Origin of the sequence: Candidatus Ulvibacter alkanivorans (assembly GCF_003333325.1) — a bacterium.
GTDB classification, from domain to species: Bacteria; Bacteroidota; Bacteroidia; order Flavobacteriales; family Flavobacteriaceae; genus Ulvibacter_A; species Ulvibacter_A alkanivorans.
On the sequence record NZ_QOLC01000061.1, the window covers coordinates 1 to 48,731 of the forward strand.

A 48,731-nucleotide genomic window follows, 5' to 3' on the forward strand; every position below is an offset into this window, starting at 1 on the left:
ACTGATGTTGATATTTTATTTTACTTTATGACTTCTGGTAAATACAAGAGAGCAATTTCAGAAAAAAGCCAATTAAAATATAATGAAGCCATTGTTTTTGCCAAAAGTGCGTTGAGTAAAGAATGGACAGATGATATATTGCCATCCTACGAAATAGACCTTCTAATAGCTCAAAACAAATGGGACAAAGTTTTCGAAATTTATAAGATTCTAAAAGACAATGGCGAATTTGACAATGGTTACATTAACCATTTTAGCTGGCAGGTTTATAAGGATTGTTATGACCAAGAAGTCTTAAAAAAATGTCTTAATTGGATGAAAGAAGTAACAGAGGAAGAACCTACTTATTTATATTTAGACACTATAATATTTTATGACACTATCCCACAAAGTGTGTAAGTTAAATTTCACATTATTTCCGCTTATCCCCAGCTCTTGTATCAAAAGCTATCAAGTTAAACAGTTCTCGCATTCTGCTACGAACACGATTGCCGTAGCGTTCTTCCAGTTCTTCAGCATTGAGATTTGTGGTGGCGTGGGTTTTTATTTTGTGTTTGGTATCGAGATAGAGTTCATATCGGGATAATAGTACTTCGCCCATCACGTTCAAGTCTTTCCCATAGAACCTGCCCGCAGATTCCACGCCTAAATCATCGAAACAAAAAAATTTGGTATTTCCGTATTCTTCGATTGTTTTAAAGCCAAGATGGTTAAAGCTGAAAGCTACATTCCGACAAGGAATCATTTTGTAAGGACGCTGCAAGGGAACCAAATGTCGTAGCAATTTCATCAAACTTGTCTTTACACAACCTACAGGTCCAGAAAGCAGAATGCCCATATCAATATCGATTCCATAGGTTTTGCAATTTTCTTTATCCTTGACGAAGTACGAACAGAGCTTCAGTAAAATATTCTTGTCTTCATCATAAATCCTAAATTTTTCGCCAAACAACAATTTGGCTTTTGCATTCAGGTAAATCAAGATTTTCGGAAAATCGCATAGCACACTTTTTCCATCAAATTTTCCCAGCGAATATTCCACGCCATCTTCGGTAATTTTAGAGGGGTTGTCCATAATCTTTGTTTTTAGTGGTTCGTAAGTTGTCCTTGATTTGGGACGCTTGTTTTTTTTGTTTTCTTGGTCGAATAATTCGGTTCTGTCCATCCAATTTGTGGCCAATGAGCGCCAATCTCGTATCGGTTTGCCATCGCTTGTTTGCCATTCTCGGTCTGCATAATGCTCATAGAATTTTTTAGCTTCATCTGCATCAAAACCTTTTTCTTCAAAAAATAAAATAACGGCCTGCCTGCCCTTTGGCTGTTTTATATTGTTTTCTTGTTTGTTATTGTTTGTTTCAGATACCAATGCTTGTCCACCTATGGGACGGTGTTGGTACACAACCTGTCCGTTTTTGGGATGCTGGTGTCCCTCAAGAGGTACACCATTGGGATGGTACTGTTCCGCAAGCTGTTCTAATTCGGGATGATACTGTCCCACAACTGGTTCATCACTTGTCCCAATAATGGCCATCTTAATTTTGCTCCTTTGTACGGATTGTTTGAAGGAAAGTATAGTAGGTAGTGCCAAGAATCGAGGTCGGTTATGCATCTGTGATAGGTAGATTTAGAGCCAATCTTTGCCACACGCATTAATTCCCTGCGGTTCACGTAGAATTCGTCCATAAAACGGCAACTGTTCCATTCTTGAAACAGCACCATATACAAACTGATATGGGTGGGATTTAGGCGGTCATCAAAATAGAACGATTCAAAAGCCGCATTAAGTAGCTTTATATAGTTCATCATCTAAGAATTTAAACCGTGCTGAACACGATTGGCGTCCATCACTTTTTGTATTTCCTGTACATCATAATAGATAATGCCACCGACTTTAGTATACGGCAAAGTGCCATTGATACGAAGATTTTGTAGTGTTCCCGGACTCACTTGAAGCAAGTCCATCACTTCTGAGGATTTAAGATATTTTTTGAGCTTCGTCTTGGATTGATTGGTAAGCAGTTTCTTGATGTCATCGAGCAATTCCATTTTGAAATCTCGAAGGTCGTCTGTGGTAATGAAACTTGTCGGCATAATAGAACGGTTTTAAAGAAAAGGACTATCAAGGATTTTAAATTTTTAATTGATAGCCCTTAACCTGATTTGACTTTCGTTCTACAAATTTGAATAGGTTTATTGGATTTTATTCCCAAGTTGATACCAAGTTGGGTAGAAGTTTAACATATTGAAATTTAGCAAGTTTTGGTTCATTTTATTAGCCATTCAGACACATTTTTCGATCTAAATTTCATTATAATTTGTTGAAATGAAAACACCCAAGTTGGTATCAACTTGGGTGTTTGAAATTTTTATGAACAAAGGAATAATTTAATCTAATATCAGTTTTAATTTTTCCATATCATCACTAACTTTTCTCTCAACAACTCTCGCATAGATTTGAGTTGTGGACAGCTTAGTATGCCCTAGTAATTTAGATACTGTCTCTATTGGGACACCATTGCTTAAAGTCACAGTTGTAGCAAAAGTATGACGGGCCATATGAAAAGTCAGGTTCTTTTTTATACCGCATAAGTCAGCGATTTCCTTTAAATAACTGTTCAGTTTTTGGTTGGAAAACTTGGGTAAAAGACTGGATGTATAATTAGTTCGATAATGGTCTTTATATTTATCTATTAAGATTGCAGCTTTGGGCAATAATGGAATTTTGAATGGTGCACCTGTTTTTACCCTTTTAGCCATTATCCAAGGACTATTATCTATGCCCATTACGATATTATCTTTACTTAATTGTACAATGTCAACGTACGAAATACCAGTATAACAACTAAAAACAAACAAATCTTTCACAACCATAAGACGTTCTATGGTTGAAGACAATTCCTCAATACTTAATAATTCAAAATCTGATAGGAAACTACGTTCCTTTTTTTCAATTTTCATTTTAAAATTCACAAATGGGTCTCTTTCAATCCATTTCATCCGATAGGCAAGAGTAACCATTCTGCGTAAACGCTTAATATGCTTAATTGCGGTATTATTGCCAATTTTAGATTGTCCACTTTTAGGTATATACGACCGAAGAAAATCTTCAAAGCCTATGATAAAACTATATTCCAAGTTGAAAAGTGGGATGTCTGTAATTTTGTATTCCTTAAGAATAAATTCCATCATATACCGCTGGCTTGTCTTGTATTGACCCATCGTGTTTTTGTGCAATTTATGCTGCATCTTTTCATTGTAATAGTCAACAAGATTTTGAAAGGAATAGCGTGTTTTGTCCTCGCCTAAAAATTTGGCTTTGACCATTTGGGAAGTGAAAGGCACTTCATCCCTCTTGAAATCTTCGTAAATTCTATATACTTTTGATTGTACTTCGTTCAAGTAAAGATTGAGAGTGCGGGAATCTTTATCGGTTCCGTTTGCCCTTTGCAATTTTTCATCCCAAGTAGAAATATTGATTTTTTTCTTGAGACTAATGTTGACACGTTTACCATTTAAGGTAATCCGAATGTAGATATTTGCTTTGTTGTTTATAGCACGTTTTCCGTACACCCAAAACAGTATTGAAAATGTTGATGAAGTTCGCATAATTGTCGTCTTTAATGGTTAAACATTTATTAAGACGAAAGTCAAATCAACTATACTATTATGAGTAAGTTACGATATTCTGTCAACATAATCGCAGATAAAAAAATATGTTGACGATTTGTGACCTTTTAGATGCAAATGATATGAAATTATATGATTGCCCTAAAAACATAAAACCTTGTAAATCTTATAATTTACAAGGTTTTGAGGGAATTTGAATTCCCATTAAGCGGTCTGGACGAGACTCGAACTCGCGACCCCCTGCGTGACAGGCAGGTATTCTAACCAACTGAACTACCAGACCGTGCTACTATTTTATAGACTTTAAAAGCTTGTCTTTACTTCCCCTTCGAGAAGTAGGCCTGCTCTAACTTTACGTCTTTGAGCGTGTAGGCGGGTGCAAATATACTACTCCAATTCATTATGACAAACATTTTTTTTAAAAAAGTTTATCCACTTAACTATTTAGTGCTTCTCTACCTTTAATTTCATTTCTCCACCTATCAAAGTCAGCTTAATTTCAACCTCTTAGACAACTCAAAACTCCTCTTATCAACTAACCAAATTTCTGTCGCTCCACCAAATAGGTGGTCAAAATTTTATTAAAGCCTTCATTTATATTCGCCCGAACATATTTTATACGATACTGACCGCACTTTAACGCCAACGCATTAAAATAATCGGCCACCGCCGCTTCATACGAAGCTTTAATGTTGTCCGCATACAAGTTTACGTGCGCCCCTGTTTCTACATCGACAAAACGTTTGGGTCGATTGCTAAAATCGAACTCCAACTCCTTTTGCTTATCGAAGGTATGGAACAATATCACCTCGTGCTTATTGTATTTTAAATGTTGAAGCGCTTCAAACAACTTCTCCTCCTCCGTATCACTCTGAAACATATCGGTGAATAGGAATACCAACGACCGCCGCTTTAACTTCTCGGCGATCAAATGCAAATAGGTATAGGTCTTAGTCGTTACTTGTTCGCTCGATGGCTGCAGTGCTTCGTTCAACTTACCCAACAACATCTGATGGTGTCGTTCACTGCCTTTTTCACTACTGTAAAACTCATAATGGTCACTGTAAATACTCATGCCTACCGCATCCCGCTGTCGCTTTAACAAGTTCATGATCGCCGCACTTCCCAATACCGAAAAACCGATCTTGTTCAACGAATTGATATTGAATTCCTTTAAAGAAGGATAATGCATCGAACTACTGTTGTCAATAATAATATGACACCGTAAATTGGTCTCCTCTTCGTACCGCTTGGTGTATAACTTGTCGGTCTTGGCATATAACTTCCAATCTATATGCTTGGTGCTTTCACCACTGTTGTAGATCTTATGCTCGGCAAATTCAGCAGAAAAACCGTGAAACGGACTCTTATGTAAACCCGAAATAAACCCCTCGACCACTTGCTTGGCCAGCAACTCCAGATTCTTGAAGCCGGTAATCTCATTTATTTCTTTTTGTATATCCATTTTCTGTTGATTTGTGAAGTGAATCAAGCGAAGCTATGTATTCAATAAATCATTTTTTTTGCCAACCAATACGCTCCCAACAGAATTGATTAAACACTCTATTTTAGAGATATTAGAAATATACTTTAAACGAATTGCCAATAGATATTGCGTTTCTACTTCCGAAAGAAACCCCGTAGCTATGCTCACAGATTGAATAAACTCCTTATCACGCTGTCTTGCCGCACCACTCACTACGAAAGAACGCCATCCACAATTCCATATTCCACAGACTCTTCCGCACCCATCCAATGATCGCGATTAAAGTCTTTCATGACCTTCTCAAATTTCTGACCACAATTCTCTGCCAAGATTCGAGCACTTAACTCCTTTGTCTTTAAGATTTCCTGCGCCGTTATCTCAATATCACTCGCAGGACCACGAGCTCCGCCACTAGGCTGATGTATCATCACCCGAGCATGAGGTTGGATAAACCGTCTACCTTTCTCGCCAGCCGACAACAACAAACTTCCCATAGAAGCCGCCAAGCCGGTACAAATAGTCGATACCGGACTCTTGATCGATCGTATGGTGTCGTACATAGAGAAGCCGGAAGTGACATAGCCGCCTGGACTGTTTATATACAACTTGATCTCCTCATGATTAACCGAATCTAAATACAGTAATCTATCTACGACATGCCGAGCACTCTTATCGTCCACCATGCCCCACAAAAAGATGGTGCGGTCGTCTAACTGCTGATTGTCTATTTTATCCTGAACTTTATATTTTTTCTCCATGTTTGTTGCTGAAAGTATAATTGTTGCTGAAAATTAAAAAAGGCTTAGCATACTGCCAAGCCTTTTATAGTTTAATTTCTATGTTAAAATGTATCTTATAATAACTTATCGATTGCCTCTGCGTATACGTTCTTTGGTGCTACGCCTACTTGACGACCAACCAATTCTCCATTGTTAAATACCAATACAGTGGGTATGTTACGTACGCCATACTTCGCGGCAAATTCTTGATTAGCATCTACATCTACTTTTCCTACCACGGCTTTTCCGTCGTAGTCGTTGCTAATTTCATCGATAATAGGCCCCACCATACGGCAAGGTCCACACCAAGCTGCCCAAAAATCTACCAGTACAGGTTTATCACTTTTTAATACGGTTTCTTCGAATGTCGCGTCTGTTATTTCTAAAGCCATTGTTTCTGTTTTTTTATTGTTACACAAAAGTAGTCAAAAAAAAGCCTTCTCCTTACAGGCTTAACATTAGTTTAGGCAATACAACTATTGCCTTTAATTATGCGGGCCACGCCTCCTTACCACCTCGGCGTGCCGGGCTTTCAGCTATATCTCTTTCTCACTCCTCACCTCGCTCCAAAGAGGATGCCGCTTCTATCCCTGCCCGAAGAAGGATGCCAAAAGATTTTGTACCTTAGAATCACTAACCGCACCACTATGTATACCAAAAGAAAATACGGGTTCTTTATGACCCTCAATTGGTCTAAAAAACCCTTGATCATAGGACTCCTCTACTCCGTAGCGCTCTTTGCCATAAGCTATTTTCTACAACTTACCTTTTTTATTCCTTGGCAACCCATTAGCGTAATTGGAATTGCCGTTGCATTCTATCTCGGATTCAAAAATAACAGTTCCTACGATCGTACGTGGGAAGCCCGAAAGATCTGGGGAGGTATCGTGAATACCAGCCGCACTTTTGGTGCAGCAACTGTATCCTTTGTAAAAGGCACTACCGACGAAACCATTAAAAAAGAACTGATCTACCGTCACATAGCTTGGTTAACTGCGCTGCGCTATCAACTACGCTTGCCACGTAGCTGGGAACACCCCAAAGGACGAGTAAAAAAGACCTATGCGCCTGCTGTTTCAGAAGACTTTAACGCATCGCTAAAAGAGGAATTACACCACTACCTCCCCGCTTCCGAAGTAAGCCAACTGCTTACCAAATCGAATGTCGCTACACAACTACTTAAAAATCAATCGCAACGTTTGCAACAACTCAGAGATCAAGACTACTTCGAAGATTTTAGACATATGGAGTTCCACGGACTCATCACCAGCTTATACACCGAACAAGGTCGTGCCGAACGTATAAAGAACTTCCCCTTTCCTAGACAATACGCTTCTACCGCCTTTTGGCTATGTATGGTTTTTTGTGCCTTCGTCCCCTTAGGATTGATCGATGTTTTCAATACCATGCAAGGATGGTTGTATTGGACCGGACCGGTGCTTTCTGCCCTAGTGATCTGGGTGTTCTTTTTAATGGAAATGATTGGCGACTATTCCGAAAATCCGTTTGAAGGTACCTATAACGACGTTCCCATTACGTCCATCGCAAGGGGTATCGAGATCGATCTACGTGAAATGATCGATGACACCAACATTCCCGGTCCCACTCAAACCGAAAACGGATTTTTAATGTAACAAAATTGCTGTGTACGACCTGCGATAGGGATTGAAGCAAAAATCCTTTTTGTTGCCTTGAGAAAACTGAAAGGAAACAACAAAAAGATTGGAGCGAAAAGCCCGCCGCTGTTGGTTGCGCCTCGGCGAAACCAGAGAGGATCGCCCAAAAACAACTGATTTTAATTCAGCTTAAACTTCACTTGTTCTTGCTCCAGTTCATGCAGCAATTCCTTACTGATCTTTATTTTATGTGTGCGACTTGGCATGTTTAGCTTCACTTTGTTCGCAACTTCGTACACCACAAAATGCAGCTGCTTGTCGCCCTTATGCATAGAGAACAGTTCTTTTAAATTGGATATACGATCGGCTTCCAACGATTCTATTGGCAGTTGCAAGGTGAGTTTACGCGCCTGTTGATCCATCACATCGTGCAATAACTGCATATGATTGTATTGCAGTCTCGGGTCTCCTTTTTTTCCGGTATCGCGATTCGTCCAGCCTTCTTTTACAAAGACCCGCGCGTAGATAAACGAATTAGGCACCAATAAATGTCGCCATTTTAAATACTCTTCGCCAAAGATCTTAAAGTCGTAGCTGTCTTCGTAATCTTCTACCGTAAAGATCGCCCAACCCTTACCGGCCTTAGATTCGCGGTGTTGCACTTCACTTACGATGCCACCAAAACACAATTCTCTATTTACGAACTTCTCCAGTTCGTTAAAATGCGCCACCTTACAATTGGTGAAATTTTGCATCTCGATCTTAAAATCGTCTAATGGATGTCCCGAAATATAGATCCCTACTACCTCCTTCTCTAACTTTAGCTTTTTCATGGTTCCCCATTCTTCGCAAGGTGGTACTTCCGGCTCCGGAATTTGAACTTCACTGGCATCGCCAAACAAACTCACCTGTGACGAGTTTTGGGTTTCTTGATAGCGCGCTGCGTATTTTAAGACCTTTTCTATAAACATGACCCCGTCCCCATCATCGTGTAGGTATTGGGCGCGATGCGTGTCGAAACTGTCAAATCCGCCGGCAAGCGCCAAATTCTCGAACGCCTTTTTATTGGCCGATCGCAGATCGATGCGCTTGGCCAGATCGAACACCGATTTATACTTTCCTTCTTTTCGTTCTTCAACAATGGTCGCCACGGCATTACCACCAACACCTTTAATCGCTCCCATTCCGAAGCGAACAGCTCCTTGATCGTTCACTGTAAATTTGTAAAAAGATTCATTGACATCTGGTCCAAGTACCTCGAGTCCCATGCGTTTACACTCCTCCATAAAGAAAGTGACCTGCTTGATGTCGCTCATATTGTTACTTAATACCGCAGCCATATATTCGGCGGGATAATGGGCTTTTAAATAGGCTGTTTGATACGCGATCCAAGCGTAGCAAGTGGAGTGCGACTTGTTAAAGGCGTAACTTGCAAACGCCTCCCAGTCTTTCCAAATCTTCTCCAGTTTTTCGGGGTCATGCCCTTTCGCTGCTGCTTGTTCGATAAACTGAGGTTTCATCTTATCGAGTACCGCCTTTTGTTTTTTACCCATGGCTTTCCGAAGTACATCGGCTTCACCTTTGGTAAATCCAGCCAATTTCTGCGACAACAACATCACCTGCTCTTGATAGACGGTGATCCCGTAGGTTTCTTTTAAGTATTCTTCCATTGCCGGAAGATCGTACGTGATCTCCTCCTCCCCGTGCTTTCTACGAACGAAACTTGGAATGTATTCCATTGGACCTGGACGATACAAAGCGTTCATGGCAATAAGATCTGCAAAGACGGTTGGCTTGAGCTCTTTCATATACTTCTGCATCCCGGCCGATTCGTACTGAAATATCCCAACCGTCTCGCCCCGTTGGAACAAGGCATAGGTCGCTTCATCGTCTAATGGGAAAGCATCTGGATCTAAGTCAATATTGTGTTTGTGTTTTACCAACTTTACCGTATCCTTAATAAGTGTTAGGGTTTTGAGTCCTAAAAAGTCCATTTTTAACAGCCCGGCACTCTCCACGACCGAGTTGTCAAATTGTGTTACATACAGATCACTGTCTTTGGCCGTAGCTACCGGTACAAAATTGGTAATATCATCGGGCGTAATAATTACACCACAGGCATGAATACCGGTGTTGCGAACAGAGCCTTCCAGTATTTTCGCCTGATTAATGGTCTGTGCTTCCAGGTCGGATCCTTCCGAAAGATTTAGCAATTCGTTCACCTTAGGCAATTCGTCGCTTCGAAATTTACTTCGCAATTCCTGATCGGTCATTCCAAAGATCTTGTTCAGCTTTGTCATATTCGGGATCAGTTTGGCGATACGATCGGCGTCGTTTAACGGAAGATCCAATACACGCGCTGTATCGCGAATGGAAGATTTGGCTGCCATAGTACCATAGGTGATGATCTGTGCCACCTGATTGCTACCGTATTTTCTGATCACATAATCCATTACCCGACTTCTACCTTCATCGTCAAAATCAATATCGATATCGGGCATACTCACCCGGTCCGGATTTAGGAACCGCTCAAAAAGCAGATCGTAGGCGATAGGATCGATATTGGTGATCCCCAAACAGTAGGCCACTGCACTTCCCGCAGCCGAACCTCGTCCTGGACCCACCGAAACATCCATATTTCGTGCTTCTCGAATAAAATCTTCAGTGATCAAGAAGTATCCCGGATATCCAGTCTTTTCGATCACATCCAGTTCAAAATCCAATCGTTCTTTGATCTCGTCGGTGATCTCGTTGTAGCGCCGCTCGGCCCCTTTGTAGGTTAGATGGCGTAGGTAGGCATTCTCTCCGCGATTACCGCCGTCCTTGAGGTCCTCTTCGTGCCGGAACTCTTCAGGAATATCGAATTTTGGAAGCAATACTTCTCGAGCCAAGGTGAAGGGTTCTATCTTATCGATCACTTCGGAAATATTGCTTATAGCCTCAGGAAGATCTTTAAACAAGACCTTCATCTCCTCCTGACTCTTAAAATAATACGCATCATTTGGCAAGCCGTAGCGATAACCACGTCCGCGACCAATTGGCGTGGCTTGTTTTTCTCCATCTTTTACACAAAGCAAGATGTCATGCGCGTTCGCATCTTCCTTGTTGATGTAATAAGTGTTGTTACACGCAACCATTTTCACCTTATGCTTTTCAGAAAATGAAATGAGCACATCATTAATACGTCTTTCTTCCTCGAGGTCGTGGCGCATGATTTCTATATACAGATCATCGCCAAATTGTTCTTTCCACCAAAGTAGCGCCTCTTCGGCTTGATTCTCACCAATATTCAAGATCTTACTAGGGACTTCGCCATATATACTTCCGGTAAGTACGATGATATCTTCTTTGTATTTGGCAATAACATTCTTGTCGATACGGGGCACATAATAAAATCCGTCGGTATAGGCGATAGAAGCCATTTTAGCCAAATTGTGGTAGCCGTTCTTATTCTTGGCCAACAGTACGATCTGGTATCCGTTGTCCTTGTGCGACTTATTTAAATGGTCTTCGCAAACAAAGAACTCACAGCCAACAATCGCTTTTAACTGCTTGTGCTGTTCGTCTTCAGAAAGACTGTTATTATAGTTATTTACTGCTCTTGTAAAATGGAATGCTCCCATCATGTTGCCACTATCGGTTAGGGCTACTGCGGGCATTTCATTTGCAACGGCTGCATCCACCAAGTCCTGAGTGCTGGAAGTTGATTGTAGGATCGAGAACTGCGAATGGTTGTGCAAATGCGCAAAAGCGGTCTCTTCGAGGGTCGCGATGTTCTCTTTTATTTCTTCAGAAGAGATCTCTTGTGTGGTTGAAGCTGCCTCCAATTCCTTTCGGATCTTTTCGGAAGCTTTCTTCAAGTTGATATGGGAAAGCCCGATCAATTCGATTTCTTTCGGATTGGCTTCTGAAAATTGTTCGAAATAATCCGGTTGAACGTCTAATTCTTCCGAAGTGAACAATCGTCGGCGTACCAATTCGAGAAAACATCGAGTCGTCGCTTCTACATCGGCTGTTGCATTGTGAGCTTCTGCAAAGGGTTGATTAAACAAGAATTCATGTAATTCGGTAAGTGTAGGCAGTTTAAATTTACCTCCCCTACCACCGGGGATCTGACAAAGTTGAGCAGTGGTCTCGGTACAGGTGTCTAATACCGGTAGTTCGGGCAACGGATTATCAAGTCCCAATCGATGGAATTCGGCTCCCATAATGTTTATATCGAAGCCTACATTTTGCCCTACGAGAAATTTTGTTTTGCTCAATGCTTCGGAAAATTTATGCATCATTTCCCTAAGCGGAATTCCCTTTGCCTGTGCTAACTCGGTCGAGATACCGTGAATCTTTTCAGCATCGAAGGGAATGTTGAACCCATCGGGTTGTATCAAATAATCTTGATGCTCGATCACATTACCCATACCATCGTGCAACTGCCATGCAATTTGGATACAGCGAGGCCAGTTATCGCTATCGGTTACGGGGGCGTCCCAACGCTTGGGAAGACCAGTGGTTTCAGTATCGAAGATCAAATACATAGATCGAATTTAGAAGGTGGAATCAACAAGAGTAAAAATAAAAAAATGCAGCGCGATGCTATTAAAAAGTTGTAAAGAGTTGTTCACATTTTTACATAAAAAATCCCGCATAAAGCGGGATTTCTCCTTTTCATAGCGTTCCGTTAGGATACAACTACTTCAAAATTCTTAGCGCTTTGTAAAGCTGTTTTTACACTTTCACGCTGTTTGGTCAAAATCGATTTGGTGGTTGGTGGCAGTGTCGTATCACTAATAATTTCGTCATACTCTTCTACTGCTTTTTTCTCACCTTTTTGAACTTCTTCTAAGATCGCTTCTTCATCGTTGGAAGTGAACGTAGACTTTATGTCCATCCACGTACGGTGCATATCACCGGTGGTACTTCCGCCTTTATCGGGAGTTTCCCCGAAGTTTCTAATTTCAGACTTTAATTCATGTCCAAAATCATAACGATGCTGGGCTTGACTTTCAAAGAATTGCTTCAATTTCGTATTGTCTACGATCTCTGCGGCTTTCTTATAACCCTTTTCAGCGTCGTAATTCTTTTCTAATAGTTCATTTAATTTCTTCGACATGTTCTCTGTATACTTCATCATCAAATATTTTATATTTATGCGATGATTTTAATTAATACATTAAATAAAAGATCATCACTTAACTTCGTTTCAATATACTCTAATATACCGTAAACAAAGGGCTTACACAAATAATTAACCCAAGCTTAATAGGTTTTAACAGAGTTTAACCTTCGCTTGGGTTGTACTTTTTAATTTGAAATTATTTTAACAGTCTGTCTATTGGTAAGTGACGTTAAATTGACCTAGACTAATGCTGTGATTGTCTGTTTGAAATGAGAAAGTTCCTTTTATGATATTATTAGCCAAGTCATGCTCTACGATAATAATATTACCAGAGGTGGCTTGTTCGGAATCTGCTCCTTCAGAATAGGTGGCACCGAAGCCCATTTCAGGTAAGCTGTACGAACCAGTTTCTACATCAACCGGAACACGAATGGTAATGGTAATGGCTGTACTCGCTCCGGCAATAATAATGGAATTACCACTATCAACTGCCGTGACGGTAAATGGGTTAAATGTAGCCCCGTCGACTTCGGCAGCAAAATTTCCGGCATTACCCGGCTCTTCCACCTCTTCACCAAAACCGTAAGGCACACGATAAAAAATACCGCGCTGTACAACGAGTGTGTCCACACCCGGAATAATTGCAGTAAAGTTAAAAGTACCATCTACCACTTTTTCGCTAGTATCCCATCGAGTGATCTCCACCTTTCCGCTTCCATTAGGGTCTGTTGTAAATAGATTTCCTTCAATATCCTCAAAGGAGGCGTAGTTAGCAGATCCTTCACCTAGGGTATATATCCCTGCCTGAGGACTAGGAACCTTAAGGGTAAGGGTTTCGTCTTGCGTAATTCCTTGAATTAGAAAATCCCCATCTAAGGTTTCCGAAGCACGCGCATCGTTCGCCTTAAAGAAAACATCATCTAACGTTCCTTGCATGGCCGGGGTGTTATCTTGGATGTCTTCACAGGCTGAAAATAAAACCAGTAAGACAGTAAAAAGGGGCATCAATAATCGTTTCATAATCTTTAGAATAAATAGGTTTGCAACAAATGTAAAATAAAATGGTTTAATCTGTTGAATTTCAGAAAAAAAATATAGTATCTTTGCCGTCCTTAATTATAACCGGGGTCGGGAACCCCAAAAATTAATTGATATGCCCGTAAAGATAAGATTACAAAGACACGGTAAGAAAGGAAAACCTTTTTACTGGATCGTGGCTGCCGATAGTCGCGCGAAAAGAGATGGTAAATACCTTGAAAAAATAGGCGTTTACAATCCAAATGTAAACCCTGCTCATATTGACATCGATGTTGATGGCGCAGTACAATGGCTTCAAAACGGGGCTCAACCAACCGATACCGCTAGAGCGATCCTTTCTTATAAAGGAGTGTTGTTAAAGCATCACCTTGCCGGTGGTGTTCGTAAAGGTGCGTTGACCGAAGAACAAGCCGAAGAAAAGTTCAATGCTTGGTTAGAAGAAAAAGCGAAAGCTGTTGACGCTAAGAAAGACAAGCTAAGTGATGCTAAGGAAAAAGCAAAAGAAGAAGCATTAGCTGCCGAAAAAGCAGTAAATGAAGCTCGTATTGCTGAATCTGCCGAAGCTGAAGCGCCTGCAGAGGAAGAAACTACCACTGAAGAGGCTACAGAAGAAACAGCTACTGCCGAAGCCACCGAAGAAGCCGCTCCTGAAGAAAAGAAGGAAGCTGCTGCTAAGGAAGAAGAATAAAACGGCTGCGATATGCAAAAGAAGGATTGTTTCTTCGTAGGCAAAATCGTAAAGAAGTACAGTTTTAAAGGGGAATTACTTGTAAAATTAGATACAGACGACCCCGAACAATTTTTAGAAATGGAATCGGTTTTTGTGGAACAACACAACAACTTGATTCCATTTTTTATTGAACACAGTTCGCTACACAAATCGACCCTACTTCGCGTTAAATTTGAAGAGGTAGAGAATGAAGCAGATGCAGATGCGCTATTGAAAAAAGACTTGTTCCTTCCTTTGGCTGCCTTGCCTAAATTAACAGGAAATAAATTCTATTACCACGAGATCATTGGTTTTACCGTTTACGACCGGCAATTCGGAAAGGTTGGTACTATCACGGCGATCAACGATGCTACGGCCCAACACCTTTTTGTTATTGCTCGTGACGAAAAAGAGATCTTGATCCCCATAAACGACTCATTTATAAAAAAGGTAGATCGAACCGAAGGTGAGATCCATTTAGATGTACCCGAAGGGTTAATCGACTTGTACCTTTAACTATGGACAAGCCATTTGAATTTAAACAATTTACTGTGCACCAAGATCGCTGTGCGATGAAAATTGGCACCGATGGGGTATTGTTAGGCGCATGGGCGCCACTGTCGCACCATCCTTTTTCTATTCTAGATATCGGTACAGGCACAGGTGTGATCGCACTTCAGCTCGCACAACGAAGTACAGCAACTCTTATTGATGCTTTAGAGATCGATCCCGATGCCTATGAACAAAGTGTAGAGAACTTTGAGCGCTCGCCTTGGGGCGACCGACTTTTCTGTTACCACGCTTCGCTAGATGAATTTACCGAAGATCCGGAAGAACCTTATGATCTTATCGTTTCTAATCCGCCATTTTATTCTGCTAATTACAAAACCTCAGACATAGCAAGAGATACCGCTCGATTTAACGACGCCCTCCCCTTTAGTGAGTTAATTGCTTCGGTGTCGGTTTTATTGGCACAAGATGGGCTATTCGCTACCATTATTCCGTATAGTGAAGAAGCTGCTTTTATTGCGTTAGCTTCGGAAGTAAATTTATTTCCCAACAAAATTTGCCGGGTGCGAGGAACGGCAAATGCACCCATAAAAAGAAGTATGTTGGCTTTCAGTTTCAGAAAAAAACCTGCAATTCTTGAAGCGTTGACCATCGAAACCGAACGCCACAACTATACCGAAGACTATAAAAATTTAGTTTCAGATTTTTATTTGAAAATGTAGGACGTTCGGCTTGTGATTTTTACATTTGTATTGCTATAAATCAATATCTATGAAGCCCGATCTTTTCGAAGCCCCCGATTATTACAATCTTGATGATCTATTAACCGATGAACACAAATTGGTGCGCAATGCAGCCCGAGATTGGGTAAAGCGCGACGTGTCTCCCATTATTGAAGAATACGCCCAGAAAGCAGAATTCCCCGAACAAATTATTGACGGACTTGCTGAGATTGGTGCTTTTGGTCCATACATTCCCGAAACCTATGGAGGAGCCGGTCTTGACCAGATCTCGTACGGGCTTATCATGCAGGAAATTGAACGTGGGGATAGTGGGGTTCGAAGTACAGCCTCGGTACAATCGTCCTTGGTAATGTACCCTATTTGGAAATATGGCAACGAAGACCAACGAAAAAAATACCTTCCAAAACTGGCAAGTGGCGAATGGATGGGTTGTTTTGGACTTACCGAACCAGACCATGGTAGTAATCCGGGTGGAATGACCACCAACTTTAAAGACAAAGGAGATCATTATTTATTGAATGGTGCCAAGATGTGGATAAGCAATGCGCCTTTCGCACAAGTTGCAGTAGTGTGGGCCAAAGATGAAAATGACCGAATTCACGGCTTGATCGTAGAACGAGGCATGGAAGGCTTTAGTACACCAGAAACACACAACAAATGGTCACTGCGCGCTTCTGCCACGGGTGAATTGATCTTTGATAACGTAAAAGTTCCTAAAGAAAACCTATTACCCAATAAATCCGGATTAGGTGCGCCTTTAGGGTGTTTAGATTCTGCTCGTTTTGGGATTGCATGGGGAGCTATTGGAGCCGCTATGGATTGCTACGACACGGCGCTTCGATATGCCAAGGAACGCACGCAATTTGGCAAACCAATTGGAGGGTTTCAATTACAACAAAAAAAATTAGCCGAGATGATCACCGAGATCACCAAAGCCCAGTTGATGGCATGGCGTCTAGGTGTGCTTCGAAATGAAGGAAAAGCAACTTCGGCACAGATCTCCATGGCCAAGCGGAACAATGTAGACATGGCCATTAATATTGCTCGCGAAGCGCGACAAATTTTAGGTGGAATGGGAATTACAGGCGAGTACAGCATTATGCGCCACTCAATGAATTTAGAAAGCGTGATCACCTACGAAGGAACGCATGACATACATTTGCTCATTACCGGACTAGACATAACAGGCTTAAACGCATTTAAGTAATTAGACGAATTATCTAGTAAATAAAAGGCTTCAGTATTGAGGCCTTTTTTTCTTGTCTTCTTCGGAAAACGACTCGTACGAGAAATTTAAACTTCAAATTAGTATAAAAAGCGAGCATACTGTATCTTTAAAAAAAGTATCACTATGTCTTCACAAAAAAGATTTACCCGCGCTTACGAAACGGCGCGACGCATCTCTTTTAACGACACCTCTAAGTTTATAATCTTTAGCGATTGCCATCGCGGCGACAATAGCTTTGCCGACGATTTTGCCAACAATCGCAACATTTACTTTCACGCCTTAAAACATTATTACAAAGAAAGCTTCGCCTACTGCGAACTCGGCGATGGAGATGAGCTTTGGGAAAATATAGAATTTAAATCGATACTAGAAGCACATAAGAACGTATTCGACCTGATGCGCTTGTTTCACAATGAGAACAGATTGTATCGAGTTGTTGGTAATCATGACATGGTTTATATGAACAAACGCTATGTAGAAAAGCACCTATTTACACATCTCAACAAAGTGACCGGAGCACAAGATCCGTTGTTTCCGGATATTGAATTTTCGGAAGGACTTATCCTAGAGCATGAAACCAACGGACAAGAAATATTTATGTTGCACGGTCACCAAGCCGACTGGATGAACTACCACGGATGGAAGATCAATCGATTCATGGTACGTGCATTATGGCGGCAGCTTCAAGTAGTGGGAATAAGCGACCCTACCAGTCCCGCAAAAAACTACAAGGAACTTATTAAAGTAGAGCGTCGTACAAAAAAATGGATCACAGAAAACAACAATCTTTTTACCATTACCGGTCATACGCATCGACCACGATTCCCCGAACCCGGAAGTATTGCGTATTTTAACGATGGAAGCTGTGTACACCCTAGAAGTATCACGGGTCTGGAAATAGAAAACAATTCCATTTCATTGATCAAGTGGCAAATTGCAACTACCGAAGATGGTACGCTTAAAGTGATTCGCGTATTGCTGGAAGGTCCTCAGCTACTAAGCGCTTATCGAAGCAACTAATTCTTTATACTTCGGGAGCGATTTCAATCGTTAATCCATCTAAGGATTCGGTAATATAGATCTGACAACCCAACCTGCTATTTTCTTGCACATTGAATGCTTCTGCCAACATAAGGTCTTCGTCGTAGCTCATTTCCGGTAATTCGTGATCACTCTTAACATAACACTGGCAAGACGCACACATGGCCATACCGCCACAGACCCCAATGGTGCCTTCGGGCGCCAATTCATAGGAGCGAATTAACTCCATAATGTTCATATTCATGTCGGTGGGTGCAGCCACTGAATGCGAATTTCCCTCTCTATCGATTATTGTAATTTTGATGTCCTTCATTTTTCCGAAGTACTAATTAATCGATTTTACGACCGCTTTTGGTGCTTCTTTTTTACTTCCATCGAAACCTTCTACTCCGCCTACTGTGGTATATTTCATCACATATCGCTTATCTGGATAGATACGTTGATACGCACTCTGGCACATTAGCGTAGCCTCGTGGAACCCGCATAGAATAAGTTTTAGTTTACCTGGATATGTATTTACGTCGCCAATGGCATAGATTCCGGGGATATTGGTTTGATAATCTAATGTATTATCGACCTTAATAGCGTTCTTTTCTATTTCCAATCCCCAATCTGCGATTGGCCCTAATTTTGGTGCTAACCCGAATAACGGCACAAAATGATCGCATTCTTTATTAAAGACATCGGCTCCTCGTTTGATAGACACACCTTGTACTTTGTTAGTTCCTACCACATCTATAACTTCGGCAGGAGTGATCAACGTAATCTTACCATCGTCCTTAAGCTCCTGCACTTTTTCTACACTATCCAGGGCACCTCGAAATTCGTTTCGTCTATGTACCAAGGTAACGTGTTTGGCCACATCGGTTAAAAAGATGCTCCAATCTAAGGCCGAATCACCACCTCCGGCAATTACAACCTCTTTGTCGCGATACAGTTCAGGGTCTCTAATAATATACTCCACCCCGTGATCTTCGTAGTTAGCAAGATTGGTGATAGGAGGTTTTCTTGGTTCGAAACTTCCCAAGCCACCGGCTATCGCCACAACAGGCGCCTGATGTTTGGTGCCTTTTGAGGTGGTTACTATAAAACTCCCATCGTCTTGCTTCTCTATCGTTTCGGCACGTTCCCCCAAGGTAAAACCCGGTTGGAACGGCTCAATTTGTTTCATGAGATTTTTAACAAGGTCCCCGGCGAGAATCTCCGGAAAAGCAGGGATATCGTAAATTGGTTTTTTAGGATAGATCTCGGCACATTGACCTCCCGGTTGCGGGAGCGCATCGATTAAATGACAACGAAGTTTTAACAATCCAGCTTCAAAAACGGTAAAAAGACCCGTAGGTCCAGCACCAATAATGAGTATATCGGTTTTTATCATTCCTTCCTAGGCTTCTACATTTATAACTTGTTCTACTTGAGGTGCGTGCTTTTTAATTGTTAGTTCCACGCCGCTCTTTAAGGTCATTTGATTGACCGAACAGCCTACACATGCTCCTTCTAACTGAACACGTACAACTCGACCATCTTCATCTATAGACAACAATGAAATATCGCCGCCATCACTTTGTAAGAATGGGCGAATCTCGTCTAAGGCCAATTCCACTTTCGATTTTAATTCTTGTGTCGTCATATTATTTTCTTACGGCGCTACAACCTGCCATAGTAGTTATTTTGATCGCCTCGGTAGGCGGAAGGTTTTCGTTTCGCTTTACAGTTTCGGAAACTACGTTCTTTGTAATGTTCTCGAACGCTTCTTCAATTACTGTGGCTGTTTGAAGTGCAGCAGGACGACCCACATCACCTGCTTCTCGAATGCCCTGCACCAATGGCAATTCACCCAAGAAAGGTATATCCAGGTCCTCGGCTAAATGCTTAGCACCCTCTTTTCCGAAGATATAATATTTATTCTCCGGTAACTCTTCAGGCGTAAAATACGCCATATTCTCTATGATCCCCAATACTGGCACATCGATGTTTTCCTGCTGAAACATAGCAACTCCTTTTCTAGCATCGGCCAAAGCAACATTCTGGGGTGTACTTACTACCACGGCTCCCGTAATAGGAAGCGATTGCATAATACTCAAGTGTATATCTCCGGTTCCCGGCGGAAGATCTACTAACATAAAATCTAATTCCCCCCAGTCTGCGTCAAAAATTAATTGGTTCAATGCTTTTGCCGCCATTGGACCTCGCCATATTACGGCTTGGTTTGGTTTGGTAAAGAAACCGATGGACAATACTTTAACTCCATAATTTTCTATGGGCTTCATTTTACTCTTCCCATCAATCGTTACCGAAAGAGGTCGTTCCATCGCGACATCAAACATCATAGGAATGGACGGCCCGTAAATATCTGCATCTAAAATACCAACCTTAAAGCCCATTTTTGACAAGGTAATGGCCAAGTTCGCAGTAACTGTAGATTTCCCCACACCGCCTTTACCAGACGCCACAGCGATTATATTTTGAATTCCAGGGATTGGCTTACCTTTAATCAAGTTAGGGTTGGCAGGCTTTTTAGGGGCCTCTACCTTCACATTCACTTGAACTTTAGCATCTTTATCAACTTTTTCATGAATGGTCTTAACGATGTCGGCTTCAGCACGTTTCTTAATATGCATAGCAGGGGTGGCTAATTTAAGATCGACCACCACCTCATCGGCAAATGTTACTACATTCTGCACCGCACCGCTTTCTACCATATTCTTTCCTTCTCCGGCTACTGTGATCGTTGAGAGTGCATTTAATATATCTTGTTTTTTCAATTTCATAGGGCGTATGCTGCAATATTTAGATTCATTCTAAAGTGCAAATATAACGCTTATAGTTTGGATAGTAAAGCTGTAAGATTGATTTGACTTATACTATTATAATGTAGTGAAAATGACTATAGTTCCTTTCTTGGGTCCCAGAACAGAACATCGAATTGTTGCACCTGATTTTCCTTAACTACAACGCCTTCACTTTCTAATAGCTGCTGCATTAAATGGGTGCCCTTAAAATGGTGTTTCCCACTAAGAAGTCCGTTTCGATTTACCACGCGATGTGCCGGCACCTCAGCTTTTTTGCTAGCATTCATGGCCCAACCCACCATTCTAGCGCTTCCGGACGCCCCTAAATATTTAGCAATAGCACCATACGAAGTTACTCTTCCATGCGGAATTTTCTCAACTACCTTATACACCTGTTCGAAAAAACCTTCAGAAGACATTTTTAAAAATTTTAAAGGCTGTAATCACAGCAATAATAGCAGTTATAGCACCAATGATGTAGTTCATATTCATTCTTGGGGGTGACGTATTCTCGGTCTTTTTGAAGAACTGAACATACAGGGCCAACATTACAAAGGTTCCTAAACCCGAAGCAATTACAGCGGTCCATATACCGGACTGTGAAAATGTAAACCATCCAAAGCCCGAAAAGGTCACACTTATATAGACCCAATAGGGTAAAGGCAACAAGTTTAGGGTCGCTAGAAATATCCCCGAGAAAAATCGGTTCGTTTTAGAGTGTTTTACGTCTTCCGGAATTTCCCTTCTCGTGTCCTTGGCAATAAAGAAAAAATAGATAGTGATACAAATAAAGATCCCTAAGGCAACCTCTTGTAAGGTGTCCACGATCTCCGGATTCATGTCTAAATAGCGTGCAAATATTAGGGCGACATAGGTTTGAGCGATCACAGTAACACAAACGCCTATAGAGAATAGTAGGGCGTTCTTGCGGCCTTCTTTCATACTGATCTTAGCAGCCGACATGTTAAGCAAACCCGGTGGAATTACACCTACCAATGCGGCCAAAAAACCAATAACGAAATTAAGAAATAGCGACATTAATGGGCTGTTTGCTATGTGAAGATACAGAATTTAAATGGAACGAAATCGAAACTTGATATAGGTGATTTTCTTTCCTTCCTCTAAATACTGGCCTTCATAGTACGTCTGTATGCTTGTCACTTCTTCAGGCGAGTGTTCGTTTCCGTATACATCGTGATGTGCGTAAACGATCTCTTCGTCCAATCCACTAAGCAAACCAAGCGTATACCCATGCATAAATTCGCTGTCGGTCTTTAAATGTACATACCCTCCCGGTTTAAGTACTTTTTTGTATTTCGTTAAAAAATCGGGGTTTGTAAGTCGGTGTTTGGTGCGTTTGTATTTAATCTGTGGATCGGGAAAGGTGATCCATATCTCATCGACTTCATTTTCTTCAAAAAGGTGATCTATCAATTCGATCTGAGTACGCAAAAAACCAACATTTTCAAGATTTTCTTCTAAGGCTGTTTTTGCACCTCTCCAAAACCTCGCACCTTTAATATCTACTCCTAAGAAATTCTTATTGGGATGTGCCTTTGCTAGGTTTACGGTATATTCTCCTTTGCCACAACCTAGTTCTAGAACTAAGGGGTGCTCATTTTTAAAGAATTGCTTTCCCCAATTACCTCTTAGATCGAGACTGTTATTAAACACTTCTTCTCGTGTAGGTTGCACTACATTAGCAAAAGTTTCGTTTTGTTTAAATCGTTTAAGTTTATTCTTGCTTCCCACGAGTTCGTAAGTGTTACTTTAAAATTCTTTGAATGCAAAATTACGGAATTCTAAACGGCTGTTATAATCCGTACCTTTGTTTTTATGGGAGCAAAAAAAACCATTTTGGTCGCACCGTTATGTTGGGGTTTGGGACATGCCACAAGATGTATCCCAATTATCGATGCATTGCTCGCACATGGATTTAATGTGATTATTGGCTCAGATGGTGATGCCTTGTTGTTGCTTCGGAAGGAGTTTCCGCAATTGCCTTATGTTTCTTTGCCGGCATACAACATTCGTTATCCCAAGAAAGGCGTTTATTTTAAGTGGAAATTGCTTTGGAAACTGCCTGCGCTTCAAAAAACAATGCGTTCAGAAAAAAAAATAATTCAGAAAATGGTTGCTCAAGGCACCATCGACGGAATTATTAGCGACAATCGCTTAGGGGTTCGTAACAAGAAGATCCCCTCGGTCTTTATTACGCATCAACTAAACGTACTAACAGGACACACTTCTTTTTTTAGCAGCAAGCTTCACCGACGCATCATTAGAAAATTTGATGCGTGCTGGGTGCCCGACGTAGAAAATATTATTAATCTGAGCGGAAAATTAGGGCATATAAAACATGCCGACTTTCCGGTTACATATATCGGACCCTTAAGTAGAATGAAAAAACAACTGCTTCCGAAGCAATACGATATTTTGGTATTATTATCGGGTCCCGAACCACAGCGAAGCATGCTGGAACTACAACTAACCGAACTCTTCTCTAAAGCAGCTAACTCGGTATTGCTGGTGCAAGGCAATGTACAATCACAACAAGAAATTCGACAGCTGAACAATTTAAAGATTGTTAATTACATGCTTAGTGAGGAATTGGAACAGGCAATTAATGCGAGTGATCTGGTCGTTTCTCGATCGGGTTACACCACCATCATGGACTTGGCAGTTCTAGAAAAAAAAGCCTTTTTTATACCAACTCCCGGGCAATATGAACAAAATTATTTAGCAAAAAGATTAGACGATCACGGTTTGGTGCCTATGTGTAAGCAAAAAGAATTTTCGATAGATAAATTAGAATCGGTACGAGATTATAAAGGACTACACGATTTTAAGAGCCAACGTGATTATGAGGCGTTATTCAGCTTTTTCAAGGGTAAAGGAGAACTCTGACCCTACACCAAATTGGCTTTCGACATATATTTTTTCGTTATGTGCCTCAACGATGTGCTTAACAATGGATAGTCCCAAACCGCTGCCACCTTCTTTACGCGATCCACTTTTATCGACCCGATAAAAACGTTCGAACAATCTTGGAATGTGTTCTTTTTCGATGCCTTCTCCATTATCGGTAACCCGAATAAGCACTTTGTTCTTGATCAGGTCCTCGATACTTACTTCGGTAGTACCACCTGTTTTTCCATATTTGACCGAATTCACCAAAAGGTTACTCAGCACTTGTTGTATCCGTTCTTTATCTGCTTTCACATAAATGCCTTTGCTGTAGTCCTTATCGAAGGTGAGCGTAATATTCTTCCTTATAGCCTTCATTTCGATAAGATCGAACACATTTTGGGTGAGTTCAATAATATTAAATCGTTTTTTGTTCAAGTTGAGATCACCAACTTCCAGCTTTGTGATCATTTCTAGATCGTTAATAATATAGGTTAGGCGCTCTACCCCTTTACTGGCACGCTGTAAGTATTTTTTGCGAACTGCCTTATCTTTCATAGCACCGTCTAGCAAGGTTAAAATATAGCCTTGTACGGTAAATAGTGGGGTTTTTAATTCGTGAGAGATATTACCGATGAATTCCTTTCGATAGTTCTCGCGAATTTTTAATGCCTCAATCTCCAACTTCTTATTTTTTGCAAATCGCTCCACCTCTTTGATAAGTGTACCCATGTCGGTAGTAATTTGTGAGCGACCTATGGGTGAAGACTCTAAAAGACTGATATCGTCGTATATTTTTTGAACCCGTTTATAGATAAAATTCTCGACACGATATTGGATTAAAAAGAATGTAATCAAGTAACAAAGAATGGCAAAGCCTATCAAAAACACAAAGGGAATGTCTTGGTAATAATAAAAAAAGACACCCATAACGAGTGTCAAGAATACTGTTATCAATGCTGCCGTAATTCCGGCAAATTTATATGTCTTCTTAAAATCGATGCGCATTACACCACAAACTTATACCCAACGCCTTTCACGGTCTTAAAGCGTTCGTCTCCTATCTTTTCTCGTAGTTTACGAATATGCACATCAATTGTTCGTCCACCTACGACCACCTCGTTTCCCCAAACACGGTCCAAAATATCCTCTCGTTTAAACACCTTCCCCGGCTTTGAAGCTAGTAACGACAACAGTTCGAATTCTTTTCTAGGCAAGACGATCTCTTCCTTACCATTTACAATTTTATACTCCTCCCGATTAATTACCAGGTTGCCCAATTTAATGTTTGTATCACTATCTTCCGGCTCTTTTAGCCTTCGTAATAATGCTTTAACCTTACTAATTAATAATTTTGGCTTAATAGGTTTTGTAATATAATCGTCTGCACCAGCATCGAAACCAGCCACCTGAGAATAATCTTCCCCACGTGCTGTAAGAAATGTAATTACGGTTTCACTTAATTCAGGTATACTACGAAGCTTTTCACAAGCTTCTATACCATCCATTTCGGGCATCATCACATCTAGGATGATAAGATGTGGCAAATGTTTCTTAGCCATGGCGATGGCTTCTTTGCCATTTTCGGCAGTAATAACCCTATATCCTTCGGAAGTTAGATTATATCCAACTATTTCTAAAATATCCGGTTCATCATCTACCAATAATATTTTAGTATCCTTTTTTTTCATAATATACTTTAATAATTGCGGTCTAAAGATACAGTATTTACTTATTCATAACATGTGAAAGTCTTATTGTTAACGATTCGGTAACCTTAGCAATAACATTTAATAAATTGAGTGACAGCAAGATGTTATGATAAAGTTAAACACTTGATAAATTACGATTAATTGGCATGTAAATTGTATCATATTAATATATTTGTAAAAATTAAATAAATCAATTACAATGAAAAAAATTACTCTTTTAGCAGCTCTTTTTATTTCGGCTGCTTCTATTGCACAAATAGCATCTACTAGTTTTGAGGAACCACCTCTTTCTACTATGAACTATACCGATACCGGAGATCCTAACGTAGCACATGATTTAGTAAACAATACAGACGAACCTTTTGTAGATTTTACATCTACAGGCGGGGAAATTGGATTTGATGCTTCTTATGTACCATACGACACCCCAGGTGAAGGACTTACCGATGGTGATTTTGTAGGTGTTACCGATTTTAGACCTTTTGACGGTACCGATCCTGTTGATTACACAGACGGGACACAAGGATACCAAATTAGTGACGTCGACGGAAACTACATTCTTGAATTCGACCAAGTAGACCTAACTGGAACTACTGCACCAACCTTAGCAATCGATTATTTTATCTCGATCACAGGTTATGAAGGTGACGGTACAGAAAACGCTTCTGGTTCAGACCGACTTAGAATCTATGTTAGAGACCTAACAAACAGCACAGAGATCGATATCTTGGATACTACAGGAACCGACATCAACGATCTTCTAATCGAAGGACAGTGGATCACAGGAACTGCGTCTTTACTACCGGACACGACCATCCAATTGGTAATTGAAGCAAGAACTAACGCAAGTAGTGAAGCCTTCTTTTTCGACAACTTAGATGTTGCCGATATTCTAGGAACCGATTCAGTAGATGCCGATCAATTCGCTATTTTCCCGAATCCTGCCACCCAAGGCTTTGTAAACATTACTTCTACTTTAAGCGGAAACAAAGAAGTGGCAGTTTACGACGTATTAGGAAAGCAAGTGATCAACCAAACATTGGCCGGCGACAGATTAGATGTTGCTAACTTGAACAGCGGTGTTTACATTGTTCGAATCACTCAAGGAAATGCTACTATCACAAAAAAATTAGTGATCAAGTAATTATCTAAAAACATACACTAAAAAGCCTCTTTTAACGAAGGGGCTTTTTTTATTTAGCTATTTTTGACAAAGCTTTTCTGAAAGTGCTATGCATGAATCTCAAATTTTTAGCATTACCTCTGCTTCAGCCTTTGAATCGGCAGCCCTCGACACCTTTACGTTTCAATACGAAAACGTTCCGGTGTATCGGCAATTTTGTACGCTTTTAAATGTTTCGGCAAATGATGTTAATTCGCTAGATAAGATACCATACTTACCCATTCAGTTTTTTAAAAGCCATACCATCCTTCCGAAGAAAACAACAGCAGAACTCACTTTTAGCAGTAGTGGAACCACAGGAAGTACAACTAGCAAACATCACGTTCTAAAAGCTGCTCTATACGAACAAAGCTTTTTACAAGGGTTTCAACGCTGCTACGGAAATCCATCCAATTATGTGATACTCGCCTTGCTACCGTCGTATCTAGAACGGCAAGGCTCCTCCTTGGTCTATATGGCGAACTCCTTGATCGAGAAGAGTGGACATTCCGACAGCGGATTTTACCTCAACAATTTGGAAGCGTTAACCCACACTATTGAACGCTTGGAAAAAATAAAACAACCTACCATACTAATTGGTGTTTCCTATGCCCTTTTAGATTTGATCGAACGCAACCCATTGAAATTGAACCACACCATCGTGATGGAAACCGGAGGAATGAAAGGAAGACGAAAAGAGATGATCAAAGAAGAATTGCACCATACATTAAAAAAAGGATTTGGTGTGATGCAAATACATAGCGAATACGGTATGACCGAACTGCTTTCTCAAGCCTATTCTAAAGGTGAAGGTGTCTACCATTGTCCTCCATGGATGCGTGTTAGCACAAGAGACACCGAAGACCCATTACAAGCTGTTCATGGTAAGACCGGCGGTATAAATGTGATCGATCTGGCAAATCGCTACTCCTGTTCTTTTATTGCTACCGATGATCTTGGAAGAGTGGCATCGAATGGAAGTTTTAAAATTTTGGGTAGATTTGACAGCAGCGATATTCGAGGCTGTAATTTGATGGTTCTATAAATGGCGAAGCAATCTGAGAACAACGGATGTGTATGGTTATTACTTAGTGGAGTCTTACTCCTTGGCGCTTTTGGTTTTGTAAAGCTCCTCTTTGGCGCAACAACTTACGTGACCTTTACTGTAGCCTTGTTAATTTCATTCGTAATCACTACTCGTTTACTCGGCAAACCTTCCGTTGCAGCAGCAGTACGCAACGGAATTTTACTTTTTATTTTCTTTTTTGGTTTGCATTTCTTCGGAAATTTTTTTCTGAAACTTCTAAAAACCATTCCGCAGCAGCATGAAACTTTTACTGTTTCCGAAGCTGTACAAAAATCGAAGATGGTGGAAGGTACCGATACAATTTCGGTGTATACCAGCAATCGATTGTGGAAAGACAATTACGGCAATGAATTTTCCGGTGATCTTACCATACGCGAACGCGATTTTCTCAGACTCATAGACCACACGAAGAACTACGTACCTCCTTCGGGTGGAAACTTTTGGGGTGGTCTTTACGATCATATAGATCGCAACGATACTCCTAGTTTAGATCTGGTTTTGGCAACCTTTGAAGGCATACATCGCACACGACAACTTAACACGATGGAGTTTGCAGAAATGGTCGTAAGCTGTATTCAGGACATACCGTACTCTTTTGTTTTTCAAGACATTTGTCGTCCTGCCGAATACTACGAAGAAGCTATCGCACAGATTCTTCGCAGTTGTCCCGAATGTTGTATTGGCAATGTTCGCTACGGAGTCCAAACACCTGTAGCTTTTCTACAAAACCTAAAAGGCGATTGTGACACCAGGACCGTACTTATCTACTCGGTTCTAAAACATTTTGATTACGACATTGCTATTCTAAATAGCGATTTTTATAAACATTCGATCCTTGGCATTAACATACCAGCAAGTGGTGCTTTTAAAATCCACAACGGGAAAAAATATATGCTTTGGGAAACAACGGCCAAGTATTACGAAATTGGCAGCTTGCCCTATAATTTCAACGATGTTTCCCATTGGTATGTGGTACTAACCAGTAAATAACAACTTATGAACTCACAACTCTTCATCTTATCCTTGATCGAAATTATGCTATCGATCGTTATTACAGTCGTTATCCTTTTTGTATCCTATAAGATCTTAAAGCGATTGTTTTTCAGCAAAGAAGATCTACGCGGCAACAATATGGCCTTCACCATTTTCACCGTTGGTTTTATTTTTTCAATAGGAATGATCCTAGGAGAAATCCTTCCTTCTATCACCAATGTAATTAGACTGTCAATAACCGCCAATGAACCCATAGACGCGCTAACCATTGTGCAGTATTCTGGACTTTATCTGTTCATCGGATTTCTGGTCACTGTCGTAATAAACGCAGCGGTGTTCTTTTTGTTCTCGGTGCTTACCAAAGGAGTAAATGAGTTTAAGGAAATTCAACAGAACAACATATCGGTTGCCATATTAACTATTGCGATCATGCTAAGCATCACACTTATCGTTAAAGATAGCATTGCACTTATGGTGAGCTCCTTACTACCCTATCCCGAAGTGACCAATTATTTGTAATTCTTGTAAGTACACTGGGAATCTTGCGACCAAGCAGGGGCTAAAAAAGAAGGATGAAATTATTATTTACTTACAGTGTACTGCTTTTTACATTAGTAGCAACAGCCCAAAAAAGTCCTATGAACATTTCAAATGGTTTTATGGCCGAGGGATACGATGTTGTAGCCTATTTTGACAATATGGCTATTGAAGGCAACGAAACTTTTACAACCACCTATGAAGGTGCACACTATAAATTCTCGAGTCAATCGAATTTAGACACCTTCCTCGAAAATCCTGAAAAATTTGTTCCAGCGTATGGCGGATTTTGTGCCTATGCCATTGCCGATAAAGGGAAAAAAGTAGGAATAGACCCAAAAAGTTTTCAGATTAAAGATGGAAATTTATACCTCTTTTACGATAGTCTTTTTGCAGACACAAAGAAAAAATGGAATAAAAAAGGAGCAGACATCATGCAACAACAAGCAGATGAGAACTGGAAAAATATTGTGATGAAGGATCAGTAATCCTACTCATAATTGATTGGTTAGTTAGTTAATGTTGAAAGCCCCGAAACTACATGTTCGGGGCTTTCTTATTTTATACCACCTTGATGATAAAATAATTCTTTTTACCTCGTTGCAGCAATATAAATTGCCCATTTATCAAATCTGCCGTCATAATAGAATAGCCTTCTTGAACTTTTTCCTTATTTACCGAAATAGAATTTTCCTTCAACGCTCTTCTTGCTTCTCCATTCGATTTTAAAAATCCTGTTACTTCGGCCAGTGCTGATATGATATCCAATCCATTTTCGATCTCGCTTAGCGCAACTTCTGCTTGCGGTACACCATCGAACACATCTAAAAAGGTTTTAGCGTCCAGTTTTTTTAGATCTTCGGAAGTAGAACGACCAAACAAAATTGAAGATGCCTGCACTGCCTTTTCTAGTTCCTCGGCTCCGTGAACAGTAGTAGTCACCTCTTCTGCCAAGCGCTTTTGAAGCAAACGGGTATGGGGTGCCTCTTGGTGCGATTCGATTAGATCTTCTATCGTCTGTCGCTCTAAAAATGTAAATATCTTGATATATTTCGCCGCATCTTCATCACTGGTATTCAACCAATACTGGTAAAATTTATAAGGCGAAGTTCGGTTGGCATCAAGCCAAACGTTGCCTCCCTCGCTTTTTCCAAATTTACTACCGTCACTTTTTGTGATTAACGGACAGGTGAGTGCGTAGCCTTTACCACCGCCAATTCTTCGTATTAGTTCGGTGCCTGTAGTAATATTTCCCCATTGATCACTTCCTCCCATTTGCAAGGTGCACGAGTGATTCTTGTATAAATGAAGAAAATCATACCCTTGTACCAATTGATAGGTAAATTCGGTAAATGACATACCATCGCTACTTTCACCGGTAAGTCGACTTTTAACCGAGTCTTTCGCCATCATGTAATTTACGGTAATGTGTTTTCCTACATCACGAATAAAATCTAAGAATGAGAATTCTTTCATCCAATCGTAATTGTTTACCAGTACCGCTTCATTCGCAGCACCGCTTGAAAAATCTAGAAATTGAGCCAATTGTGCACGTACACATTCTTGGTTGTGACGCAGGGTAGCTTCGTCCAATAAGTTTCGCTCACTCGATTTACCCGACGGATCACCAATCATTCCCGTGGCACCACCCACCAAAGCATAAGGCTTATGACCGCACCGCTGATAAAATGACAGCAACATTATAGGCACTAAGTTTCCTATATGTAACGAATCGGCTGTAGGATCGAAGCCTATGTAGGCAGATCGCATCGATTCCATTAAATGCGCTTCGGTTTCGGGCATAACATCATGTATCATTCCCCGCCATGTAAGCTCTTCTACGAAATTTTTCAAACTCATTTTTTAAAATTTCGGTAAAGATAGTCCGAACCCATAAAAGATAAAAGAGTATTCTAAAAAAGAGTATTTTCGCACTATGGTTTTAGTTACAGGGGGCACAGGATTAGTAGGTTCGCATTTGTTATATTTTCTTCTGAAAGAGAACGAAACTGTACGAGCGATCCATCGCGAAAACAGCGATCTAGAATCGGTGAAGCGAGTCTTTGGGTATTACGCTTCCGAAGCAGCTGACCTATTTGATCGCATTGAATGGATTGAAGCTAATATCATAGACATTCCTGCACTTTCCGAAGCATTTCAAGACATCACCCACGTTTATCATTGTGCAGCCTATATTAGTTTCGACCCGGCACACTACCGAAAACTTAAAAAAGCCAATGTCGAAGGAACCGCCAATATCGTAAACCTTTGTTTATCGCATGGTATCAAAAAATTAGCTTATGTGAGTTCAGTAGCAACTCTTGGCGATGCTGTAAATGGTAAAATGATCTCTGAAGATACCCATTGGAATCCCGAAGGCGAAAACAGCGTGTATGCCATCACTAAATTTGGCGCAGAAATGGAAGTTTGGCGTGGTACACAAGAAGGTTTAAATGCCGTGATCGTTAATCCCGGTGTGATCCTAGGATCGGGCTATTGGAATTCGGGCAGTGGTTCAATAATTAAAACGGCGTCTAAAGGGATTCCATTTTACTTTGGTGGTGGAATTGGCATTGTGGACGTAAAAGACGTCGTTCGTATTCTCCTACAATTAATGAAGGAAGAAATTACCGGTCAACGCTATGTTTTAGTGAGTGCCAATGTTTCATATAAAAAACTTCTCTCAGCCATTGCAAATAATGCTGGAAAAAGTCCGCCAAAAAAAGAAGCGCCCAAATGGATCTTGTACTTTTTGAGTGGATTAGATTGGCTGGCTGCTGTTCTCTTCGGAAGTAAGCGTCGCTTATTAAAAGCCACGGTACGTTCTATGTACACAGATACTGCTTACGATGCTTCAAAAATTAGAAACGAGTTAAAATATAAATTCATTCGTTTTGAAGACACTATAGAACGCGTAGTAAAAAATTACTCGTCCGAAGTTTCTTCTGGGTCGGTTTCTTGAGATTGAATAAGTGTGGGCCCACCTTTTATGGTATCCTTACGACGCCTATTCGAGTTTGGTTGCAAGCTGTCGCTCTCCTTCTTTAAGCGCATTAGCCGTGCTTCGACCTCTTTGAACATCTCCGAATAGGTATCCATTTGTGCAGCGTAATACGCATTGCTCTGGGCAAATTGCAAACTATCGATATTATGTTTTGAGTATATCAATGAATCCAGCATCACCCCTTTGTCTCGAATTAACCGATTGTTCACGCTTCTTGCCGCATTGCTTAAATAAGCATCGGTAAGAATATCGATCATCTTCTCTTCGGCAATTAGTCGGGCCGGTTTCTCGGGCTCCACCGTTTCGGCACAACCAACAAAGAGTAAAAGATAGGCTATAAAAAATATGTTTAATATGTTTTTCATCGATCGAATGCTAATCGTTCTGCTTTACCACGGTTTGGGAATTTCCCGTTATCATAAACCAGTACCCCGTTTACAAAAGTATGGGTGACGCGGCTTTTAAAAGTAGTTCCTTCAAAAGGTGACCAGCCACATTTATATCCTATATTATCTTTTTTTACCGTCCAAGGAGCATTAGGATCTACCAACACTAGATCGGCCTTATACCCTTGTTTAATATATCCGCGATCTTTTATTTGAAATAAGATGGCCGGATTATGTGCGGTCTTCTCCACGATCTTTTCGATACTGATCTTTCCTTTTAAGCTCATCTCGAACAATGCTTCCAATGCGTGTTGCACCAATGGTCCGCCGGAGGGGGCTTTGGTGTATACATTCTCCTTTTCCTCTAGGGTATGTGGCGCATGATCGGTAGCAATTACATCGATGCGGTCATCAAGTAGTGCTTTCCAAAGTCCTTCTCGGTCTGCTTCACTTTTAACAGCCGGATTCCATTTAATCTTAGTTCCTTTGGCAGCATAATCGGTGTCTGTAAACCACAGATGATGAATACACACTTCTGCAGTAATTTTCTTCTCGGATAGTGGTTTCTTGTTGTCGAAAAGGTGGGTTTCTTTTTCGGTCGACAAATGAAAAACATGCAATCGTGCTCCCGTCTTTTTGGCAAGTTCGATGGCTCTTGAAGAGGATATATAACAGGCATCCACACTTCGAATTACCGGATGCAGCTCGATGGGGATATCATCACCATGTATGGCCTTATACTTGGCCAAGTTCTTCTGTATGGTCGCTTCATCTTCGCAATGAGCCGAAATTAGCAGCTTTGTTTTGCTGAAAATATTTTCTAAGGTCTTCGGATTGTCTACAAGCATGTTTCCGGTAGACGAGCCTAAGAATAGTTTAAGTCCGGCTACGTTTGAAGGATCCACCTTTAAAATTTCATCTAAGTTATCGTTGGTGCCGCCAAACATAAACGAATAGTTAGCCCAAGAGGTCTCTTTGGCAATGGCAAATTTTTCTTCTAGCAGTTCGATGGTTGTCGCTTGCGGAACCGTATTCGGCATTTCGATAAAAGAAGTGATCCCGCCGGCCACTGCAGCTTTCGATTCTGTTTCTATAGTTGCCTTATGCGTTAGGCCGGGTTCCCTAAAATGCACTTGATCGTCGATCATACCGGGGATCAAATATTGTCCATCGGCATCGATCACCTTGGTTTCCGAAGATTTCACACTAATGCTTTCAGACACCTCAGCAATTCGCCCACCTTGAATGAGAACATCACCCTGAGTGATGGTTCCTTCATTTACTATTTGCGCATTTTTTATTAAAATCGTTTGCATTAAATTTCGTTAAAATTATTCTTTCCGAATAAACTCTTAAATTTCATTTTTAGTACTCCAAAAATGGCTTCAGAAATAATTCCACCACTCATTTTCGATTCACCTTTTGTTCGGTCTGTAAATACTACAGGAACTTCTATGATCCTAAATTTTGCTAAGTAGGTCTTGAATTTCATCTCTATTTGAAACGCATACCCTACGAATTGAATTTTATCTAGATTTATTTTTTCCAACACAGTTCGTCGATAACACACAAAACCTGCCGTCGTATCGTAAATATCCATACCGGTTATTAGTCGAACGTATTTGGAAGCGAACCAGGACATAAGGACTCTGCTCATTGGCCAATTCACGACATTCACTCCTTTTACATAACGCGATCCAATTGCTAAATCGTACCCTCCTTTATAACAGGCGTTGTACAAGCGTATAAGATCATTCGGATTGTGTGAAAAATCGGCATCCATCTCGAAGATATAGGTGTAGTTTCTCGCCAAGGCCCATTTAAACCCTGCGATATAAGCCGTGCCTAGACCCATTTTTCCTTCGCGTTCTAACAAGTGAAGCTGGGATGAATAGGTTTTCATTAGATCGCGAACTTCCTGTCCTGTTCCATCGGGAGAACCGTCGTCAACCACTAATACATCAAAGCTTCGTTGCAGCGAAAAGATATTCCGAAGCAACCGTTCTATATTTTCAATTTCGTTGTATGTAGGTATTACCACTAAGGCATCGGACATACTGCTATTTTTGCGCAAATGTACCTCTTTTTAGGTTAATATCGTTCGCTAAAATTCTATAGAATCCCTTTTCGTCAATTTTAAATTGCTGTACCTTTAGGCTCACAAATCTACCAGTGCAGTACATGGAGCGTCATATCGAATCTGTTGATTGGATCACTATTTCTCTAGTGGGTATTTTAATTATTTATGCCCTCGCCAAATATGCGTATCCCAAGCGATTTCAAGAATTTATATTCCTTCCGGTAACCAATAAATATTTTTTGATCCAAGGGAAGAATGATGCAATTCAACATCCATTCAATATCTTACTATTTATTAATCAAGTGCTCTGTGTTTCTTTGTTCATTTATGTTTTATTTAAAACACTACGTCCAGATTATACTAGTGAAAATGACTGGTTGTTCGTTCAAATCGTAAGTGGGTATGTCGTATTTGTTTTTGCTAAGTTCTGTGTCGAAAAGATTTTAGGCGCAATGTTCTCGATAGACTCGCTAATAAACAGGTATCTCTATCAAAAATTAAGTTATCGCAATCTGCTGTCGGTCGTACTGTTTATTGGAAATATTTTATTCTATTATCTCATACAACCTACCGGGGCGGCCTTGTTGCTATTTGTTGGTATTGTTATTCTTCTAAATGCAATTGCATTGTTATACAGTTATAAAACAAATGGAAATTTAATAATAGGTAATTTCTTCTATTTTATTTTGTATCTTTGCGCACTTGAAATTTCACCCTACATTATTCTGTACAAAGTATTTGTATCGTAGGAAAAAAACAAAATGCTGCTTATGAAAGTGAAAACTATTTTAGTTTCTCAGCCTGAACCAAAGGTTGAAAACTCGCCTTATTTCGATCTAATCGATAGACAAAAAGTTAAAATAGATTTCATTCCTTTTATTCACGTTGAAGGAGTTTCGGGAAAAGAAGTGCGAACGCAAAAGGTAGATCTTACTAAGTATACCGCAATTATTTTAACAAGTCGAAATTCTGTAGATCATTTCTTTAGAATTGCCGAAGAACTTCGTTTTAAGGTGCCGGATTCGATGAAGTATTTCTGCCAAAGTGAAGCTGTTGCCTACTATCTTCAAAAATATGTAGTGTACCGCAAGCGAAAGATCTATGTTGGAAAACGAACCTTTACCGAGCTTTCCCCGCTCATTAAGAAATACAAGAATGAAAAGTTCTTACTGCCTTCTTCCGATAAGCTAAAGCCAGAAGTACCTACTGTACTTAACGAGCTTGGGGTTAACTGGAAGCAGTCTATTTTTTACCGAACAGTAGTGAGCGACTTGTCCGATCTGCGAAATGTGTATTATGATATCTTGGTGTTCTTTAGTCCAAGCGGAATTGAATCCTTGCTTCAGAATTTCCCCGATTTCAAACAAAACGACACTAGAATTGCCGTTTTCGGAAACACCACTGTAAAAGCCGCTACAGACAATGGATTGCGAGTCGATATTCAGGCGCCAACGCCCGAAACACCATCAATGACCATGGCGCTGGAAAAATATATTAAAGAGGTCAATAAAAAATAAAAAAAAGCCGGAAGTTATTTTCCGGCTTTTTTTTAATGCGCTTCCAACCAATTGGCGCCAACACCAATTTCCACATCTAAGGGCACCGATAGGTTATAGGCCTGCTCCATTTCAGTTTTAATTACTGTTTTTACTTCTTCCAGCTCGGGTTTATACACATCGAATACCAGTTCATCATGCACTTGTAATAACATTTTACTTTTGTAATTGCCTGCTGAAAGTTTATCATGAATATTGATCATTGCGATCTTGATAATATCGGCAGCACTCCCTTGAATAGGAGCATTTACAGCATTCCGTTCTGCTGCACCTCTCACCACTGCATTGCTACCATTAATTCCCGTTAAATAACGTCTTCGACCCAAGACCGTTTGCACATACCCATTTTCGCGTGCAAAATCTATAAGTTCGTTCATATAATTACGCAACTTAGGATAGGTCTTGTAATAGGTGTCGATCAATTCTTTAGACTCACTTCGGGATAGGTCGGTCTGATTGCTAAGTCCGAAGGCAGACACCCCATAAATGATTCCAAAATTCACTGTTTTAGCATTGCTTCGTTGTTCTCGGGTCACCTCATCTATTGATACATTAAACACTTTCGCAGCGGTCGATGCATGAATGTCTTCTCCATTCTTAAACGCTTCTATCATGGTTTCTTCCTCGCTCAATGCGGCAATTATACGCAACTCGATCTGCGAATAATCGGCGGCTAGAAGCACATATTCCTCATTGCGAGGTATAAAGGCCTTTCGCACTTCTCTACCGCGTTCGGTTCGAATTGGTATATTTTGTAAGTTCGGATTGTTGCTACTTAATCTACCTGTCGCTGCCACCGTTTGCATATAATCGGTATGTACTCTATGAGTGGATGGCTCTACTTGTTCCGGTAACGCATCTACATAGGTGCTTTTTAGTTTTGTAAGTCCGCGATACTCCAACACATCTCGAATAATCTTATGGTCCTTTGCCAAGTAAGACAATACATCTTCTGCTGTTGAGAATTGACCAGTCTTTGTCTTTTTAGGCTTGTCGACCAGCTTCATCTTTCCGAAGAGAATCTCACCCAGCTGTTTTGGTGAGGCAATATTGAACGTCTCACCTGCTTCCTTGTAAATTTCCTGCTCTAGAGTAGCGATGTCTTTTTCTAAGGCTTCGGAAAGGTCCTTTAAAAATTGTTTATCTAAGTTAATTCCTTGCAACTCCATTGCTGCGAGCACACGTAGTAATGGAATTTCGATCTCATCGAATAATTTCTGTGTTTCTGCGGCTCCCAACTCATCCTGAAAATGCTGTTTTAGCTGTAATGTTATATCGGCATCTTCTACTGCATATTCGGTCTGTTGCTCGATGGGCACATCGCGCATCGATTTCTGATTTTTTCCTTTTTTACCAATCAACTCGGTAATAGAGACCGGAGTATAATTGAGATAGGTTTCAGATAGCACATCCATATTATGGCGCATATCGGGATTTATAAGATAGTGGGCCAACATAGTATCGAACAATTTCCCTTGTACCGTCACCTCGTATTTTGCCAGTACCTTGATGTCGTATTTCAAATTCTGACCCACCTTTTCTATTTCTTCCGACTCGAAGAAAGGTCGAAGCTGTTCAATTAGCTCTTGAGCTTTAGCCTTATTTTCCGGAAATGGCACATAAAATCCTTTCCCGGCCTCCCATGAAAAGGCGATCCCCACCAAAGTCGCTGTTAGTGGGTTCAAGCCGGTAGTTTCGGTATCGAAACAAACACTCGATTGTTTCATTAGGTTTTGCACGAATAACTTCATCCCCATTCCCGGCTGCACCGTTTGATAGAAATGTTCGGTATCGTTAATTGTTTTACGCGAGCTATATGTCTTAGCGGCTTCAGTAGCCTCACCATCACCACCAAACAAGGAGAACTGGCCTTGCCCAGCTTGTCCTTGGGGTGTTGCGGCTGGCGCTTCTGCTTTCGTTTCAGGTTTGGTTACGTTTTCCTTGGGTTGATGTTCGGTGCCTAAACTTGCCATACCCGCCTCAGAGAAGGCCTTGAGAAAATTATCTTTCAATCTCCTAAACTCCAACTCGTCGAAAATTTCCATGACCTTTTCGGTGTCTGGAGGGCACATCTCAAAGTCTTCATAATTGAACTCTAAAGGTACATCTAGCATGATGGCTGCCAATTTCTTAGATAACCTGCCTAGTGCTGCATTGGCTTCTACTTTTTCTTTCATCTTGCCTTTCAATTGGTCTGTGTTCGCCAGCAGCCCTTCCATTGAACCGTATGCTTTGATAAACTTTTTGGCAGTTTTATCCCCCACTCCTGGCAGTCCCGGAATGTTATCGCTAGAATCACCCATCATGCCCAAATAATCTATAACTTGCTCTGGACGCTCTACTTCAAATTTTTTCTGTACCTCAGGAATGCCCCAGATTTCATAGCCTCCTCCAAAAGATTTGGGGCGGTACATAAAAATGTTATCAGAAACCAATTGTGCGAAATCTTTATCGGGCGTGACCATAAATGTTTGGTAGCCTTCTTTTTCGGCTTTTTTTGCCAGTGTTCCAATCACATCATCTGCCTCGAACCCCTCTTGTACCATGATCGGTATTTTCATAGCCTCAAGTATATCGCAGATTATTGGGACGGCCGTTCGAATGTCATCTGGTGTCTCATCACGGTTAGCCTTGTATTCTTCGTACATCTCTACCCTGTCGGTGCTTCCGCCTTTATCAAAACAAACCGCCAAATGATTTGGGCGTTCCCGTTTTATAACATCGATGAGCGAATTCATAAAGCCCATGATGGCAGAAGTATTCAACCCTTTGGAATTAATTCTCGGATTTTTTATAAAAGCGTAATACCCTCTAAAAATCAAGGCATAAGCATCGACAAGAAACAGTCTTTTTTGTGGATCTGGCATGGAAAATTTTTGGTTATTGGTGTCTCAACGAATTGTGATTACCGACATTCTCTTCAAAAATAAAAAGAAGCAATTAGAAAACAGTCGTTTTCTGTAAAAAAGAACAACACTAACTATTCATCTTACAAAACAGGTAGTTGCTCATCTTTCCGAAGCAAATCAACACAATATTCCCTCAAATTACCATTGCATTAGAATACATAGTGCACTGGGTGCCTCACAACACAAATCGATAGGTCGCTTTTATCAAGAATGTGTTTTGTGGTTGTTGATCGAAGATCTGGTTATCGATTATAGTATTAAAATCGTTTTCGGCTTCACCTAAACCGGTAATTCCTTGAGACCACACCAAAAAGATCTCGGAGCCCGGAATATATTCCCAACGCACTACAAGATTAGACCGAAACTGAACAAAGGCGAAATTAGGGTTTCCAAATTGATAGTCGTTGGCACCATCGGTGTCCTCATCTATAAAGTAACTTCCCTCATTAAAAGAAATTTGTTGCTCGTTATACAAACGCACTCTTTCGTCAAGGTCTTTGGCAACAGGATTGGTTACAAAATTAAAATTGGAGTACCTTCCCCTCGAAATAAATGGTTGTCCGTAATACTGAATGGTAAGGTTAGGGTTAATGGTATAATTTACCCGTAGCGTAGCACTTATCGTCTCTTGATCAATCTCGCCCGTAATGTAGCGAGTAGTACCGTTAAAATCTTGCTGACTTACATACTGTGTTTTGTTGGGACTTATCTCAAATCGTGTATCCAGCGACAAGCTTAATGCATTTAAGGGTTGGTAGCGAAACCGCAGTTCATATCTTCGCAATCCAAAGTTGGCTTGTTTGGCCTGAGAATGCACATAACCTGCAACCGTACTAAACTTTTTTCGCTGATCGGTCCCGGCAAAAAGAAAACCAAAGTTCTCTTCGGAATAGCGCCATCTTGGCCCACCACGTAAAAATGAATTTATATAGATCCTTGGCTTATGGGCTGCACCACCTTCGACAAACCAGTTGTTCTTTAAATTAACAAAGCCGTTTAACTCGTATTGCATACGGTTGTAATTACCTTCAAAATCGAAGTTGGATGTCTGACTAAGACGAAAGTTGGCTCTTCGATACCAATCGGTTGGTTTGTTGAACAGTCGAGTGATATTTGCATATTGAAAGATATCATCGGCTCTTCGAAGGAAGCCAATATCGTTTAACTCCAATTCAGGCGACCTCCATGAAGCTCCTGCATTGTAGCGCCAATCGCCGGCACCCGACTTTCCGAAGCCAAGCTGCCCGCCAGTACCTGTTAAAGAAGTCTTAGTAGGATCGACAGAAATATGACTCGCATCGGTTCGCTGGAACAAATGCACGATAGACCGCTGTGTTTGTTCAATTGCCTCTTTAGAACCTGTTACATGACTGGTTACTAAATTTCCTTCCAGATAATACGTACGTTCTTTCCAGTTATGTCTAAAATCTAACCCCCAGCTCGTCGCATTTTTATGCAGAAAGGTCACATTGTCCTCCAGATCGCGAATGGTTGAAGTAACTATGCCACCCACAAAGCTATTGTTATCGTTAAAATCCTTTTGAGCTCTACCAACAAAGTAATTGGTAAGCGGTTCCACTAAGGTCTCTCCTTCGGAACCATCTTGATTTATGACATCGGCAAATTCTTTAGAAGTAACACTTTCTAGCACACCCAAAGACCATCCATTTTGAGTCTTTCCACTAAATTTAGCCGCTCCCAAGATGGTCGTATTATCGGGTTGATCAATAAATAAAGTGTTGGGACCAACAGCCGAACCTTGTGGGCTGCGACCAATACGGCGTGAGAAAAACAGATTGTCTGAATTTCCACTAATATTATAATCGAATATGTTCTTATTTTCGACAAAGAAGGGTCGGCGCTCCTGAAAGAAGATCTCAAAACCATCTAATGCTATAGCACCTGGATCAGCATCTACTTGTCCAAAATCCGGGTTTATGGTAACGTCTAATGTAAGGTCGTTGGTAATACCAATCTTGGCATCGAGACCTCCGGTAAGTCGCGCATCGCTTCCATCAAGAAACGGATTGCCCGGCACTTCTTCGTAGGTATCTAATTGCGCCACTGTATACGGCTGAATTTCTAATTGTTTTTGAGGTTTTAGACCTTTTATACCCCTTAGTTCTCCAAAAGCACTTACCCATCCCGGCGGATTAGGAGGCAACTGCTGCCAGGTAGAACGTTCTTCATTGCTAAAATACCGTCGTGTTGATTGCAACCCCCAAACTTGTTCCTCTTCAGCACCAAAACGCAACTGACTTAGTGGTATTCGCATTTCGGCAGTCCATCCTTCGGCTATTGTTCCCGTCTTTACATACCAGATAGGGTTCCAACTACTATCAAAATTACCATTGTTCGAAATAAATTCATCTCCTTTTACACCCGATGCTGAGATTGTAAATGAAAACCCTGTGCGGTCATCCCCATAACTATCTATATTGATCTCTACCCAATCCCCCGGAAAATCATCACGGCGTCCCAGTCGACGTTCGATATTACTAAGGTCTGATTCATAACAAATAAATGCAACATACAGGTTCTTGTCGTCGTAAACGATTTTCATTTTGGTCTGTTCGCTTGGAGCAGTACCATTATCCGGTTCAAACTCCACATAATCTGTGGTCCATTCAACCGCATCCCATGCCTCCTCGTTGATGTTTCCATCTATAGCTATTGGAGTTGCATTAGAAATTGAAGCCGTGGTGTAGCTGCGTTTTGGATATTCATTAGGTATTTCGGTAGTGGTTTCTTCTTGTGCGAGTACGAGGATTGGCAACAATAAAAAGAGCACTATAAGGTTGCGCGAAGACAAGTTCATTTGATTGGTTGGTTGATTGATGATTATCTTAAAGACCCTTTACAACGCTGCTATGTGACAGTCTAATATGTAATTTAAGAAAGTTTTAACATTTAATCGTATAGTAGCGCCACTATAGAAACAGTTATCTTTACTAACAAGAAGGATATATGAGAAAATTAATTTCCAAAAAGAAACCCGCGTACGAGATCTCTGATTCGCTGTCAAATTATTTGTCACGTCACGGAAGGATGATCAAGATTCCTATTTATTACGACGATCTATTACGATTTCAAGGGTCGGTCGTGATCTACGATAAATATGGTAATGACACCTTATGGATAAGTGTGTATTATACCCAAAGCGAACAACAGGAAATAGAGTTTAGCCTAAAGCGCATGTATTCCATCCTGCATAGTGACGGAAGTGACAGTTTGTTGCCCTATGTTACCATAGACAGTATAGATTTTTGCACCTTCGGAAACACAAAACCATTTCGCATAAAAGTGCGAAATATTCTAAACGATAATTATATCTTCTTCTATTTAAAGAAAGCCGATGCTTCTCGCATCTACGGCTTAGAATTGGAACATCTGCTCTCTCCTAACCATATTACTTTTTTAGTGCATGGCAACAGTTTGATCGAAGAACATATCTCCGGAATTCCCGGAGATGATTTTATCGAGAACCATTTGGACCAATGCTCGGAACGTGATAAAAAAGAGATCGCAAAGGAGTTTGTTAAGTTCAACGAGCGATGTTTTGTTAGACTGCTTGGCGACATGCGATCTTATAACTACGTAATGGTTCTTACGCATGATTTCGATCGTATTCAGTATCGCATTCGTGCAATCGATTTCGACCAACAATCTTACGAAGGCAATACCAAAGTTTACAAACCTCAATTTTTAAAAGAAAACAATCGGTTGGTCCAAATGACTGTGGACCTGCTGCAGGATGAATCGGTAGAACAATACAAGCGCGAAGAACGATCTATGTTGGCCAAACGTGCCACTAGTGAAAAGACAAGGTTAGAAGAATTGATGCATTGCATGCGAACCGATACTATTGCCCCAAAAGAAAAGATCAAAGAGCTCAAATATTCCTTATTCGATCTAACCGGGGATATCAATTTTAAAAAATCCTCGAATATGGGTGAAATACTGGATAGTGCTCTAGATTTTATCGTGCGAAACTATCAGAACGAAAACCCGTTTATTATTTCAGACACGGACGTTTCTTAGGGTTTTCTTCGGAAAACTTGTTCTATCAGTACACTAGCATAAAATAATTGTTGCTTTTTTTATTATGCATGCATAGTATATTGTATCTTTATGCTGTTTGTCAAAATATCACACCATCCATTAACCGAATTCTTATGGAAATTAAAAAAGTTCTTGTCGCCAATCGCAGTGAAATCGCAATTCGCGTATTTCGTGCTTGTACAGAGATTAATCTGAAGACAGTTGCCGTTTACACTTACGAAGATCGCTATTCCCAACATCGATATAAAGCAGATGAAGCCTACCAAATAGGCACGAAAGAAGAGCCTTTAAAACCTTATTTAGACGGTGACGAGATCATCGCTTTGGCCAAATCTAAACAGGTGGACGCAATTCATCCCGGTTATGGATTTCTGTCTGAAAATTCTGAATTTGCCCGAAAATGTGCTGCCAATGGTATCATTTTTATCGGACCCGATCCAAGTGTGATGGATGCCTTAGGAGACAAGATCACGGCCAAAAAGATCGCCCAAAAGTGCAAGGTCCCAATCATAGAAAGCAATACTAAAAAACTAAATTCAATAAAGATCGCTTTGGCTGAAGCCGAAAGAATAGGCTACCCTGTCATGCTAAAGGCAGCTAGTGGTGGCGGCGGACGTGGAATGCGAATTATTAGAACCGCAGATGATCTTGAGCATAATTTCGACTCGGCAAAGAGTGAATCGCTCAACGCCTTTGGCGATGACACCATGTTCTTGGAAAAGTATGTGGAAAACCCAAAACACTTAGAAGTACAAATTGTAGCCGACAACCACGGGAACATTCGTCATTTGTTCGAGCGAGATTGTTCGGTACAACGCCGCCATCAAAAAGTGGTAGAGGTCGCTCCATCGTATAATGTAAGTACCGAAGTCAAAGAACAACTGTATCGTTACGCTATTGCAATTGCTTCCGAAGTAAATTACAACAACGTAGGAACGGTCGAATTCTTAGTAGACCAAGAAGACCAAGTCTATTTTATTGAGGTAAATCCAAGGATTCAAGTCGAACATACGGTAACAGAAATGGTCACGGGCATCGACCTGATCAAGACACAGATCTTCGTAGCGGGCGGCTATAAACTTTCAGACAAACAGATAAAAATTTACGATCAATCTTCCTTGGCGACCTACGGTTTTGCCTTGCAATGCCGTCTTACTACCGAAGATCCTGCGAACAATTTCACACCGGACTATGGCACTATAACCACCTATCGATCGGCGTCGGGAATGGGAATTCGATTGGATGCCGGTAGTATTTACCAGTCGTATAGTGTGAGTCCGTTCTTCGATTCCATGCTCGTAAAGGTATCGGCGCATGGGCGCACTTTAGACGGTGCTGTTCGTAAAATGGTACGCGCGTTACGAGAGTTCCGTATTCGAGGAGTACAAACCAACATTCATTTTCTTCGGAATGTCATTCAACACGAAACCTTTAAGGAAGGTAAAGCGACCGTCAATTTTATCGCTAACACTCCTGTTCTATTTAATATTAAGCTGCCACAGGATCGTACCACCAAGATCACGAATTATTTAGGTGAGGTGATCGTTAATGGAAATCCCGATGTAAAGTTCATCGACGACAACAAGGTTTTTAGAAATGCCAAGATCCCTATTTTTTCTGCTTCGGAAGGCTTTCCGAAGGGAACAAAAGATCGATTAACCGAAGTAGGCCCGGAAGCTTTTTGCGATTGGTTAAAGGCTGAAAAAAAGATCCACTACTCCGATACCACTATGCGTGATGCGCATCAATCGTTGTTAGCAACCCGTATGCGAAGCTACGATATGTTAGCCGTCGCCGAAAGTTATGCGAAAAACCACCCAAACATTTTTAGTATCGAAATGTGGGGCGGCGCTACTTTCGATGTGTGTATGCGTTTCTTGAACGAATCTCCATGGACACGCTTACGCGAATTGCGCAAACTCATGCCAAATATTCTTTTTCAAATGTTGTTACGCGGCTCCAATGGAGTTGGTTATAAAGCGTATCCCGATAACTTGATCGAAAAATTTATTGAAACCTCATGGGAAAATGGGATCGATCTCTTTCGAATCTTCGATTCGCTAAACTGGGTAAAAGCAATGGAGCCCAGCATTAATTATGTGCGCAATAAAACAGGCGGAATTGCCGAGGCTGCTATTAGTTATACAGGCGATATTCTAGATCCTTCAGAAACAAAATACACCATTGCCTATTATACCCAATTGGCAAAAGATCTTGAAAATGCTGGCGCTCATATGATCGCCATTAAGGACATGGCCGGTTTATTAAAACCCTATGCGGCAACCGAGCTGGTATCGGCATTAAAAGATACCGTTCAAATTCCGTTGCATTTACACACTCATGACACGGCGTCCATCCAGTCGGCAACCTATTTAAAAGCCATAGAAGCCGGGGTTGATGTAGTAGATGTTGCTTTGGGCGGATTATCCGGGCTTACTTCGCAACCCAATTTTAATTCGGTGGTTGAAATGATGAAGTTCCAGGAACGAGCTCATGAATTTGACAGTAAAAAGTTGAACGAATTCTCCAATTATTGGGAAGACACGAGAGAACTGTATTATCCGTTCGAGTCGGGGCTGAAAGCAGGAACCGCCGAAGTGTATACCCATGAGATCCCCGGTGGGCAATATTCGAACTTACGTCCGCAGGCAGAAGCTTTGGGCCTAGGAAGTAGGTTCGATGAGGTAAAACAGCGCTATGCTGAGGTGAATGAGCTCTTCGGAAACTTGGTAAAAGTAACCCCGAGCTCGAAGGTAGTTGGTGATATGGCCATTTTTATGGTCACAAACGATCTTAGTACGACAGATGTGTTAGAACGCGGACATGAGATATCGTTCCCGGAATCGGTTATCAATTTTTTTAAGGGAGATCTTGGACAACCATTGGGTGGTTTTCCGAAGCAACTTCAAAAAATAATTTTAAAGAACAACAAAGCGTATACCGATAGACCGAATGCGCATTTAACACCTATCGATTTTGACGCCGAGTTTGCTGCTTTCAGAAAAAAATATCAGAAAGGATTTTCGCGACCCATAGAATTTGAAGATTTCCTATCGTACAGTTTATACCCTAGGGTATTTGAGCAAGCACATGAAAAATATAAACTATACGGTAACACTTCTATATTACCGACGGCTCAATTTTTCTACGGAATGAAATTGAGGGAAGAGACAATGATCGAGTTGGAGCCAGGTAAAACCATTACGGTAAAGTTGCTCTCGGTAGGCATTCCAAATGATGAAGGAAAACGCATCGTGTTCTTCTCGGTAAATGGAGAAAATAGGTTCGTAGAGATCAAGGACCGGTCGATCGAGGTTAAGAAAGAGGTCCACAAGCAAGCAGATCCCGAAGATAAAAATCAGTTTGGCGCACCACTACAAGGTCTACTGTATAAAGTTTTGGTAAAGAAAGGGCAGGAAATCAAGGCGAATGATCCGTTATTCATCATAGAGGCCATGAAAATGGAAAGTACGGTGACCAGCACAAAAGCAGGTAAAGTAAAATCGGTAGCGTTATCGCCGGGAACCATGGTCTTAAAAGGAGATTTGGTGGTTACCTTGGAATAAAGTGATTTGACTGTTGATTTCGAAAAAAAATAAAAACCACCCCCTTGTAATTCAAATAAATAATAGTACATTTGCACCCCGATTTATCCAAAAGAAGGAATGTTTAACGCTGTAGGTAGGTGAATGCCGGCAGTAAAATTAATTAAAAGTGGATACACTAAGTTATAAAACTAAATCAGCCAACAAGGCGACTGTAACAAAGGAATGGTTGCACTTGGATGCTGACGGGCAAACGTTGGGTCGTTTTGCCAGTGAAGTTGCAAAATTACTTCGCGGAAAGCACAAAACTAATTTTACCCCTCATGTTGATTGTGGTGACAACGTTATTGTAACGAATGCCGAAAAGATCATCTTGACAGGGAACAAATGGCAAGATAAATCGTACATCCGTCACACAGGATATCCTGGTGGACAACGTAGTTTAAGCGCCATCGAACTAAAAGAAAAAGATGCTGCACGTGTTGTAGAGAAAGCGGTAAAAGGAATGTTGCCTAAAAACAAACTAGGAGCCGAATTATTTCGCAATCTAAAAGTATATGCCGGTGCCAAGCATGACCAAGAGGCACAAAAACCAAAAACCATTAACCTTAACGATATCAAGTAATGGAAGTTATTCACAAAATAGGTAGAAGAAAGACCGCTGTTGCTCGTGTATACCTTTCAGAAGGAAAAGGAAACATTACTGTAAACAAGCGTGAGTTGGATAATTACTTTCCAACAGCAACCTTACAATATAAAGTAAAGCAGCCATTAGCTCTTACCGAAAATGAAAAGACATTTGACGTGAGCGTAAATGTATTTGGAGGTGGGATCACAGGACAAGCGGAGGCAATCCGTTTGGCACTTTCCAGAGCAATGTGCGAGCTTAACGACGAAAACAGAGGGATCTTGAAACCGGAAGGTTTATTGACAAGAGACCCGAGAATGGTAGAGCGCAAGAAATTCGGACAGAAGAAAGCGCGTAAGAAATTCCAGTTCTCTAAACGTTAATATTTTCAACTTGTTTGGGTATCTCATAGAGGTACCCAATACAAGTTACCAAGTTCATATTTTTTTAATCAATCGCTGTTATCCGTACCATACGGAAAGTAGTTTAGCATCTAAACCATAATAACGGTACTCCAAATATACGAGTATTATAAAAGGTTGCTATATCTAAACAGGAACGTAAACTAATTCAAAAATGGCAAAAAAAACAAACACAGAAGTTAAAGAACTTCTGGACGCAGGTGTACATTTTGGACACTTGACACGCAAATGGAATCCTAACATGGCCCCATATATCTACATGGAGCGTAACGGAATCCACATTATCAATCTTTACAAAACTGCTGCAAAACTCGAGGAGGCTAATGAAGCACTGAAGAAGATCGCAGCTAGCGGACGAAAAATTCTATTCGTTGCTACCAAAAAACAAGCAAAAGACATCGTTGCTGAAAAAGCAAAAGATGCTAGCATGCCTTACATCACTGAAAGATGGCCAGGTGGAATGTTGACTAACTTCGTTACCATTCGAAAAGCTGTTAAAAAAATGGCTTCTATCGATCGTATGAAGCAAGACGGTACGTTTAACACCCTTTCTAAGAAAGAGCGTTTACAAGTAGATCGTCTTCGTGCAAAATTAGAGAAGAACTTAGGTTCTATTAGCGACATGAGTCGTCTTCCAGGCGCGTTGTTCATTGTAGATACTACTCGTGAGCACATAGCAGTAGCCGAGGCTCAAAAATTAAACATTCCAATCTTTGCGATGGTAGACACTAACAGTGATCCACGTGAGATCGACTTCGTGATTCCATCAAATGATGATGCATCTAAATCGATCGACAAGATCATGTCTTCTGTTTCTGAAGCTGTAATCGAAGGATTGGCCGAAAGAAAGTCTGGTAAAGACAATAGCGAAGGCGATACATCTTCTAAAAAAGACAAAGCACCTAAAGCGAAAAAGGCTAAAGCTGAAGCTGAAGTTCCTTCAAAAGACAAGGAGGATAAGAAAGCAATGAAAGAAGCCAAGCAACCTGTAAAGCAAAAATCAAAAGAGCAGGTTTTAGAAGAAGCTTCAAAAGAAGAAGAATAGAACACCGTTCTTAC

The 48,731-nt window shown here is 40.7% G+C and carries 46 protein-coding genes, 1 tRNA gene and 1 pseudogene; 21 read left to right on the plus strand and 27 right to left on the minus strand.

All coding sequences use genetic code 11. The annotated features are described in order from the left end of the window. The coding region (locus tag DWA30_RS13270; protein WP_168421736.1) for a hypothetical protein at positions 1–399 on the plus strand (399 nt) is incomplete at its 5' end. A 13-nt stretch (positions 400–412) separates the two neighbouring features. On the opposite strand, the gene DWA30_RS04830 is transcribed toward DWA30_RS13270, so the two are convergent. The 9 genes and pseudogenes from DWA30_RS04830 to trxA all read right to left on the minus strand — a co-directional run bounded on the left by DWA30_RS04830 (position 413) and on the right by trxA (position 6,284). Continuing rightward, a complete protein-coding gene (locus tag DWA30_RS04830) occupies positions 413–1,075 on the minus strand; it encodes a P-loop NTPase family protein (RefSeq protein ID WP_114491411.1) in 663 nt (220 codons plus the stop codon). Then, positions 1,059–1,803: pseudogene (locus DWA30_RS04835) on the minus strand (hypothetical protein). Before DWA30_RS04835 ends, DWA30_RS04830 begins: the two are co-directional and overlap by 17 nt. Positions 1,804–1,806: 3 nt before the next feature. Next, positions 1,807–2,091: a helix-turn-helix domain-containing protein gene (locus DWA30_RS04840; protein WP_114491412.1), complete on the minus strand. Its 285-nt coding sequence runs from the start codon at positions 2,089–2,091 to the stop codon at positions 1,807–1,809. Positions 2,092–2,385: 294 nt separating this feature from the next. Continuing rightward, entirely contained in the window at positions 2,386–3,606 is a 1,221-nt protein-coding gene (locus DWA30_RS04845) for a site-specific integrase (RefSeq protein ID WP_114491413.1), read from the minus strand. 230 nt (positions 3,607–3,836) lie between these two features. Beyond that, a tRNA-Asp gene (locus tag DWA30_RS04850) sits at positions 3,837–3,910 on the minus strand. Between the two features lie 252 nt (positions 3,911–4,162). Further along, positions 4,163–5,092 (minus strand): DUF58 domain-containing protein, encoded by a 930-nt coding sequence (locus DWA30_RS04855; protein ID WP_114491414.1) that lies wholly within the window; start codon positions 5,090–5,092, stop codon positions 4,163–4,165. 33 nt (positions 5,093–5,125) lie between these two features. Continuing rightward, positions 5,126–5,326 (minus strand): four helix bundle protein, encoded by a 201-nt coding sequence (locus DWA30_RS13595; RefSeq protein ID WP_168421737.1) that lies wholly within the window; start codon positions 5,324–5,326, stop codon positions 5,126–5,128. Further along, entirely contained in the window at positions 5,326–5,871 is a 546-nt protein-coding gene (locus tag DWA30_RS04865) for a ClpP family protease (RefSeq protein WP_114491416.1), read from the minus strand. The genes DWA30_RS13595 and DWA30_RS04865 overlap by 1 nt, the downstream gene beginning before the upstream one ends. 95 nt (positions 5,872–5,966) lie before the next feature. After that, positions 5,967–6,284: a thioredoxin gene (gene trxA, locus DWA30_RS04870; RefSeq protein ID WP_114491417.1), complete on the minus strand. Its 318-nt coding sequence runs from the start codon at positions 6,282–6,284 to the stop codon at positions 5,967–5,969. Between the two features lie 255 nt (positions 6,285–6,539). Here trxA and DWA30_RS04875 point away from each other — a divergent pair, with 255 nt between their 5' ends. Next, positions 6,540–7,526 (plus strand): bestrophin family protein, encoded by a 987-nt coding sequence (locus DWA30_RS04875; RefSeq protein ID WP_114491418.1) that lies wholly within the window; start codon positions 6,540–6,542, stop codon positions 7,524–7,526. A gap of 161 nt (positions 7,527–7,687) precedes the next feature. On the opposite strand, the gene dnaE is transcribed toward DWA30_RS04875, so the two are convergent. The 3 genes from dnaE to DWA30_RS04890 all read right to left on the minus strand — a co-directional run bounded on the left by dnaE (position 7,688) and on the right by DWA30_RS04890 (position 13,641). Beyond that, the gene (gene dnaE / locus DWA30_RS04880) at positions 7,688–12,040 is read right to left on the minus strand and encodes a DNA polymerase III subunit alpha (protein ID WP_114491419.1); all 4,353 of its coding nucleotides are present in this window, start codon (positions 12,038–12,040) and stop codon (positions 7,688–7,690) included. Between the two features lie 143 nt (positions 12,041–12,183). Next, on the minus strand, positions 12,184–12,633 hold the full coding sequence (locus DWA30_RS04885; protein ID WP_114491420.1) for a ferritin-like domain-containing protein: 450 nt from the start codon (positions 12,631–12,633) through the stop codon (positions 12,184–12,186). Between the two features lie 201 nt (positions 12,634–12,834). Further along, complete coding sequence (locus tag DWA30_RS04890; RefSeq protein WP_114491421.1) at positions 12,835–13,641, minus strand: DUF6252 domain-containing protein; 807 nt, start codon at positions 13,639–13,641, stop codon at positions 12,835–12,837. A 133-nt stretch (positions 13,642–13,774) separates the two neighbouring features. Between DWA30_RS04890 and DWA30_RS04895 the strand changes: the two genes are divergently transcribed. The 5 genes from DWA30_RS04895 (at position 13,775) to DWA30_RS04915 (ending at position 17,869) form a co-directional block, all read left to right on the plus strand. Further along, a complete protein-coding gene (locus DWA30_RS04895; protein ID WP_114491422.1) occupies positions 13,775–14,347 on the plus strand; it encodes a 30S ribosomal protein S16 in 573 nt (190 codons plus the stop codon). A 12-nt stretch (positions 14,348–14,359) separates the two neighbouring features. Next, complete coding sequence (gene rimM / locus DWA30_RS04900; RefSeq protein ID WP_114491423.1) at positions 14,360–14,884, plus strand: ribosome maturation factor RimM; 525 nt, start codon at positions 14,360–14,362, stop codon at positions 14,882–14,884. Positions 14,885–14,886: 2 nt separating this feature from the next. After that, positions 14,887–15,600 (plus strand): tRNA1(Val) (adenine(37)-N6)-methyltransferase, encoded by a 714-nt coding sequence (locus DWA30_RS04905; protein WP_114491424.1) that lies wholly within the window; start codon positions 14,887–14,889, stop codon positions 15,598–15,600. Between the two features lie 49 nt (positions 15,601–15,649). After that, positions 15,650–16,828 carry an acyl-CoA dehydrogenase family protein gene (locus DWA30_RS04910; RefSeq protein ID WP_114491425.1) on the plus strand — a complete coding sequence of 393 codons (1,179 nt, stop codon included), beginning with the start codon at positions 15,650–15,652 and terminating at the stop codon, positions 16,826–16,828. 144 nt (positions 16,829–16,972) lie between these two features. Then, entirely contained in the window at positions 16,973–17,869 is an 897-nt protein-coding gene (locus tag DWA30_RS04915; RefSeq protein WP_114491426.1) for a metallophosphoesterase family protein, read from the plus strand. Positions 17,870–17,873: 4 nt separating this feature from the next. Here DWA30_RS04915 and DWA30_RS04920 read toward each other — a convergent pair whose 3' ends face one another. From DWA30_RS04920 to trmB, 7 genes are all read right to left on the minus strand, one after another. Beyond that, positions 17,874–18,203, minus strand: coding sequence for a 2Fe-2S iron-sulfur cluster-binding protein (locus DWA30_RS04920; RefSeq protein WP_114491427.1), 330 nt, complete (start codon positions 18,201–18,203; stop codon positions 17,874–17,876). A 12-nt stretch (positions 18,204–18,215) separates the two neighbouring features. Beyond that, a complete protein-coding gene (locus tag DWA30_RS04925; RefSeq protein ID WP_114491428.1) occupies positions 18,216–19,268 on the minus strand; it encodes an NAD(P)/FAD-dependent oxidoreductase in 1,053 nt (350 codons plus the stop codon). Between the two features lie 6 nt (positions 19,269–19,274). Next, entirely contained in the window at positions 19,275–19,520 is a 246-nt protein-coding gene (locus DWA30_RS04930; protein ID WP_114491429.1) for a NifU family protein, read from the minus strand. A gap of 1 nt (position 19,521) precedes the next feature. Next, positions 19,522–20,661 (minus strand): Mrp/NBP35 family ATP-binding protein, encoded by a 1,140-nt coding sequence (locus tag DWA30_RS04935; RefSeq protein ID WP_114491430.1) that lies wholly within the window; start codon positions 20,659–20,661, stop codon positions 19,522–19,524. 116 nt (positions 20,662–20,777) lie between these two features. Continuing rightward, entirely contained in the window at positions 20,778–21,101 is a 324-nt protein-coding gene (locus DWA30_RS04940) for an MGMT family protein (RefSeq protein WP_114491431.1), read from the minus strand. Beyond that, complete coding sequence (locus DWA30_RS04945) at positions 21,091–21,720, minus strand: lysine transporter LysE (RefSeq protein WP_114491432.1); 630 nt, start codon at positions 21,718–21,720, stop codon at positions 21,091–21,093. Before DWA30_RS04945 ends, DWA30_RS04940 begins: the two co-directional genes overlap by 11 nt. 33 nt (positions 21,721–21,753) lie before the next feature. Continuing rightward, on the minus strand, positions 21,754–22,434 hold the full coding sequence (trmB, locus tag DWA30_RS04950) for a tRNA (guanosine(46)-N7)-methyltransferase TrmB (RefSeq protein ID WP_114491433.1): 681 nt from the start codon (positions 22,432–22,434) through the stop codon (positions 21,754–21,756). Between the two features lie 84 nt (positions 22,435–22,518). Between trmB and DWA30_RS04955 the strand changes: the two genes are divergently transcribed. After that, positions 22,519–23,589 carry a glycosyltransferase gene (locus DWA30_RS04955; protein ID WP_114491434.1) on the plus strand — a complete coding sequence of 357 codons (1,071 nt, stop codon included), beginning with the start codon at positions 22,519–22,521 and terminating at the stop codon, positions 23,587–23,589. On the opposite strand, the gene DWA30_RS04960 is transcribed toward DWA30_RS04955, so the two are convergent. Further along, positions 23,554–24,597: a sensor histidine kinase gene (locus DWA30_RS04960; protein ID WP_114491435.1), complete on the minus strand. Its 1,044-nt coding sequence runs from the start codon at positions 24,595–24,597 to the stop codon at positions 23,554–23,556. The two genes, DWA30_RS04955 and DWA30_RS04960, sit on opposite strands and share 36 nt — an antisense overlap. Beyond that, positions 24,597–25,280: a response regulator transcription factor gene (locus DWA30_RS04965; RefSeq protein ID WP_114491436.1), complete on the minus strand. Its 684-nt coding sequence runs from the start codon at positions 25,278–25,280 to the stop codon at positions 24,597–24,599. The genes DWA30_RS04960 and DWA30_RS04965 overlap by 1 nt, the downstream gene beginning before the upstream one ends. A 220-nt stretch (positions 25,281–25,500) precedes the next feature. Between DWA30_RS04965 and DWA30_RS04970 the strand changes: the two genes are divergently transcribed. The 5 genes from DWA30_RS04970 to DWA30_RS04990 all read left to right on the plus strand — a co-directional run bounded on the left by DWA30_RS04970 (position 25,501) and on the right by DWA30_RS04990 (position 29,568). Continuing rightward, on the plus strand, positions 25,501–26,445 hold the full coding sequence (locus DWA30_RS04970) for a T9SS type A sorting domain-containing protein (protein ID WP_114491437.1): 945 nt from the start codon (positions 25,501–25,503) through the stop codon (positions 26,443–26,445). Positions 26,446–26,533: 88 nt separating this feature from the next. Beyond that, positions 26,534–27,508 (plus strand): LuxE/PaaK family acyltransferase, encoded by a 975-nt coding sequence (locus tag DWA30_RS04975; protein WP_114491438.1) that lies wholly within the window; start codon positions 26,534–26,536, stop codon positions 27,506–27,508. Next, the gene (locus DWA30_RS04980; protein WP_114491439.1) at positions 27,509–28,540 is read left to right on the plus strand and encodes a hypothetical protein; all 1,032 of its coding nucleotides are present in this window, start codon (positions 27,509–27,511) and stop codon (positions 28,538–28,540) included. It begins immediately after the preceding gene. 6 nt (positions 28,541–28,546) lie between these two features. Then, positions 28,547–29,062 carry a DUF350 domain-containing protein gene (locus DWA30_RS04985; RefSeq protein WP_114491440.1) on the plus strand — a complete coding sequence of 172 codons (516 nt, stop codon included), beginning with the start codon at positions 28,547–28,549 and terminating at the stop codon, positions 29,060–29,062. A gap of 53 nt (positions 29,063–29,115) precedes the next feature. Next, positions 29,116–29,568, plus strand: coding sequence for a YHS domain-containing (seleno)protein (locus DWA30_RS04990; RefSeq protein WP_114491441.1), 453 nt, complete (start codon positions 29,116–29,118; stop codon positions 29,566–29,568). Between the two features lie 73 nt (positions 29,569–29,641). Here the strand turns inward: DWA30_RS04990 and tyrS are convergent, their stop codons facing one another. Continuing rightward, the gene (gene tyrS, locus DWA30_RS04995) at positions 29,642–30,940 is read right to left on the minus strand and encodes a tyrosine--tRNA ligase (protein WP_114491442.1); all 1,299 of its coding nucleotides are present in this window, start codon (positions 30,938–30,940) and stop codon (positions 29,642–29,644) included. Between the two features lie 76 nt (positions 30,941–31,016). Between tyrS and DWA30_RS05000 the strand changes: the two genes are divergently transcribed. Further along, the gene (locus DWA30_RS05000) at positions 31,017–32,042 is read left to right on the plus strand and encodes an NAD-dependent epimerase/dehydratase family protein (RefSeq protein WP_114491443.1); all 1,026 of its coding nucleotides are present in this window, start codon (positions 31,017–31,019) and stop codon (positions 32,040–32,042) included. On the opposite strand, the gene DWA30_RS05005 is transcribed toward DWA30_RS05000, so the two are convergent. From DWA30_RS05005 to DWA30_RS05015, 3 genes are read right to left on the minus strand one after another with little or no spacing between them, the layout of a single operon-like run. After that, positions 32,006–32,449 (minus strand): DUF4296 domain-containing protein, encoded by a 444-nt coding sequence (locus DWA30_RS05005; RefSeq protein WP_114491444.1) that lies wholly within the window; start codon positions 32,447–32,449, stop codon positions 32,006–32,008. The genes DWA30_RS05000 and DWA30_RS05005 overlap by 37 nt on opposite strands. Next, positions 32,446–33,786 (minus strand): dihydroorotase, encoded by a 1,341-nt coding sequence (locus DWA30_RS05010; RefSeq protein WP_114491445.1) that lies wholly within the window; start codon positions 33,784–33,786, stop codon positions 32,446–32,448. Before DWA30_RS05010 ends, DWA30_RS05005 begins: the two co-directional genes overlap by 4 nt. Next, a complete protein-coding gene (locus DWA30_RS05015) occupies positions 33,786–34,526 on the minus strand; it encodes a polyprenol monophosphomannose synthase (protein WP_114491446.1) in 741 nt (246 codons plus the stop codon). Before DWA30_RS05015 ends, DWA30_RS05010 begins: the two co-directional genes overlap by 1 nt. A 125-nt stretch (positions 34,527–34,651) precedes the next feature. Here DWA30_RS05015 and DWA30_RS05020 point away from each other — a divergent pair, with 125 nt between their 5' ends. Continuing rightward, positions 34,652–35,299 (plus strand): DUF4271 domain-containing protein, encoded by a 648-nt coding sequence (locus tag DWA30_RS05020; RefSeq protein ID WP_114491447.1) that lies wholly within the window; start codon positions 34,652–34,654, stop codon positions 35,297–35,299. Positions 35,300–35,320: 21 nt separating this feature from the next. Beyond that, positions 35,321–36,067: a uroporphyrinogen-III synthase gene (locus DWA30_RS05025; RefSeq protein WP_114491455.1), complete on the plus strand. Its 747-nt coding sequence runs from the start codon at positions 35,321–35,323 to the stop codon at positions 36,065–36,067. Positions 36,068–36,099: 32 nt separating this feature from the next. Here DWA30_RS05025 and polA read toward each other — a convergent pair whose 3' ends face one another. After that, positions 36,100–38,973 (minus strand): DNA polymerase I, encoded by a 2,874-nt coding sequence (polA, locus tag DWA30_RS05030; protein ID WP_114491448.1) that lies wholly within the window; start codon positions 38,971–38,973, stop codon positions 36,100–36,102. Positions 38,974–39,190: 217 nt separating this feature from the next. Continuing rightward, the gene (locus tag DWA30_RS05035) at positions 39,191–41,833 is read right to left on the minus strand and encodes a DUF5916 domain-containing protein (RefSeq protein WP_114491449.1); all 2,643 of its coding nucleotides are present in this window, start codon (positions 41,831–41,833) and stop codon (positions 39,191–39,193) included. 149 nt (positions 41,834–41,982) lie between these two features. Between DWA30_RS05035 and DWA30_RS05040 the strand changes: the two genes are divergently transcribed. The 5 genes from DWA30_RS05040 (at position 41,983) to rpsB (ending at position 48,717) form a co-directional block, all read left to right on the plus strand. Then, the gene (locus DWA30_RS05040) at positions 41,983–43,056 is read left to right on the plus strand and encodes a hypothetical protein (protein WP_114491450.1); all 1,074 of its coding nucleotides are present in this window, start codon (positions 41,983–41,985) and stop codon (positions 43,054–43,056) included. 134 nt (positions 43,057–43,190) lie between these two features. Then, entirely contained in the window at positions 43,191–46,643 is a 3,453-nt protein-coding gene (locus DWA30_RS05045) for a pyruvate carboxylase (RefSeq protein ID WP_114491451.1), read from the plus strand. A 148-nt stretch (positions 46,644–46,791) separates the two neighbouring features. Further along, entirely contained in the window at positions 46,792–47,247 is a 456-nt protein-coding gene (gene rplM / locus DWA30_RS05050; protein ID WP_114491452.1) for a 50S ribosomal protein L13, read from the plus strand. Next, positions 47,247–47,633, plus strand: a complete 387-nt coding sequence (gene rpsI / locus DWA30_RS05055; RefSeq protein ID WP_114491453.1) for a 30S ribosomal protein S9 — start codon at positions 47,247–47,249, stop codon at positions 47,631–47,633. Before rplM ends, rpsI begins: the two co-directional genes overlap by 1 nt. A 193-nt stretch (positions 47,634–47,826) precedes the next feature. Beyond that, positions 47,827–48,717 carry a 30S ribosomal protein S2 gene (rpsB, locus tag DWA30_RS05060; RefSeq protein ID WP_114491454.1) on the plus strand — a complete coding sequence of 297 codons (891 nt, stop codon included), beginning with the start codon at positions 47,827–47,829 and terminating at the stop codon, positions 48,715–48,717. Positions 48,718–48,731 lie beyond the last annotated feature (14 nt).

Excerpts from the sequence above, each read along its gene's own strand:
- DWA30_RS04830 (WP_114491411.1), bottom strand. The coding sequence starts at position 1,075 with ATGGACAACCCCTCTAAAATTACCGAAGATGGCGTGGAATATTCGCTG.
- DWA30_RS04840 (WP_114491412.1), bottom strand. The coding sequence starts at position 2,091 with ATGCCGACAAGTTTCATTACCACAGACGACCTTCGAGATTTCAAAATG.
- DWA30_RS04845 (WP_114491413.1), bottom strand. The coding sequence starts at position 3,606 with ATGCGAACTTCATCAACATTTTCAATACTGTTTTGGGTGTACGGAAAA.
- DWA30_RS04855 (WP_114491414.1), bottom strand. The coding sequence starts at position 5,092 with ATGGATATACAAAAAGAAATAAATGAGATTACCGGCTTCAAGAATCTG.
- DWA30_RS04865 (WP_114491416.1), bottom strand. The coding sequence starts at position 5,871 with ATGGAGAAAAAATATAAAGTTCAGGATAAAATAGACAATCAGCAGTTA.
- trxA (WP_114491417.1), bottom strand. The coding sequence starts at position 6,284 with ATGGCTTTAGAAATAACAGACGCGACATTCGAAGAAACCGTATTAAAA.
- DWA30_RS04875 (WP_114491418.1), top strand. The coding sequence starts at position 6,540 with ATGTATACCAAAAGAAAATACGGGTTCTTTATGACCCTCAATTGGTCT.
- dnaE (WP_114491419.1), bottom strand. The coding sequence starts at position 12,040 with ATGTATTTGATCTTCGATACTGAAACCACTGGTCTTCCCAAGCGTTGG.
- DWA30_RS04885 (WP_114491420.1), bottom strand. The coding sequence starts at position 12,633 with ATGAAGTATACAGAGAACATGTCGAAGAAATTAAATGAACTATTAGAA.
- DWA30_RS04890 (WP_114491421.1), bottom strand. The coding sequence starts at position 13,641 with ATGAAACGATTATTGATGCCCCTTTTTACTGTCTTACTGGTTTTATTT.
- DWA30_RS04895 (WP_114491422.1), top strand. The coding sequence starts at position 13,775 with ATGCCCGTAAAGATAAGATTACAAAGACACGGTAAGAAAGGAAAACCT.
- rimM (WP_114491423.1), top strand. The coding sequence starts at position 14,360 with ATGCAAAAGAAGGATTGTTTCTTCGTAGGCAAAATCGTAAAGAAGTAC.
- DWA30_RS04905 (WP_114491424.1), top strand. The coding sequence starts at position 14,887 with ATGGACAAGCCATTTGAATTTAAACAATTTACTGTGCACCAAGATCGC.
- DWA30_RS04910 (WP_114491425.1), top strand. The coding sequence starts at position 15,650 with ATGAAGCCCGATCTTTTCGAAGCCCCCGATTATTACAATCTTGATGAT.
- DWA30_RS04915 (WP_114491426.1), top strand. The coding sequence starts at position 16,973 with ATGTCTTCACAAAAAAGATTTACCCGCGCTTACGAAACGGCGCGACGC.
- DWA30_RS04920 (WP_114491427.1), bottom strand. The coding sequence starts at position 18,203 with ATGAAGGACATCAAAATTACAATAATCGATAGAGAGGGAAATTCGCAT.
- DWA30_RS04925 (WP_114491428.1), bottom strand. The coding sequence starts at position 19,268 with ATGATAAAAACCGATATACTCATTATTGGTGCTGGACCTACGGGTCTT.
- DWA30_RS04930 (WP_114491429.1), bottom strand. The coding sequence starts at position 19,520 with ATGACGACACAAGAATTAAAATCGAAAGTGGAATTGGCCTTAGACGAG.
- DWA30_RS04935 (WP_114491430.1), bottom strand. The coding sequence starts at position 20,661 with ATGAAATTGAAAAAACAAGATATATTAAATGCACTCTCAACGATCACA.
- DWA30_RS04940 (WP_114491431.1), bottom strand. The coding sequence starts at position 21,101 with ATGTCTTCTGAAGGTTTTTTCGAACAGGTGTATAAGGTAGTTGAGAAA.
- DWA30_RS04945 (WP_114491432.1), bottom strand. The coding sequence starts at position 21,720 with ATGTCGCTATTTCTTAATTTCGTTATTGGTTTTTTGGCCGCATTGGTA.
- DWA30_RS04955 (WP_114491434.1), top strand. The coding sequence starts at position 22,519 with ATGGGAGCAAAAAAAACCATTTTGGTCGCACCGTTATGTTGGGGTTTG.
- DWA30_RS04960 (WP_114491435.1), bottom strand. The coding sequence starts at position 24,597 with ATGCGCATCGATTTTAAGAAGACATATAAATTTGCCGGAATTACGGCA.
- DWA30_RS04965 (WP_114491436.1), bottom strand. The coding sequence starts at position 25,280 with ATGAAAAAAAAGGATACTAAAATATTATTGGTAGATGATGAACCGGAT.
- DWA30_RS04970 (WP_114491437.1), top strand. The coding sequence starts at position 25,501 with ATGAAAAAAATTACTCTTTTAGCAGCTCTTTTTATTTCGGCTGCTTCT.
- DWA30_RS04975 (WP_114491438.1), top strand. The coding sequence starts at position 26,534 with ATGCATGAATCTCAAATTTTTAGCATTACCTCTGCTTCAGCCTTTGAA.
- DWA30_RS04980 (WP_114491439.1), top strand. The coding sequence starts at position 27,509 with ATGGCGAAGCAATCTGAGAACAACGGATGTGTATGGTTATTACTTAGT.
- DWA30_RS04985 (WP_114491440.1), top strand. The coding sequence starts at position 28,547 with ATGAACTCACAACTCTTCATCTTATCCTTGATCGAAATTATGCTATCG.
- DWA30_RS04990 (WP_114491441.1), top strand. The coding sequence starts at position 29,116 with ATGAAATTATTATTTACTTACAGTGTACTGCTTTTTACATTAGTAGCA.
- tyrS (WP_114491442.1), bottom strand. The coding sequence starts at position 30,940 with ATGAGTTTGAAAAATTTCGTAGAAGAGCTTACATGGCGGGGAATGATA.
- DWA30_RS05000 (WP_114491443.1), top strand. The coding sequence starts at position 31,017 with ATGGTTTTAGTTACAGGGGGCACAGGATTAGTAGGTTCGCATTTGTTA.
- DWA30_RS05005 (WP_114491444.1), bottom strand. The coding sequence starts at position 32,449 with ATGAAAAACATATTAAACATATTTTTTATAGCCTATCTTTTACTCTTT.
- DWA30_RS05010 (WP_114491445.1), bottom strand. The coding sequence starts at position 33,786 with ATGCAAACGATTTTAATAAAAAATGCGCAAATAGTAAATGAAGGAACC.
- DWA30_RS05015 (WP_114491446.1), bottom strand. The coding sequence starts at position 34,526 with ATGTCCGATGCCTTAGTGGTAATACCTACATACAACGAAATTGAAAAT.
- DWA30_RS05020 (WP_114491447.1), top strand. The coding sequence starts at position 34,652 with ATGGAGCGTCATATCGAATCTGTTGATTGGATCACTATTTCTCTAGTG.
- DWA30_RS05025 (WP_114491455.1), top strand. The coding sequence starts at position 35,321 with ATGAAAGTGAAAACTATTTTAGTTTCTCAGCCTGAACCAAAGGTTGAA.
- polA (WP_114491448.1), bottom strand. The coding sequence starts at position 38,973 with ATGCCAGATCCACAAAAAAGACTGTTTCTTGTCGATGCTTATGCCTTG.
- DWA30_RS05035 (WP_114491449.1), bottom strand. The coding sequence starts at position 41,833 with ATGAACTTGTCTTCGCGCAACCTTATAGTGCTCTTTTTATTGTTGCCA.
- DWA30_RS05040 (WP_114491450.1), top strand. The coding sequence starts at position 41,983 with ATGAGAAAATTAATTTCCAAAAAGAAACCCGCGTACGAGATCTCTGAT.
- DWA30_RS05045 (WP_114491451.1), top strand. The coding sequence starts at position 43,191 with ATGGAAATTAAAAAAGTTCTTGTCGCCAATCGCAGTGAAATCGCAATT.
- rpsI (WP_114491453.1), top strand. The coding sequence starts at position 47,247 with ATGGAAGTTATTCACAAAATAGGTAGAAGAAAGACCGCTGTTGCTCGT.
- rpsB (WP_114491454.1), top strand. The coding sequence starts at position 47,827 with ATGGCAAAAAAAACAAACACAGAAGTTAAAGAACTTCTGGACGCAGGT.